The following is a 57671-nucleotide window of genomic DNA, read 5'->3' as shown; positions in this document are numbered from 1 at the left end:
AAGCCACGACTGGTTGAATATGGGTCAGCGTCCTTACCGATCCTAGCATAGGAGAAACGGAACTTGGCATTATCAATGCCGTCAGGCAATTTCAGATGATCAGAGAACACATAACTAAGTGTGGCAGATGGATAAAAGAAGGAGTTCCGTGGATTTACCAAGGAGGAAGTGATATCATTTCTACCGGTTAGTGTTAAATATAGATAGTTTTTATAGTTAAAGGAAAGTTCACCAAAAATACCCATGAGCCTGTATTTCTCTTCATAAGTGTCAGCCTGAATTGTTTTGGCGTTTGGTAATGAAAACCAATCATATACACTTAAATTAGATCCCTCTGTATTTTCCCGCCTGATATAACGATCGTATAAATCGTGTCCCAACCGTAAAGTCGCACCGAAATCATCTGAAAACTGGTGATCAGCGCTTGCAATGAAAGTGCTATTGATGGAACGGAAGTTTTGATTATAAACCCGCATGAAACCTAGCCCGGGATTCGCATCGGTTCCGTTTTCTTCCACCAATCGCTCACCCACCAAATCTCTAAACCCTAGGGCCGTGCCCAAACGATTATCACGATAAGTATCTATTCCGGCCCGATAAGAAAGATTTAACCACTCAATTGGTTTATAGGAGAAGTTGACATTTCCTATAAATCGTAAAACGTCATCTTTAAAACGATTGGTTTCGGCTACGTATCGAGGGTTGGTCGTTGTTCCGTAAGAACGCATCGTGCCATTGTCTTCTAAATAGTCATTCACGTCATGACGGGGCGACCAATAAATTAATTGCTCAATGTACCTACCGGCATTACCCCGATAACCACCCGAATTATTAACACTCATGTTGACACCGCCATTGAACTTTTCACTTAATTTAAAGGTCGTATTCAATCGGGCCTGGTAATTCTTGAAATCTGTTGCCGGTAATACCCCTTCTTGATTTAGCTGGGACAAGGAAGATAGGAAAGTAATCTTTTCTGAGCCACCCGACAACGTCAACGTATTTTTAAACTGAGAACCTGTCCTAAACGCATCTTTAACATGATCATATAACCGGGCAGGATGCGTTGGATCAATAGCGCGTGCGTCGGCTACCGTTGGCCCCCAAGACGGCCAGAAAGACGCTGGATCATACTCTCCTTGCCACCCCTGCGTATAGGTGTTTTGCAACTCGGGGAAACGCGCAACGTTTTCAAAACCGGCTGTTCCTTGATAGTCAATTTTCAAACTACCGGACTTACCTGACTTCGTGGTAATGACGACCACGCCATTGGCACCCCGTAAACCGTATAAAGCGGTAGCAGCGCCTCCTCGTAAGATATTAATGGTTTCTATATCATCGGGATTGACGTCAACCGCTCTATTGCTCAATCCTCTACCTTCTGCTCCTTCACCTTGAACGGATGTACTGTTATCCATTAATACGCCATCGATCACAAATAAGGGCTGATTATCCCGTGCAGGATCCAATGAGTTGATACCCCGTATCTGGATCCTTGCTCCCTGCCCGGGTGCTCCACCGGTACTACTGATGGTAACTCCCGCAACCTTACCTTGCAAAGCATTTACCATATTAGGTTGCTTATTATAGTTGAGCTCTTCAGCTGTCACTTTTTGCGCAGTATATCCTAACGAACGCTCATCTCTTCGAATACCTAAAGCAGTCACCACCACTTCGTCTAATCCGGAGGCGATGGGTTTTAAACGGGCATCAACACGTGTTTCAGCGCCGACAGTAAGTTCTAATGGTTCCATGCCTATGTAAGAAAACACAAGGATACTTCCGCGGGCGGCAACTAGCTCATAAATACCCTGTGCGTTGGTTTGTGTTCGCCGTTCGGTGCCCTTGATGGTTACCGTTACACCGGATAAACTTTCTCCCGTGTTTATATCAATAACCCTACCCTGGATGGTCTTTTCTTGTGCATAGGCATAGCTTGAACTCAGCACAAAAAGAAACAACAGAAATTGTCTTAATTTTTTCATATCATTTTGTTTAGTTAATTAGGTGGCAAACAACTTAAATAAACATGAAGTTCAAACTCTTCATACATCGAAAAGCGAACAGCTATAAAAAACTAATCCCTTGATTTAATACGTTTATAATGGTAAGGCCAATTTAAAAAGAAATCTTTGGATTATGCGTTTTTTGTAGTATTTTTTTTCGAAAACGAAAAATAACGCATAAAACTTCTTCAGTTTTACAATCTTACCAATAAATGAACATCTAAGAGAAATTCTTCATTAACTTGCCAAAAAAATCGATCATGAAATTCTTTATCAATAAAGTGGATCAAATCGTAAATGAAGCGATAGACGGACTCTTAACTAATCCTAATTTGGTTAAATTGGATAGTTTCCCAGAAGTACGTGTTGTACTCCGCAAAGATTGGGACAAGTCAAAAGTTGCAGTCATCTCCGGTGGCGGATCCGGGCATGAACCTGCCCACGCCGGCTTTGTAGGAAAAGGGATGCTAACAGCCGCCGTTTGCGGAGACATATTTGCCTCTCCATCCGTTGATGCGGTTTTATCAGCCATCTTAGCTACGGCTGGTTCTAAAGGGTGTCTACTTATTATAAAGAACTATACAGGCGATCGGCTCAATTTCGGCCTAGCTGCGGAACAAGCACGAGCACTTGGTCTTCAGGTCGAGATTGTAACCGTTGATGATGATATTGCACTTGGCACCGATGTAAAAAGAAGAGGTTTGGCGGGGACATTATTCGTTCATAAAATAGCAGGGCATCTAGCCGAGGAAGGCAAATCGCTGCAGGAAATTGTAGAGGCAGCACAGCATGTGATTGATAACACGATATCCATCGGGCTATCGCTTACCGAATGTCAACATTTAGGGCAAGAACCTACCATGCGATTAAATGACAATGAAGTTGAGCTAGGCTTGGGTATACATGGAGAACCTGGAATAGAAGTTATTCCTTACGCACAAGCTGATAAGCTCATGGAGCTGGTGGTCGACAAATTAGCACAGCACTTACCTGAAAAGAACGGAAAATACGCCATGATTTTCAACAATATGGGAAGTGTAAGTCCAATAGAAATGAACTTATTGCTCAATAGTTTTCGTAAAACACATTTGGCCGATAAGGTTGAATATGTTGTTGGCCCGGCGGCACTGATGTCGTCTATTAACATGAGCGGCTTCTCCGTTTCGCTGCTCGCGTTAAATAACGACTTTGAAAGGGCGTTAATAACACCTGTTAATCTCGCTACTTGGCAAATACAAACGTTTTCGAAACCGAACGTTGTACCACACCCGATGCTTCCTAAAACCATTCCGTACGAAGCATCAAGCAATAGTCGTGTACAACAATTTATAGAATGCATTGCTGAACTTTTGATTTTGTCGGAAGCGGAAATCAATAAATTGGATATACAAGTTGGCGATGGGGATGCGGGCTCTACTTTTGCAATTGCCGGACGGCGCTTGTTATCGGCTATTCATGCACTACCTTTAAATGAGCCTGAAAAATTATTGTCAAGTATAGGTCGTATCTTATCAAGGGAAACCGGTGGTTCCAGTGGTGTTCTTTTATCCATCCTATTTACCGCCGCCGGAAATGAATTTTCAACCTTACAAGACATGGGGCAAGCGCTTCTGCAAGGGTTAAAGAAAATGAACGCATACGGCGGGGCTCAAGTAGGTGATCGCACCATGGTGGATGCACTGCAACCCGCTTTTGAAGCATTGGCTCAACAAAAGGATCTTCAGGAAGTAGCGAAGCAAGCTCGAAAAGGTGCCGATGGAACAAAGAATATAACCAAGACCAAATTCGGCCGCTCCGCATATCTGTCCGAGGCTGTATTAAAAAGTGTACCGGACCCGGGCGCAGAAATTGTCGCGCGTATATTTGAACGTATTGCTGCTTTATAAAACAGCGAAGCGCTATCAAAGGATTTATATCGGCGGGGCAATTGTATTTTAATTTAAGTATGTTTGTAGCATGGAGCAAGCATTAACACACGAGTTACTGAATAAATTAAAGGAGGACGGCTTCACCGTCCTTTTCGCGCCCGGACAGCATCATCAGCAATCTTATGTATTTATACCCATCGGAGTGGATGTTGATGAATTCCAACGTTTAACAGCGCTTCCCGATTATCAGCAAGATGCTTTTTTTACGATGGAAGAAGCATTACTTATGGAGGAAAGTGAGTTATTTAAGCATAAAGTAATTACTAGTTAGCGGCACTTTTCTTATTGTTAAATACAGTAACTTTAATCAGCATCAACAAAGACATCTCCCCCAATAAATAACATATTCATAGAAGGCCTTGCCGGACTACCTGAAGCACCTACTGCAAACGAGCGACGTACTTCCCGACCGTCATTATAACGAAGAGTCAACGTATGTTCATCAATAGTATAAGTGCCGGCATTTTTACTTTTTTTCCAGGCAGCGGAGCTCGGTGTACTGATGCCTGAATTGGTTCCTTCTTCGAAGTACTGATTATCTAGAAAGCTAATCTTATTAATGATCAGTGCATGGGTACCGTTGCCATAGTCTCCGCCACTCGTCCGCTTATATACGTTTTTTAATGGTAGGCTCTTATGATATGCATAAGCTGGGAACCAATTTCCTGAGCCTAATTTGTAGTCAACAGTTTTTCCTTTATAATTAGTGAGGTAATAGACACCGTTCTTTAATTGCCACTTGCCCCAAGCTTTCGGCTTTTGCTGTTTGGAAGTACCAATCTCCACTTCATCGAGCGGCTCTTCACCTACCTCAAAATAATCGCCGTTTTTAAATAGCACAAGGGGTTCAAAGGTAATGGACACCGGATAACCGCTAATCGCTCTAAAAAACCAACCTTCAATTGCCAACGGTCCTTGCCTTATATCTTTTTCTTTTTGTTGGCTGTTAGTAATCGGGATGACGCCAATCGTAAAAAAAACAAAAATCAACAATCTCTTTTTCATAAGATATTTCTTTTCAATAGTTCTCATTAACTCCAAGACTGGTTCAAATATAATGAGCTGCCTGAAAAGAAAACATCCTAAAAAACCATGATATTGTTATAGCTATTCTTAGCCACTTATAAAGACACCGTGCGATAAAGCTTGTAGTTTCATGTTTATCCGTAAAAATGTATTCCTTCCTGTTACCTAAATTAGTCATTACAACTTAATAATTACGAATAAGAGCCGATGACGATTCTTTTCTATGCCAAACAATATGTACTTTGTACCAGTTAAATAGGTGACCTGCACGTGCTGGATCAGAAATTCAAAAAATTAACCTAGGATTCAGGACCTGGTATTGTTAAAACAAAAAACAATAACATATATGAAAATAGTAGTTGTTGGCGGTGGATTTGCCGGCATTAATTTCATAAAATCCATCGAATCGGATAAAAGATTCGAAATCACTTTGGTGGATAAAAATAATTATCACTTTTTCCCTCCGCTCCTCTATCAAGTCGCTTCCGCATTTATTGAACCGTCCAATATTAGCTACCCCTTTCGCCGAATGTTTCAGAAAAAAGATAATTTGCGTTTTCACATGGGTAGTTTAATTCAAGTGAATGTATCGGAAAACACAATCGATACAGATACAGGAACTTTATCATATGATTACCTTGTTCTCGCATTAGGTACAGAGACAAACTATTTCGGCATGGAGTCGGTAAAAAACGACTCGCTGCCCATGAAAACAATAGACGAAGCCCTTCATTTACGCAACCATATTCTCTTAAATATGGAGAAAGTAGTCAGAATGCAGGACACCGCTCGGCGAGATGGCTTACTTAATATTGTTGTGGCGGGAGGTGGGCCTACCGGTGTTGAGTTTGCGGGAATGTTGGCTGAATTAGGCGGTTATATAGCGGCAAAAGAATATCCTGAGATCAAAGACTTTAGATCGCATATTTACCTTGTCAATTCCGGGCCTGTATTACTGGGCCCTATGAGTAAAACTGCCCAGCAAGAAGCGGAGAAAGTTTTAACCAAGTTAGGTGTTAATGTGATTTTAAATGCGGCAGTAAAGGATTACCTCAATGGGCGTGTCATCTTGTCGAATGGAAGGACAATTGAGACGGAAGCGCTTATCTGGGCTACGGGAGTTATAGCACGAGAAGTTCCCGGATTACCATCGCAGGTTATAACCCGGGGACGGCGGATTATAGTCGACGCTTTTAATAAAGTAGTAGATACTGCCAATATTTTTGCCATTGGCGATATATGCTATCAAACAACGGACCCCCATTTTCCTGAGGGCCACCCACAGCTTGCTCAAGTGGCTATACAACAGGGAAAATTACTGGCAAAGAATTTATCCCGGGCAGTTAGCGGTCAAGAACAAAAATCTTTTCACTATAACGACAAGGGAAGCATGGCCATCATTTCCAAATACAAAGCAGTAGCTGATCTTCCAAAGTTTTCTTTTAAAGGATTTTTTGCATGGGTGCTTTGGTTATTTATCCATATAATCCCCTTAATAGGGTTTAGAAATAAGATGAAGCTGATATTCAGCTGGATGTGGTCTTTTATTACCAATGATCCTACCTTACGTTTAATATTTCGGCCAGGCTCGCATCAAAAGAAGAGAGATAAAGACGATTTTTAATTGATTTCAGAACGAAACAGCATTTATCTTAAACAAACGTCCGCCAGATTAGCTATTTTTACACTGGCAAATCCCGGACAACAGCAATTTAATAGAATTTTCCATCCTTTACATTCGTTTTTCAATGAAAACCACAAAAATCTTAACGCTTTTTTTCTCATTATTTATAGCGATGGAGTTTAGCGTGATAGACGCCTTTGCTCAATTTTATCCCGAAAAAATCTTTGCACCGGACTTCTATACCTATAAAGGAGACGAATACAGAAGTGCCAGTGGCAAACCTGGCCCTAAATATTGGCAAAATCAGGCAGATTACCGTATACAGGCATCTTTTGACACACTTAACTATAATTTGGAGGGAATAGTGGAAATCCGCTATCAGAATAACAGCCCAGATAAACTAGACCAACTTTGGCTTCAGCTGGACCAAAATAATACCTTGGCTAGTACACGAGGGAATCGAATACAAGCACCGATCGCAGCTGTAGATGCGCGTAAAGGCTATCTAATCAGCTCGGTTAAAATAGAAAGGAACGGGGAATGGGTAGATGCAAGTTATCTAATTGAAGACACCCGCATGCAGATCCGACTGGCAGCTCACCCACTAAAGTCGGGTGAACAACTCAAGCTTTCCATCAAATATGCTTATACTTTACAGGAACAGGGCGGTGGAGGGCGTTCCGGCTATCTAGATACTAAAAACGGTAAGATTTTTGAATTTTCTTATTGGTATCCGCGCTTATGTGTCTATGATGATTATTATGGCTGGAATACGCTACCTTTTATGGGTAGCGGAGAAATGTATCTCGATTATGGAAATATTGATTTTTCGATAACCGCACCCGCCGGTGCCTTGGTCGTTGCTACAGGCGATCTAATCAATAAAGAAGAAGTTTTAACAGAGAAAACATTAGCTCGGCTTGCCAAAGCTCAAGAATCGGACGCAACGGTCATGATACGCTCGGCATCAGAATTAAAAGAAGGCTTAACAAAAAACAAACGTGGCACGGTAACCTGGCATTTTAATATGAAAAATACGCGCGACGTAGCCTGGGCGTTATCCTCTGCTTTTATTTGGGACGCAGCGCGCATTAATCTACCGGATGGTAAAACAGCCTTGGCACAGTCGGTATATCCTATTGAATCTACAACCGACTCGATTGCTTGGCCAAGGTCAACGGAAATGATCAAAGCTTCAGTGGAACACTATTCGAAAAAATGGTTTGCATTTCCATATCCGGTAGCTACCAGCGTCGCTGGGCCTGTTGGCGGCATGGAGTTTCCCGGCATGGCTTTTAATGGTTATCAAGCGAAACCCTATATCATGTATCTTTTGGCATCACACGAAATAGGACATACTTGGTTTCCAATGATCGTAGGATCTAATGAGCGTCGTTATCCTTTTATGGATGAAGGATTCAATACTTTTCTTAATATTTTGGCGCAGGAAGAATTTAATGATGGGGAATTTGCTCCCAAAAGAGACGGTGAGTATGCACCGGGAGGTGGACATCCGGCGGATGAAATTGTTAAAGTGATTGCGGAAAGCGGAGAAGCTAATACGCTAATGACGCCTCCCGACGCCATGGATCGTAAATATGTGCATCCTCTCGCCTATTTCAAATCTGCTTTTGGTTTGGTTTTACTTAGGGATGTCATTCTCGGACCGGAAAGATTCGACTACGCATTCCGACAATATATTCATAATTGGGCTTATAAACATCCACAACCGGCAGACTTCTTCCGTTCGATAGAAAACGGTGCAGGAGAAGACCTATCCTGGTTTTGGAGGGCTTGGTATTATCATAATTGGCAGTTAGATCAAGCCATTAAAGGAGTGAGCTATGTAAATGGAGAACCAAAAAACGGAGTAATTATCACGGTGGAAAACAAACAACAAATGGCTATGCCTATTTTGGCACGCATTAAAGAAAGTAATGGTACAATTCACAATTTCACCGTTCCGGTAGAAATTTGGCAACGGGGAGCTGATGCTACGTTTAATGTGAGCACGCAATCAAAAATAATAAGTGTTGAATTAGATCCCGAGCATAAAATTCCGGACATCGACCGATCAAATAATAGTTGGAAATAAATTAGAGGACAATGGAATTTTTAAATTTAAGGTGGGCAGATCTCGATCCTAATTTTCATTTGAGACATAGTGTTTATTATGACCTTGCAGCCCAGGAAAGAATTGCAATTTTAGATCGTTACGGCATAAATGCTGCTGTTATGATCGATCAACATTTTGGGCCGGTACTATTTAAAGAGGAGTGCGTATTTAAACGGGAAATCCGATTATCTTCCCGTATATATATTGACACAAAACTTCTGAAAATGAAACGCGACGGTTCTTTTTGGGTAATTCAACACAGCTTTATAGCGGAAACGGATACATTACACGCCCTTCTTAAAGTGGAAGGAAGTTGGATGGATACCATCAAACGAAAATTAGCACGTCCTGTCCCTCCAATCGTACTTGAAGGTATGGAAAACTTCCCTAAAACAGCAGATTTTGAATACATCTAAACTTGTAGATGTACGCTTAGCCGCGAAGTCTTCATTTGCTAAAGATTTCGCGACTAGGCGTTAGAAAGTACGCATTAGAAAAAAGAAGCGTAATCTTGAGCAAAAGTTCGAAAATTCCGGGGCGATCTGCCTGTTATTGTTTTTACTGCAGCACTTACACCTGCGGCCTCTCCCCTAGCGTAATGAGCATAATCTTCTATTAGCCCCGCCGCCTGCCATTGAGGAAACCCGAAGCGAATTAGCTCTTGATACATTTCATCGGGTCCTACATTTATAAATCGGATGGGCCGACCCAATTCTTCTGAAAAACAAGCAGCTATTTCCTCATGCGTGATTGCCTCTGGGCCTGTAAGATCGTAAATCCGATTTTCGTGTCCTTTACCAGTCAGCACTTCGCCAGCCACCATAGCAATATCGCGGATATCGATTAAACTTATACGAGCATTGCCAATGGGCGCAAAAAACAATCCTTGTTCGGAAATGAGCTTTCTAAAACCTAATAGTCCCTGCATATATAAATTAGGTCGTAAAAAAGTATAAGATATGCCACTGGCCGCTATTTTCTGCTCAACCACAGCATGATATCTTAAAAAACGCACAGGGGAAACCGGATCTGCTGCAAATTGGGACAATTTAACCAAGTGTTCAACACCTTCCTCTTTCGCCGCTTTCACTAAATTTAACTGCAAGAATTCGGCCTGTTCAGAGGAATCTGTTAGCAGAAATACTTTTTTTATCCCTTCTAATGCTTTTTTGAGACTATTCATATTGGCAAGATCTCCGTAAACAATCTCCGCCCCTTTATATTGAATTAAGCTTGTTTGTTTTGCGCCTTCCCTTGTTAGCGCTTTAAATGAGACATTTTTTTCAGCTAAATAAGCGGTTAATTGTGTGCCTACCGCGCCCGTTGCGCCGACTATTAAAATAGATGCTTTGCTTGTCATAACGTTATATTTATATCGCAAAATTCGGCTTGATGAACCATTCAAAATTGTAAGAAAACGAAATGTTTATTTTACCAATGTTGCTTTATCGATAGAAATATTACACGAATCATCTAAACATAAAATAATCGTTTCGTGTTATGGATATTGCTCGGGCGAAAAGCAATTGAAATTTTTGGATTGAAAATTGTTTACGTTCGTTCTGAACATGTTTAAAACAAAGAAGAATATTTTGAAATTTAACAGCTCGTTTAATTCCCGGAAGTCGCTTCTTCGTAAGCACCAAACGTTTAAAAAACACTTAAAGACATGGCTAAGCATGTTCTGTTTGTTAAATGTATATGTATTTAGCTACGGACAAGATACAACTGCAGTGAGAATAGATGAACCTAAGCAGAAAGCTGATTCAACTTTTTATCAATATGATATCAGTGATTTAATAAGGAACATTATCCATCCTAAGAGAAAACCTGATTCGCTTAAGAAGAAATCAGGTATTACCCCTATGCCTAATATAGCTTACAATCCAAGTATTGGAGCCCAGATTGGAATTAAGGCAGTGGCAGGAAAAGTTTTAGGAAACGACCCCAACACGTTGATGTCGGTTGCTGCTACTTCAGCTTCGATTACTACAAAAGGCATCATTTACTTTTACTTAAGTCATAACGTTTACACACCCGGGAATAAATGGAATTTACAAGGAAGCTTAGTAGCTGCAAGAACCGTATCACCCGACTTTGGGATTGGAATTGGGCACGCAGGCGGTAACACTGATGAAGACCGGGTATTGACCAATCCCGAACGTAGAGGATATACGCAACATGCACAATACTATAACTTCCGAGAAAAAATCTACAAACAGATTCAGGAAAACCTATTTCTCGGAGCAGGCGTATCTTTTGATATCCGTAGGAAAATTGTAGACAGACAAATAGATCAGGGACTTACTCCTTATCATATCTATAACGAGCGGTATGGTTTTAAGCAAGAAGACTATATGGCGAATGGCTTCCTGTTCAATGTACAATATACTACCCGCGATAATCAAAATCGTGCGTATAAAGGTATTTATTCCGACGTTGGCATCCGCGTTAATCAAACATGGATAGGAAGTAGCCAAAGTGCTGTACAGATTACGACCGATTTTCGCAAATATTGGAGCTTGTCGAAACGCAACCCTGAACATGTTATCGCATTCTGGAATTGGGGCTCTTATCTCGTCAGTGGAGCCCTACCTTATTTGGAGCTACCTGGTACAGGTAAAGACCCAAGTTTCCGGAGTGGCCGGGGTTATACCGTTTCATATTTTAAGGGTCCATTGTATTTTTATTCGGAAGTTGAATATCGTTTCCCCATTACACGAAACAAGTTCCTGAGTGGTGTTACTTTTTTCCATGTACAAACTGCGAATGACGATCTAGGCACTAAGCTATTCCAGCGTTGGCAACCAGGGGGAGGTGCAGGACTTCGTGTACTCTTCAACAAAGCGACCCGCACCAATCTTTGCCTCGATTATGCTTTTGGTCGATATGGCGCCCGTGGTTTTTTCCTCGGACTGAACGAAGCCTTTTAGCAAATTCTCAAGTCAGTCCAAGGAAATAACCTATTCCGATAGGCAGAAAAAAGTTAGGCAGCTGCATTCGATGTATCGGTTATTCCAAAAATTTCCGATACATCCAAATCAACAAACTTATAAAAACAGATAAGATGACCATGCTGGTAATGGGCATAAAAAAAGTGAATCCCGGTTTTTCTATGCGAATATCCCCAGGGAGCTTTCCGAACCAATTCAGATTAGAATTGGTAAAGTACATAATACAGCCTATAACTACCAAAAGACTTCCTATGTAGATTACTACCTTAGCCATACTTTTTTTTTAAATTTGTTAATTTATTTCATCCTGTTCAACTTCCGATCGTTCTTTCCGGCGTCCAAGTGCCATCAACGGAGATACCGTAAAAGAAATCAAACCTATTAATACAATTGCTCCGCCTAATATAAAAAACGTGCGGCCGATTCCAATATAATCAGCTATAAACCCCGTGCTCAACAAACCGATGACGGAGGGTAATATCGCAATACTATAGAACATGGAAAATACCCTTCCCATCATAGCGGGATCAATTTCCTCTTGAATAATCGTCGTAAAACTCGCGTTATAAATAGAGGCGGCGACACCGCCAATGGCGGTTAAAATTGCAAAGAAAATAAAACCATTCATCGGTAACATACCGGAAATAGCTAAAGAAAGGCCCAACAGTATGTGCATGTAGTTAATTAAAATAACTTTACTGGCATTGGGTTTAAAAACCCCTAATAACCCGCCTCCCACTAACATTCCTATTCCCCATACGACTTCAATTAAGCTCATTTCAAATTTGCCACCTCCAAAATGCTGTAATGTCAACAACGGAAAAAGGACGGCTACCGGCATAATGCAAAACGTGGCTAAAATGGAAAAAAGAAACAAATAAGATAGTCCTCTATTCTTTGTAACGGCACGGACCCCAATCACGATATCCCGTCCTACTTGTTCAATACTTGCTTTATCTAATATTTGTTGAGCTGGATTTGGAATACGTATAAACAGTAACGACAAAATTGCAATAAAAGCGCCAACAACATCGAGTAAAAGAACATGACCAATATCTAAAAGACCGATGGCAAATGCGCCCAATGCGGGTCCCGCAATATTGGAAACAGATTGGATAATTTGATTAATACCCGCTATACGTAATAGCTGCGATTCAGGTGCCAACAAAGGCACAGACGCTTGCATGGCTGGCATATGAAAAGCAGACCCAGCCGAGCGGAGTCCCAACAACAAATAGATATATATTAACTCAAAATGACCTGCATAAAAAAGTAAGGACATAACGATGGTGCAAATGCTTATAAAGCCGTCTGCAAAAATCATCGTCTTTTTTCGGTCCCACCGATCGATGAAGACACCGGCAAAGGGCCCTATAAGAGCTTGTGGCAAAAGACCGGCAATAGCCGCATAAGCTAACACCTCTGCGGAGCCCGTTTCTATGCTCAACCAAATGATAACCGCGAAATTAACTGCTGAACTACTTAATAAGGATATAAATTGACCCGTCCAGATAACGAGAAACTTTCTTTTCCAAGAGATTTCCATAAAAAAATGATTAATACCTCAAGAACCTATTGAACTCAAGGATGTTAAACAGAATCTAAAATAAAAGTAATGTTCCAGGAGATGTCCTGAAATAAGATAAGTGTTAAAGAAGTGCTCTTGTTAAGCCCTATCTCTATACATAACAATTCTAACGGAAAAAATTAGCCTCATCGGTTATAATTTTAATTGAGAGCAAAATTAACTAAATGCTCCTTATCTCGCAAGTATACTGAACTACGTTAAAATTCGTCTTTTAATTTGATATACAATCGCTCGAAGATTTTAAAATTATTCATATAAGCCTCATGGTCCACTTGTTTTGGCAAAAAAGAAGAAATCGTTACATCTTGATCATTATAAATAGAAAAGCCATCGATTAATTGTAATGCATTCATACCAACAATGGTCGCTCCCATCGCTGAACTTTCAATGGTCTTTCGAACAAACACTTGTTTGTTGAATATATCTGCAAGCATTTGTACCCAATCACTTGATCGGGCAAAACCGCCGCTCACGAAAATGCAACGGAAAGAACCGGAGGCCTCCTCCAAAGCCCGCGCCACACTGTACAAGCCAAAGAGTACACCTTCCATCATGGCTCTAATAAAATGGGCTTGTTTATGATGCTTTTGAACACCAAAGAAGACGCCTTTTGCATTTGCGTCCCAATGGGGAGCACGTTCGCCTGTCAAATAAGGCAGGAAAACCAAACCATTGGATCCGGGGCTTATCGCAGCGGCTTGTTGAGTCAATAAGGGAATTGTTTCCTCCAACGCTTGCCCATTTGAAGACACAAAGCCTTCCTGATACCACTGCAGAATATTAGCGCCGTTATTCACTGCCCCACCCAGCACATAGGTTTCAGGTGATATTACGTAGCTGAAAATCCGTTCCTTTTCATCCCGTGCCGGTTTGTCGGATACCACGCGTATAGCCCCACTGGTTCCAATCGTAACAGAGGCAACGCCTGCATCCATGGCTTGTGCACCTATATTGGCTAAACAGCCATCACTTCCACCTACAATAAAGGGAGTATCGATCGGAAGCCTCATAAAATCGGCATAGTGCGCGTTTAGGCCTCTCGAAATATGCGTAATCGGCACTAATGAAGATAAACGCTCGGCAGAAAGATCTAGTAACGACAATGCAGGATTATACCATTGCTGCTTAGCAGTTTCTAATAATCCCGTGGCAGAAGCTATGGATACGTCAACGATATAGGTTCCAAATAATTTAAAGAATACGTATTCCTTAATAGAGATAAATTTATATGCCGCCTTAAAAATATCACCCTGGTTTTCTTTCATCCACCCAAGCTTGCAAAGTGGCGACATGGGATGAATAGGTGTACCTGTCTTCAAATATATATCGTGGCCTAAAGATGTGCCCTTTAATTGCGTCGCAAATGCTTCACTCCTGGTGTCCGCCCAGATAATACAATTGGTTAGCGGCCTTCCCGCTGAGTCTACGGCCATAAGGCCATGCATCGCACTACTGAAACTGATACCGCGTAATGCCGTCGCTGCCTGATTTCCATTCATAACTTGACGCACTGCGGCGATACAGTTGATGACGGCTTCGAACAGGACTTCGGGATCTTGTTCACTATAAGTGGGTAAAGGAGAAATAATCGGATAGGACATGCGGTGTTCGGTTATCACCTGCCCTTGTAAATTAAAAGCCAAAGCCTTTGTACTCGTAGTTCCAATATCCACGGCTATAATATATTCCATATGAAGTAAGCTCCTCAGCTTTAAAATGATTTTATCTCTCCATTAAGAAGAGAAAATTGTAAAATATAAATATAGTGGTTAGTCCTTTATTCGAAGAGTTTTATAGCAGAAAATATTACACATAATGGATTTTCCGAAATTGCGTGCTCTTTACATTGCAATATTTAGCAACCTCTTATTTCCTCCCCGAAATAAGAAGCATATTTTTCTCATCGGACGATCAAAAAATCATGTATATCACAACAGCAGCAGCCTGTTAAGTATTTACTTAGGACTAACGTTGCGAGAAACACAAAATCACTTCAATAACAGAGCAAAAAAAACTATTTATCGCCAACTACACTTCTTTTCGATAAAAACAAGCAAACAAAAAACCATGAAAACACCGAAACATCGCCAGATTCTCACATTAGCTAAATAAAATTTCATATCTTTATTTTTTCCTGCATTCAAACATCGTTTTTTCGCATATGACAAGATTTATCAAAATAATGCATCCAACAGGATTGACTGAATGGATACATATTGATCAGATTTTTTCGTTTTATCCCTTAGAAAACCCCACACCCACACAACAAACCATACTAAACTTAGTCAATGGAAATAAAGTAACCATTTCACAAACAGTGGACGAAGTATTAAAGCAGTTAAAAGATCTTCGATAAAATACGGTCGCTGGTCTGAGAGAAGAATAGCAACAAGCTGACCATCTCGCTTTAAGCTCATTGCTTCCTTAAAAACCCCTAAAAACAGCGATTTACACGTACTAAATGCGAAATTATCTTTGCTCTAAAAAAGTATTTATCTTAAAAGAATTTCCATGAAAAAAGTATTTATCGGTTTATCTATGATCTTATGTTTACTGACCGCTTATAATTGCAGTCAACCAAAAGATCCTGCGGCGTATAACAATGAATTAATGACCGTAATTAATGACAACGAAAAGCATATTAACGACATGAACGCTGCCATGACTGCTGCCGATTACAGCAAAGCATCAGAGGTAAGAAAAGCTTGGGAAACAAGTTTAAGTGAGCAGATTGCAAAAGTAGAAAAAGCGGGCGATTTTAATGGTGACGAAGTGCTTCAAAAAGGGATATTAAGCGGCTTGAAAGCTTATCAAAAAATTGTAACCGACGATTATCCGAAGCTAATTGATATACGAGCCAATAAAAAAGAAGACCCTCAAACCGAACAACAATTGCTAGAAAATATTAATAACGCCTTCGAAACCGCTGCCAATGACGTCAACAAAGCTTCGAACGATTTCGAAAGTAAATACGCGAAGTAATATTTCTATTGACCCTACACTACCTATTGCTAGAAAAGAAAATCGTACCTGAATATAGGGGCCTGTTTTCCAACACAGAAGACAGCCCCTTCTTCTGCTACCGGCGCGTTACTTAATTTCTATTTGGATGTTGCGTTGAAAGCATCAAACAACTTTTTTAGCTCTTTTGCTTTTTCAGGGAATTCGTCGATAACATTGGTTCGCTCACTCGGGTCATAGGAAACATTAAAAAGCTCTTTGGCTGCAGGATAAGCTTTTCCTGAATTATTATTTATGCCAGCTGGCAACTCCCGATATTTCCAACTACCACTTCTTACTGCTTCCACGTTGCCATGATTAACCAAGTAAATAGGACGGTGTTCAAAATCCAGATCTTTAGCTTTTCCCATGAGCAATGGGGCGATTGATTGCCCATCCAATTCGCGTGCTTTAGGTAATGAGGCATCCGTCAATTCAGCTAAAGTAGGTAATACATCTACGTTGCTAATCGCACTTCGTAGTACGGCTCCTTTTGGTGTGCGTCCTTTCCAGTAAACAATAAACGGCACACGTACCCCGCCCTCATAAGTCTGTGCTTTAGACCCCTTGAACATGCCCGCAGTGCCCACATGCCAATTTTTTGTAACACCGTCGCCACTCATTCTAATAGGATACTCAATCCATGGTCCGTTATCACTGGAAAAAATCAACAGGGTATTATCGGCCAATCCTTGCTCTTCCAATGTTTTCCACATCAAAGCCAGCTGCTTATCCAAATCTTCTACAACAGCACCCAAGGCTCCTCCAAAGTGCAACGCTTTCATCCGATCGGCTTCGGCAGCTAAGGCGACCGGTAAGTGAGGCATATTATGGGCGTAGTATAGAAAAAAGGGTTGATCTTTCCTTTGTTCTTTAATAAAACGGATAACTTCTTCGCTGTAAATCCGACTTAAATTAGAATCGGCGGGACCTTGTATCGCAGGCTTTCGGTTTCGAAAAATTTTAATTGTCGTATCTGTTTTCACGTAGGGATCGCGATAATCATGGCTATACAACATGCCAAAAAATGAATCAAAGCCCTGCCCCGTTGGATAGTTGAAATCATGCTTATCTCCTAGGTGCCATTTTCCTACTAAAGCGGTGCGATACCCCACTTCTTTTAACATCTCGGCAATGGTTATTTCTTCGTCCGGCAGCCCTAATGTTGATCCAGGGCCTATCGGATCCGGAAGATTATAACGAGAAGCATAACGTCCGGTCAATAAGGATGCACGTGAAGGCGTACAGGAAGGACTCGTCACCATGAAATCGGTAGCACGAACCCCATTAGCAGCCATTGAATCCAAAAAAGGGGTCGATATGCTAGGGCTACCATAACAACCTAAATCGGAGTATCCCATATCATCGGCCAATACAAGAATAATATTGGGACGCTCTTGCGCGCTTCCGGAACCGAACAGGTAAAAACAATATAAGGCTGTAAGAATTATTTTTTTTATCCACATAGGCTGTAAAATTATAGATTCAGTCGTTAAGACCCAATCATTTTTGCAAGAATCTATAAAACTTATTATCCTACATCAAGAACAGACAATAAACGAGTTCTTACCTTTGATTACAATTAACAGTAAAGCCCTTAATGATGGCAATACCTTACAAAGGGTACCCTTAAGGCGATTACGTTTAGGAAATTACGAAAAATTACTATGGAATTAGGCTTAAGCATGTTTGGCGATTTATCGTATAATCACGATACAAAGACCTTTCAATCCGCTCAGGAGCGGATAAAAGAGATACTGGAAGAAATAAAATTGGCAGATGAAGTCGGACTAGATGTTTTCGGCATTGGCGAGCACCACCGCCCTGATTTCGCTGTTTCCAGTCCGGAGATTATACTGGCTGCGGCAGCTAGTATGACTAAACAGATTAAACTGACCAGTTCGGTAACGGTACTCAGTTCAACGGATCCTGTTCGCACCTATCAGAATTTTTCCAGTGTGGATTTGATATCAAACGGTCGGGCCGAAATTACAGTCGGACGAGGTAGTTTCACCGAATCCTTCCCTCTGTTTGGATATAACCTAGGCGATTACAATGGTCTGTTTGCGGAAAAATTAGATCTCTTACTAGCTATTAATAAAAACGAAGTGATTACTTGGAAAGGCCGATTCCGCGCACCTTTGGAAGAACAACAGGTACTACCCCGCGCTACCGGAGAGGGCTTGGATATTTGGGTTGCTGTTGGAGGTACTCCTCAATCAGTCATGAGAGCAGGTCGGTTAGGACTGCCATTAATCATCGCCATTATCGGTGGCATGCCGATACAATTTAAACCTTTTTTTGAACTATATAAACAAGAATACATAAAGGCTGGGCATGATCCGGCAAAAATGCGGATCGCTACGCATTCACATGGACTGATTGGCACGCATGGTCAAGAGCTAGCCGATCGTTATTTCCCTTTATATGCTGAGCAAATGAATCGCATCGGGAAAGACCGCGGCTGGGCACCGTATACCAAAGAGCAGTTTGAAGGTGGCCGAAGCCGTGATGGTGCCCTTTTTATCGGCGATGTCAATCAGGTGGTGGATAAAATACTTTATCATCAGGAACTTTTTGGCTTGACCCGCTTTCTGCTACATGCCGATGTGGGCGCCCCTCCGCATAAAGAATTGATGACAACCATTGAATTGTTAGGTACCAAAGTAGCACCGGCAGTGCGAAAAGCGCTGGGTAAATAAAACTTACTCAAACTAAAGATCGTTTACGTAAGCTGAAACAATGCCTGAAAAATTCCGATTGTGCTTAAACAACATGTAAAGACAAAAATACATAGTAAACTTTATTTTCGCGCCAAAAAGCTTAGTTTTGTAGGAGCCATTGACTTAGTATAACCAGGTAGCCGTTCCCGTCTTTCTCCATTTTCAAATTCGGTAACTAAAACAGGGATTATGCTAAATCAATTTAGCTTGATTAAAACTAAAACAAACGATCGATGTATTTACTAAAGAAAAAAAGCTTGCTTTTGCTAATCTGTCTTAGCTTACTCTCCTCTTCTCTATTTGCACAACGTTTTTACGTGGCCACTTATAATATTCGAAATGATAATAACAAAGAGGATGCTGCACGTGGCGATGGCTGGAAACAACGTTATCCCATTATCGCCGACTTAATTCGGTTTCATGAATTTGATATCTTTGGCACACAGGAAGGCTTATATCATCAACTGGAAGACCTGAAAAGCAGCTTACCTAATTATAACTATACCGGTGTAGGACGTGATGACGGAAAGCAGGCAGGCGAATACTCCGCGATATTTTATAATACGGAAAAATTTGATTTGCTAGATCACGGAGATTTTTGGCTTTCCACGCAAACAGACCATCCTAATAAGGGCTGGGACGCTGTTCTTCCTCGGATTTGTAGCTGGGCCAAGCTGCAAGTAAAAGCAAATGGGAAGACGCTCTACTTTTTTAACGTGCATTTTGATCATGTGGGTACGACTGCCAGAAAGGAAAGTGCGAAACTTATTCTGAGTAAGGTCAAAGAATTGGCAGGAAATCACACCGCCATTCTTACCGGCGACTTTAACGTCGATCAGCATAGCGACAGTTATCAAGTATTGGAGCAATCTCATATTTTACAAGATGCTTTTGAGGCGGCTCCTTTCAGATACGTAACGAACGGCACTTTCAATAACTTCAATCCAAATAGTAAAACGGACAGTCGCATCGATCACATTTTCTTAACAACAGACTTTAAAGTTCATAAATATGGCATTCTGACCGACACTTATCGCTCGATGCTACAAAATCCGCAAGATGCCTATCAATCGGGTAATTTCCCTAAAGAAGTGCGGTTAACAGATCATCGTGCACGTGTACCTTCAGATCATTTTCCGGTCATGATCAGTCTTGACATGCCTTAATCTTCTCCTCTACTATTTGTGCTATCTGAAAAAACTAAAAAATGAAATTGAAAGCCCACTTTAAAACGACTTTTATTGTTACAGCCCTGCTCTTTACGCGCACATTCATTATGGGCCAAGAAAACACTGATCCCGTTTCATATGTGAACACATTGGTTGGTACGCAATCCAAATTCGAGCTCTCTACCGGCAATACCTATCCGGCCATTGCTCTGCCTTGGGGCATGAACTTTTGGGTTCCGCAAACCGGTAAAATGGGCGATGGATGGGTTTACACCTATACAGCTGACAAGATAAAGGGTTTTAAACAGACTCATCAACCAAGTCCTTGGATGAACGACTATGGACAATTCTCCTTGATGCCATTAACAGGCAAACCGGTATTCGACGAAGACGAGCGTGCCAGTTGGTTTTCCCATAAAGCGGAGATCGCAAAGCCTTATTATTATAAGGTGTATTTAGCGGATCACGATGTGGTCACCGAAATTACGCCGACTGAAAGGGCGGCCATGTTTCGGTTCACATTCCCTGAAACGAAAAACGCCTATGTAACTATCGACGCTTTTGATAAAGGCTCTTATGTTAAGGTTATACCCGAGGAACGCAAAATAATCGGGTACACCACACGCAACAGTGGCGGAGTGCCCGACAACTTCAAAAATTATTTCGTTATTGTTTTCGATAAGGATTTTACTTATCAGGCAACGGTTGATCAAAAGCGCATTCAAGAGAAACCTTTGGAAGTACAAGCAGATCATAGCGGGGCTATTATTGGTTTTGCTACCGCTAAAGGCGAACAAGTACATGCACGGGTTGCTTCCTCTTTCATAAGCTTTGAACAGGCGGCTATCAACCTGAAAGAACTGGGTGTCGACAATTTTGATCAACTTGCATCAAAGGGAAAAGAGGTATGGAACAAAACGCTCGGTAAGATTGAAATTGCCGATGAAAACATCGATAACCTACGTACTTTTTACTCTTGTCTCTACCGTTCGGTTCTCTTCCCAAGGAGCTTTTATGAAATAAACGCCGAAGGGAAAATCGTTCATTATAGTCCATACAATGGAAAGGTTTTGCCAGGCTATATGTTTACGGATACCGGATTTTGGGACACCTTCCGTTCTTTATTTCCATTCCTTAATCTCTTATATCCTTCAATGAATGTGAAAATGCAGGAAGGGTTGGTAAATGCCTATAAAGAGAGTGGTTTCTTACCCGAATGGGCCAGTCCGGGACACCGCGACATTATGGTGGGCAACAACTCCGCTTCTGTAGTAGCAGATGCCTATATTAAAGGTCTAAAGGGTTATGACATCGAAACCCTATGGGAGGCATTAAAACATGGCGCTAATAACGTGCACCCCACAGTCTCCGCATCCGGACGTAAAGGTTATCAAGAATACAATCAATACGGCTATATCCCCAATGATCTAGACATTAATCAGAACGTTGCCCGTACCCTGGAATATGCGTATGACGACTGGGCAATCTATACCTTGGGAAAAAAACTTAACAAGCCGCAAAAAGAAATAGCCATCTATGCAAAAAGGGCCATGAATTATAAAAATGTGTTCGACATCCACTACAAGCTGATGCGTGGCCGAAAAGCGGATGGCAGCTTTTCCGGCGCATTTAAGGGCACTGATTGGAGCCGAGATTTTACGGAAGGAAATAGTTGGCATTACAGCTGGTCGGTCTTCCATGACCCGCAGGGCTTGATTGACCTAATGGGCGGTAATGGCGCTTTTACCAAAATGCTCGACTCGGTTTTTATCATTCCAGGTGCTGAAGGTATGAAAAGCCGCTCCATGATACATGAAATGCGGGAAATGCAAGTGATGAATATGGGGCAGTATGCTCATGGAAACCAACCGATTCAGCATATGATCTACTTATATAACTATGCAGCTGAGCCATGGAAAACACAGTATTGGGCTCGGGAGGTTATGGATAAGCTTTATGCCGCTGGTCCGGACGGCTATTGTGGAGATGAAGACAATGGTCAGACTTCCGCTTGGTATGTCTTCTCAGCGCTCGGATTTTATCCGGTATGTCCTGGAACCGACCAATACGTTATTGGTTCACCTTTATTTAAGGTGGTTAAACTGCATTTAGAGAATGGTAAGCAAGTAACCATTAAGGCACCTAGGAACAGCAGCGATCACCGCTACATTAATCGCGTTGAATTGAACGGTAAAGCTTATGGTAAGAATTATTTTCTACACAGTGATTTACAGGGTGGAGCGAATATTGTCTATCAAATGGAAAAAACACCCAACAAAGAAAGAGGTATAGCACCAACCGACGCACCTTATTCTTTCAGTAAGGAAATAGAAAAGACCTTAGAGAAATAAGAAACATCAAAGGAAGTCTCCTAGATAGGCTTCCTTTGATGTTTTGTTTCCTATCGCTCCAATTCTAGCTCATCTGGATCTATTTGTCCCCTATGAGACACAACCTCCTTATGTAAGTGGTATTTTAATTGACCTTTTACATGCATTGTGTTCACCTTTGCCAGCTCGTGAAGTTTTACCAAAACATCATTGCTGTATTGCTTTGCGTCATCAATAGATAAGGAAGGATTGAACTCGATCAACTTATTGGCGATGTCTTCCACAGTCCCCTCCATCATATACCCTAAGGTATAAATTACCTGATCCACCACAGGTGCATTTGAATCAAAATTAGCAGGTATTTTCAATGGTTCTGCCATATCTTTATAGTCATCAAAAGATAAGGATACTGTCTTGCTTGATTTTTCCATAGCTATTCATATTATTATAATATAACCCATAATGCTGAATAGTGTTTTAGTTACTGCCACCAAGCGCCTCTGATACAGCATAACTATCTTCCAGTAGGCGGTATTGACTTATCAGCCCTTCTTGTACTCTTATCAGAATAGAGAAAAGTGAATCAACGACCTGATCAGTAGGCAGCATTTTCGTAGAGAATTCGCCTACAACAATCGCTACTTCATCGTCAACAAACAGATACTGAATCGAGGCTGTCAGTGGTTTCGTATTCGACCATAGATCCTCGAAAAATATACGTATCTCTGACTTGGCACTCCTTTTACCCAACCAGCTAGCGCGACTAAAATTACCAGGAATATACCAATCCACTGATTCAGCAAACAGTCTCATGATTTTCGTTAAATCTCTATTGGCCAAAGCCTCCATGTAATTGTATACCACATCTCTTGTTTGCGCGCTTTGAGCAGTTGCTATCGTTTTCATATGTTTTATGTATTAACTAAATTTTTTGTATTTGATGAGCCCTCTCGGAGATAGCGATGCTGCAAATATGCCATGAGTGCTACCCAAATAGCTACCAGACTAACTGCCAGATTCCCAACAGGCGACAGACGAAAGGCATCGGTTATCAAAATCAGGACACTGACTAATACCCAAATGATATCAAGTGTAATAACGAGCTTTACACCTTGTGGCTTTGCTTGACTTCGACGGCTCGCGTAGTAAACCAAACAGGCAAAAGCTACTAAAAAGGCACCCACTGCAACGAGTGGAATCCCATTTGATACTTTAAAAAGCTCGGCAATATTTTCGGATAAAACAATTAGTAACAAACCCGTTGCACCTGAGCTTAGTGCATTCACAAACATTACTTTTTTTAATCTTTCCATAGCTGTTTTTTTATCAAAATTATCTTTCATTGCTAAGGAAAAATTGATATTTTGCGACAATCTGAAAACAACATGCAAATCCTCGCGGTACATCTACAGGCTTTTATTAATTACTTATCTATCCGTCAGCATGGAAAAAACCTGCTAGATAACGATCGTTTGCTAACCTCGCTATCTACCCATCTGGATGATGGACATACCGTTATTTCGACCGATTTGTTCTATGATATCCTTGATCAGGTAAGACTGCAATTACAAGATGAGTATCTTGGACTGCGCGTTGGTAGTTTCCTTAACTTAAACGCATTAGGCCTCATTTATCAGATATCTTTGCAAGCAACCAGTGTAGAAGAAGGACTGTATTATTTACGCAACTTTGTCGACGCCACTTTACCCATTGTCCAACTAGACAGCAGACTTTCTCAAGGAAGATATACGATTCAGCTTTCCATTAAAGATGACCCGAATCATCTTAGCCGGATCGTACTGGAGTGTGTACAAACGATTATTATGAAAGAGCTTCGGATGATGTGCGTAGAAGGTCTCAAGATTCAGGCGCGCTCACCCTATTACGACAGCCACTATCCGGAAGACTTCACGTATGGGAAACACCACGAAATCGAATTCGAGAACATCGTGTTAAAGTCGACAATCAGAAGCTATCGTAAGCATTGTTTAGATTACCTGGTTCCTCAATACTTACAATTCATTGAGCGAATCAAAATGGATGACGAGACCTTTGCCAATAAAGTAAAAATTGCGGCACTGAATCTGGCTACACCAGCCCTTCCCAAGTTAGAACAGGTTGCAGAAAATTTTAATCTCAGCCCGCGTACATTTCAGCGCATTTTAGCAAAAGAGCAATTAAGCTTCCGGATGCTGACAGATAGTTTAAATAAAGAACTTGCTTTGCTTTTATTACGACACGATGGCTATGCCATCGCTGACATTGGCTACCTACTAGGCTATGCGGAACCCGCCTCTTTCTTGCACAGTTTTAAAAAATGGTATGGACAAACACCCAGTGCCATTAAACGGCAACTGTAAAAATCTCTTTAATTACTGCTAAAACATATTAGTAATTTCAAAAACAAAATACTAAGCTTATATTTACGGCAAATGAGTTTATACCTTTTGGCATAAAGTACATAGTCAACACTTTACAATCATGAAACGACCAACTATTTTAACCATTTTACTTTCAGTGGTATTTGCGACTAAACTTTTTGCGCAAACAGCAAAAGATCCGGTCGACTATATTAATCCTTATATCGGAAATATCAGTCATCTGCTTGTTCCAACTTATCCGACGGTCCATTTACCTAACAGTCTTTTGCGTGTCTATCCGGAGCGCGAAAATTTCACGGGAAACGTACTGAGGGGCTTACCGCTTATTGTAACCAGTCATCGGGGAAGTTCCGCGTTTAATTTAAGTCCTTTTCAAGGAGTGGTAAAAGATATCAAGCATGTACTTCCCTTGAGCTACGACAATGAAGTAATCAAACCTTATTTCTATAGTGTAGACCTTGATGAACAGAATGTTGCGGCACAATATGCTCCTTCGCATCAATCCGGTATTTATGAGCTTCATTTCAATCACCCGGAGAAAGACACCTATTTGATTTTCAACACCAGAAATGGTGAACTATCTCATGACAACCGGCATATCAGTGGATACCAGAATTTAGATAAACAGACCAAGGTATATATCTACTTGGAAACGGATGTGCAGCCTATTGTTATTGGAACACATCAAGGTGATAAGGTCGGCACAAACGATAAAAGCACAAAGGGCGAAGATGCTTATTTTATCGTACAATATCCTAAAGGCACCACTAAAATAAAGCTACGTTATGGTGTATCCTTTATCAGTACGGAGCAGGCAAAAAGAAATCTTCGTAGGGAGATTAGGGATTTTGATTTAGCGACGATTTCAAAAAGGGGGCGCGACATTTGGAATCAGACATTGAACAAAATAAAAGTTACCGGCACCGATGAGGATGCAAAAACTGTCTTCTATACGTCTTTGTATCGGACTTACGAAAGGATGATCTGCCTTTCTGAAGATGGAAAATATTTCAGTGCTTACGATGGTAAAGTCCATGACGACAAAGGCAGACCCTTTTACACCGACGATTGGATCTGGGACACCTATCGGGCGACCCACCCACTTCGCATATTGATTGAGCCGGAAATGGAGGCAAACATGATTAATTCCTATATTGTTATGACGCAACAAATGCCGCGCGCGTGGATGCCTAATTTTCCCGAGGTTACGGGGGATAGTCGTAGGATGAACTCCAATCATGCAGTGGCGATGGTTGCAGACGCATATAATAAAGGGCTTCGGAATTTTAATTTGGAAGAAGCTTATCGGGTAGCCAAAGCAGCCATCACAGAGAAAACCTTAGCTCCCTGGTCGGCTAAACCAGCAGGCGTACTGGATCAATTCTATAAAGACCACGGCTATTTTCCTTCCTTGGCACCAGGCGAAAAGGAAACTGTACCGGAAGTGCACAGTTGGGAACGCAGGCAGCCCATTGCGGTGGCACTCGGCACAGTATATGATGAATGGTGTTTATCGCAAATAGCTAGCAAGCTTGGAAAAACGGATGAAGCCAAATACTTTTCGGAAAGGAGCCTAAACTATCGCAAAGTCTTTAATCCTGAAACAAAATTTTTCCATCCAAAAGATACCTTTGGGGTTTTTATGCCTCATATGGATTACCGATTTCCTCCCGGTATCGGTGGCCGCGATGCTTATGATGAAAATACAGGTTATGTTTATCGCTTCGACGTACCTCATAACATAGGTGATCTCGTACAATTAATCGGTGGAAAACAGGCATTTGTTGATGCCTTGGAAGATATGTTCAGTACGCCGCTGGGTAAAGGAAGGCCCGATTTTTACCATATTTATGCGGATCATAGTGGAAATGTTGGTCAATTTTCAATGGGTAATGAACCCGCCATGCATATCCCCTATCTATACAATTATGCGGGACAACCCTGGCGTTCGCAAAAACGGGTGCGTACATTACTTCAGCAATGGTTCCGCAACGATTTGATGGGCATCCCAGGTGATGAGGATGGTGGAGGCCTTACTTCTTTCGTCGTGTTCTCCCAATTGGGCTTTTATCCAATCACTCCCGGTTTACCCATGTATGTCATCGGAAGTCCATCCTTCGAAAGTGCCACGCTGGACATCGGTGAGGGTAAAACATTCAGCGTGGTTTGCGAGAATTATTCACCTGACAACAAATACATCCAGTCAGCAAAACTCAATGGCGTATCCTGGAACAAATCCTGGTTTAGCCATGAAGATTTGATGAAAGGCGGTAAACTTGAACTGGTTATGGGCAAACATCCTAACAAAACCTGGGCCACCGGAGATGACGCCATTCCGCCATCGTTTAAGATGAATGATAAATTAAAAAGTAAAAATTAAAAATTAAAAAGTAAAAAAGCTTGCCTCTCGTAGTGATGGCCTACCTGTTGAAAGGCAGGCCATCATTATCACATTAACCACTTCTCTACTCAACGTTTCAACCACTCAACCATCAGCTAATCGTCACATTAGCTAATCATCACATTGGCTAATCATCACATTAGCTACTCAACTTCCAAGGTCATCCTTTCACTTTTCAACGGAGCTCCGCTTACCTTCACACGAATTGCCCCCTTCTTCTCCGCAGCTTGTACAATAAAGACCAGCTTTCCATTAAACGTTTTCATTTGCGGGATATGAAAAGGCTCTAAAGACGTTGCGTCTCCATTACAGACGGCCTTAAAGCTACCTGAACCTTCTACCGTAAAAGACAAGGGAACAGCGGCATCCGGGCAGAGATTACCCTCGCTGTCAATCACTTCAACCGTTATAAAAGACAGATCTACTCCATCAGCAATCAATTGATTTCTATCGGCACTTAATCTTAAACCGCTAGGCTTTCCCGCAGTATGTACTTCCTTTTCCTGAGCTATGGCACCGTTTTCATTATAGGCTACTACTTTTAACGTACCCGGTTGGTATACCACCTTGTTCCAACGCAATCGATAACGGTCTAATTTGCTCGCTGGATTTTTCTTGATTCTTCCCTGGCTGACGCCATTCACAAAGAGTTCCGCTTCAGGGAAATCTGTATAGCAATACACGGGGATGGTATCGCGTTCCTTACCTGACCATGTCCAATGTGGTAATAGATGCAGGGTGTGCGCTTCTTGATTCCATTTACTACGGTAAAGATAGTAGCGATCTTTTGGTAATCCCGCTAAATCGCAAATTCCGAAATAAGAACTTCTGGAAGGCCAAACCTGATCATAAGGTGTCGGTTCTCCCAGATAATCAAACCCCGTCCATACAAACTCTCCTATTACCCAAGGTTTATCATCTTGCAGTTCCCAATCCTCTTCCGGTAAATTCGACCAACTGCAGCTCTCCAGATCATATGATGAGCTTTGAGCATCCGGATAGGTTTTTTGTTGATAAGGTTGTACCGGATATTTATAAACACCACGCGAACTGACTGTTGAAGCTGTTTCGGAACCCAAAATAAAACCTTGAGGTAGCTTATCGTAAGCAGTTTGATAACGGTGGGTGCGGTAGTTCAATCCCGGCACATCTAAGAGTGCCGCAAAATTGTTGGCAATTGCATTATCTACACGATCCATCCCTATGGTAACAGGCCGTGTCGGGTCTTCGCGATGGCAAATATCCTGCAGGCGCTTAGCTATTCGATTACCTCCGTCCATGCTTTGTTCGGGCACTTCATTGCCAATGCTCCACATCACAATGGACGGATGATTGCGGTGACAGCGAATCAAATTTACTAAATCGCGCTCTGCCCATTCGTCAAAGAAACGATTATAACCGTTTTTACATTTTGCAGCTTTCCACTCGTCAAAGCTCTCGGCCATCACCATTAATCCCAGTTCATCACAAAGCTCCATTTGCCAGGGTGAGGGCATGTTGTGAGCCGTGCGAATGGCGTCCGCGCCCATTTCTTTCATAATTAAAAGTTGCCGTTTCAAAGCCGCTTTATTAATGGCGGCACCCAAAGGGCCTAAATCATGGTGCAAGCAAACGCCCTTAATTTTTCTAGATTTTCCGTTTAACATAAAACCACCGTGAGCGTTGACCTTTACCTCACGAATACCGAAACGAACGGAATCCACATCCACTAATCGATCACCATCATAAAGTTCGATCTTTGCTAAGTACAAAGCTGGGCGCTCGGGCGACCACAATGCAGGTCGCTCCAATATTAGATTTTCCTCTATCGGAATTCCACGCCAAACTAAATTCGCCTCCTTTGTGAGAAGTACATGGCTTTTCTGATCGAGAACGGTTGTTACTGCCCGCAATTTCTTGTTTTGGTGCGCATTCAGTTCTGCCTTTATACTAATTTGTGCTAAACTGTCGGATACCACTGGCGTGGTAACCGATAGGCCCCAGGGCACCACCGCAATTTCATTTGTAAATAATAGCCGAACAGGCCGATATAAACCTGCTCCCGGATACCAACGCGAAGATTCCGGTTGATTTTCCAACCGAACGGCTAACACATTTTCGCCTTCAACCCCTAAAAAAGGAGTGATATCGAAATGAAAAGAGTTATAGCCATAGGGCCAAAATCCCACTTCTTTTCCGTTGATATAGACCCGTGCTTCGCTCATAGCTCCGTCGAATATAATGCTTGCACGGCGGCCGGCTAAAGATTCTTTCGGCAACGTCGTCCGGTACCATCCTACTCCTATGTAGGGAAGTGCGCCGGTGCGGCCCGTTTTTTCGCTAGGTATCGTTTCACCATTTTGCGTAATGGCTACCGTTTGTTTATCGATTTCTTTATCAAACGGACCGGTGATAGCCCAATCGTGCGGAATATTTATTTTTTGCCAATTTTGATCGTTAAAATCAGGTTGTTCGGCTCCTTTTATATCGCCTCGCTGAAAAAACCACCCTTTATTTAAATAAATTTCTTTTCGTACCTGAGCCGACAACAGGCTGACTGCCATCGTCGCCCATAGGGTAACCGCCATACGCTTCTTCATGAATAAAATCGTTACGCTAACCAAATAGCCTCTAAGTATAATCCCAGCGACTTGTTCAACAATAAGTTATCTCTTTCGATATAGATTTGCAATTTATCTATTTTTTGGATATCGAGCATCTTTTCCAAACTACTTAAAAACCATTGCGGCAAAAATCCAGGATACGGGCGAGGTAAAAGAAAGGTCTTTCCCTGCTGAAGTAAATCGAGTGGAATCCGAATCAGTGAATCGGTTGATTTCAGTGTTATCTCTTTCGAGAAACATTGCCCATCGGAGTCGATGAGGCCAATACTGATGGGTAAAGCAGTAGCTTCTTCGATTCCTCCATTGATTACCAACTCACGCGCTTCAGATATATTGGTTGATCGAGCAGGCTGAATAGGAAGCTGTAAACTAAAACCGGGTAAGACATCCGATTGCAGAAGTTATGTTCCGGGTCGGAATACAAACTCAATCCTATTTTACCAAAGCTTTCAAAAACGAGTTTGGTAAAACGCCTACGCAATATTTAAAAGATTTAGAAAAGAAGTAAAATCGGCCGAGTGTCGGAATCTGTCGTTACAGATCAATCACGATTAGATACCATGTATCTTGCAGCCAAACAGCTACTTATTTCGCCACTATTTTCTTTTCATCAACCATTTACAAAACCATCCCATTTTTTGAATGCGGCAATTATGAAAGGCGGTCATTTTCCATTTCCCAGAGGGATCACGCACCCATACAGACGTATTAATCGATAAACGATTGGGTGCCACTTTCTTCTGCCATCTAAATTTAATGGCTCCTCTAGCTATAACGACAACAGTCTTTTCATTGAGAAAACGAATATCGGTAATATCCCCTTCCAACTTAGCTCCTTTGAACATAAAATTGTTCATCAGCTCTTTGTGGGCCCGTACATAGGCGGCCCTTCCTTTAAGATGCATCCCATTAAACGTTATATAATCGCAATCCTCGGTGAGATGCTCGCCTGCAGCCTTGAAATCTAAGGTTTCAAACGCCTGGTAAATCGAGCGGTTGGCTTCTTGAATAGCTTTTACATCCATCGAATGTTGGTTCATATGACTGGCTTTTAAATCATGTAAAATAGTATCGGTTTTCATCATATATCGCTCAGGTCAATTATTAGCGTAAAAATAGATAGCGTCAACGCAAATGGCCACTGTTTTTCCGTTAACCATTGCAAATCATCGGTAAACAACCAGATTCAATCGGTTAACCGAACAGGTTACTTTTCACATTAGCTAATAAAAAGACGCAAGGGTATTAAAATGGTTGCATTGGTGAACAACAGTTTTGCTTTTATTTTCAATATCCACTAGTATTAATTACTTATAGACCTAAACAAAGAACTTAAAAATGATGTTACAATAAATAGATGTTCTAGTCTGGTATTTTCATGAAGAGAATTTCATAAAGAAATATCAATTAGAATGCTTATGTTTATTATTCATAAAACAATAAACTAAAAATAAGTTTCATGCACTGTATGAGGGTCCATCTTTTAGTATCAATCCTTTTGATGCCGTTTTTTGCCTTTGCTCAAACGAAAACATCTGACGATCTCTTCACCGAAGCAAGGAATGCAGCTTTCGAGCAAAAAAATTATGAGAAGGCTAAACAATTGGCAAAAAGGGCGTTAGCTCAATCGCCCGATTATACGGATGTTGCCATTTTCTTAGGTCGGGTATATACTTGGACCGATCAACCGGACAGCGCAAGAAACGTATTTGAAAACATCCTTTTGCGAGGCGTAACATCGGAAGATCTTTTTTTGGCTTACGCCTCGCTTGAGTACTGGAACGATAATAATCATAAAGCACTAAACCTAGTTAATCAAGGTTTAACCATAAACGCTTCTTCTGAAGATTTGTTATTACTAAAATCCCGTATATTATATGCTGAAACAAATTATCGAGAGGCCGAGCAAGTGATTGGTAATCTATTGAATATCAACAACCAAAATACTGAAGCCCGAGCATTGGCGGCACGGATTTCAGACAACAGTGCATTAAATGCGATAGGTATTGTCTATAATTTTGTCCATTTTAATAAACAATTTGATGATCCCTGGCATTTGGCCGGTATCAGCTATAAAAGACAAACGAAATTCGGATCGGTTATAGCCAAACTGAATTATGCAAACCGTTTCAAAACCAATGGTTTTCAATATGAACTAGAAGCTTATCCCAGAATTTCAAAAATGTTCTACATGTATCTAAATGCGGGATACTCGGGCGATGTCGGAGTATTTCCCAAATATCGTACGGGCGCCTCACTTTACGCCAATTTACCGAAAAGCTTTGAGGCCGAGATTGGTTATAGACAACTTTATTTTACTGACGCAACTTGGATGTATACCGCATCGGTAGGAAAATATTTTAGAAACTTTTGGTTTAATTTTCGTACTTATCTTACTCCTGATAATGAAGACATATCGCAATCTTATACATTCACCACCCGTTATTATATCGGGGGAGCGAACGACTATTTCGGTGCCGCTATCGGCACGGGTATATCACCGGACGATAAAAATACAAACGTCCTTTTGGAGGAAGCCTATAAACTACGTACCAACAAAATAATGCTTGAATACAATTTCTCAGTAAAAAACCTCCATATATTTAATGTGAACGCAAGCTTTTTCAGGCAAGAATATCAGCCTACCATCAAAGGGAACCAGCTAGATATCGGTATCTCCTATCAAAAGCGGTTTTAATGATTTGAAAGTGGGCCGCTAATGAAACGCAATAGTGAATCCGGAAGCAACGAGTTGTTCTTTATGAATCGATCGTTTTTCTCTTTATATCGATGAAAGGCCGCACGCAATTCATCCCGAATACGACTGTCCTGAACAACTTCCTCATCCAGCCCCTCCGTAAACATGTATAAAGACTCTTCATTTAGATGATATTTACCCATAACAAAATCGATTAATTGTGATTTCGTCTGCATTAGTGGCAAGCTCTGTTCACTTACCATAGTTGACAAGGTATCCAAACCGTTCCCTAACCAGGTAACATTTTCGGGAATCTGTATGGAATATTGCTTATTTAGAAAACGGAGTAGTGAAGGCGTTATATCTAAATGACTAACAATGTTGGTCAGTTTTGCAGTGCGTTTCAACAGCGGCGAATATATAATTAACGGAACATGATAACGATCTATTTTTGTACGCATAGGTATCTCGGGCATTCTGTGATCGCCGGTGATAATAAAAATAGTTTGATTGTAATCGTTCCTTTGTCGATAGGCCATAAAAAACGATCTTAATGCATCGTCTGCATTCAACACACTTGTGAGTTGTAAAGCATATCGCCTTAATTCAATACGCTTTTGCGGATTAGAGGTAATATCAGCAAGTCGTTCGTCGAATCGTTTTGCAAAAAAATCCGGGTTATTGATAAGAAAAGGATTATGTGTTGAAACGGATAGAAGCACGCTTACTTGTGGTTGCTTACCATTCTCATTCCGGCTTTTTAAAAAATGGTTAAATAGCGATTGATCATCATATCCCCAGCTGAAATCATTTGAAGCAGGTAATTTTTTATAGCTAGGCGGAAACGTTTTCCCATCATTCAATTCGGATAAATCATTTTTCTTCAAAAAGATGTCCATATGATCAAACGAGGCATCCCCTCCATAATAAAATGAGCTGCGGTATCCATTTTTCTGTAGTACGTTCAACAATGAATAATGTAAGGGCATTTGTTCGCCCAGCTCCAAAAAGCCATGTTCTCCAAATGGTAACGATGCCAATACCGATGGTAGAGCGGCAAAAGTTCTCCCACCTGCGCTTAGGCAATTTTCCCAGTAAAGCCCCTGTTTAGCAAGGGAATCCAAGAATGGCGTAAAGTTGCCTAAATAAGCTCCCTCGTTAACGAATGCCCGACCAAATCCTTCCATTAAAAGAATAATAATATTAGGTTTTTTCTCGCTTTTGCGAAAAAAGGGACTTAGTACATCTTCCGTTTTGTCTACTCTTAAGAAAGGGTAGTTCAGTGGATCTAAATAGTAGTATTCCTTAACGGAAACTTCCATATCTCCTACCGATGTCTGTTCATTATTAAATTGTAAAAGGCCACCAGGAAAATAATTTAGGTAGCTTTGTCTATAAAAATAATTCGATTTATTGGTTACGAGGCTCTTTTCAAAATCGCTAGTCGACCAATGGTCTCTAAATAATTTATCCGAATTGACTAAAAACGACCCTATTCCCGCGACAAAAAAGAAACCGATAAATGCCATAGACCACATCTTTCTCAACTTTATCCAACTAAAACATGCAATACCGACAAAGATGACAATAAGTAGCTTTAGAACATTGACAACATTGATTGCGCCGGATGAACCGATTGTTTGTTTAATTTCAGACGATGAGTAACTATAAATATCAGCACCTAATGGAACAAGCGATACAAGAAAATATTGAACAAGAATAGTTTGTACTAAAAGGATAAGTACAAAAATGCCGGCCGTTACAATTAAGGCCCATTTCGAGGAGATAAAACGAAGGATGTAAAAAACTATAAAACCAAAGAAGCTTGCCGAAAGCCAAAATAAAAATTGATTGAAAAGCATTTGCGCAAAAAGTACACCACCATTTGATAATGGACCAAATTGCTGTGTATAAACGATAAATTCAATGAAGCTAGCGATCAATAACAGCCCTAAAAAAACAATAGATAAATTAATATAAGGGGATACCAGCATGTTAAAACGTTGGGATGACGTTTCAGCTACTGATGAGTGTTGAGACGCCTGCTTGGCATTAAAACCCCGTCGCGTCATATCTCCCCAGGCTTTTTTCTTGAGTAAATAATCACGGAGTCCCCGGACTGCAGATAATACCACAAAAGGATGGAACAAGAAAGGTTCTAGAATAGCTGTTAACACTAATTTTACGACATCGGTATTCCTTCTATAAACACGATAGGTTACAGTATCAACCAAGATGGCGTAAATAGAGTAGAGAACGCCGAACACCATGACGAAACCGAGCAAAATAAAGAAAGCGGGCCAATCAACTAATCCCAGTATGAGGAAAACAAAAAAACCTATAAACCCTATAAATTCTATTATCGGCCCTAAAAATTCAAATAAAAACCAATATGGATAACTAATTAAACCCGTAATGCCATATTTCGGATTAAAAAATAATTTCTTATGTTTCCATAAGGTCTCAATTGTGCCACGCATCCATCTATTACGTTGACGACCAAGAATTTTAAAACTATCCGGTGCTTCTGTCCAGCATAAAGGATCAGGTATATTTACAACACGGTACGCTTCATTCTGCTCTTCCATGTAGCGCCTCATTCGGACAACCAACTCCATATCTTCTCCAACTGTGCCATGATCATAGCCACCTGCCTTGAGTATGATTTCTTTATCGAATGCCCCGAATGCACCCGATATCAGCAACAAGCCATTTGCACGACTCCAGGCAAGTCTTCCCAGCAAAAAAGCCCGAATATACTCCAATGCTTGGGAACGAGCTAACCAACTTTTTGGCAGCTTTACTTCAACAAGCTTACCATTTTCTATCCTACAATCGTTAGCCAATCGGATAATACCACCACAAGCAATTGTCCGTTTATCTGTTTCTTCCATGAAAGGTTTCGCTAGCTTCAAGATAGCATCCTGCTCTAAGATGCAATCTACATCTATACATACTGCATAGTCGTTACTTGCGATATTTATCCCCACATTTAAAGCATCTGCTTTTCCACCATTCTCTTTATCAACGACTAATAGCTTCTTAAATGCGGGATTCTTACTTTTGTACACTCCCCTAACTTCCTTCGTTGGCAATACATAATCGACGTAAAAATCGGCCTTAAAAAGTTCATACGCATCAATCAATTTTTGCAAAGAGTTATCTTTGCTTCCATCATTGATAATAATAATTTCCAGGTTGACATAATGAATGGAAAGAAGGGAACGTACATTTTCTACAATAGTGGCTGATTCATTGTACGCCGGAGCCAATAAACTAAAGCTTGGAGCGTTAGTAGAAGTAGCTAAGAGACGATAGTCCGTAAAGCTATTTTTACGCATATGCTTTATAATCGCACCCAACGAAAAAAGCCCTATCCATAAATACACTAAACATAATAATATGGCATAAAGTAGGATTCCAAACGTAAAGAATTCATAAAAAATTAACTGCCAGTTCATTAATAATGCCCTTCCATAGCTTGGTTAATAATTGTTTTAGCTGGTTCATCGAGTTGCTTCTTGGTCTCTTCCAGGACAGCAACTCCTTTTGCGGAACAGTTTAAAATAGCTCGGGCTGCACCTAATCTAACTTGACTGTTGTCATTATTATATAATTCATGCAATAAAAAATTTAGTTCATTTATGCCTGCAATATTCTCTAAGACACGGATAGCCCGCATTTTGTATGCGTCAGATGCGTTATCATAAACCTCAATGACAGCAGCCGCTGTATTTTCTTGAGAAATACGTTCTAGCGTTTTCAGCGACTGCATTTGTACTTTTTTTGAAGATGCCGAAATTTTTAATAAGACGTTTTCATGGAGTTCAAGTAATTGAAATTTTGCAATAAGCTTCAATGCAAATATAACAACGCTCTGATTATCCGAATTTAACCAACACTGAACATGATGTGCTGCATTAAGTGGTAATTGCCCGATCGCACTTAGCAGCTTAAGCTGCTGCCAATCTGAAATTGGATTTTGCAAATCATCTAAGAAAGCCAACCCTTGGAACCCCTTCAACCTAACTAAGCCGTACTGTGCTTCTAATCTAATAATGTCCTTATAATGATTTACCAAACTTACAATTTCGGGTTCCGCTTCCGAGATTTGCATGGCACTTAATTCTTGTATAGCGGAAGCCACAATATGCGCATGCCTGCTGGACAACCTTGCTATACTGTCTTTGTCTAACCTCAGTTGTTTATAAACTACCTTTAAATTGGACGCTGCAATACCTGAAAGACTTTTTTCCGCATTCACTAAACTTCTTGCTAAGTATTTTCTAAATCTTCGATTAGTTAAATGGTCATTTAGCGCCGTGGGCGGCTGCAATGGAATATCAGCGGATGCCGCCTCATATATTACGATGGCTATTAGCTGTTGCCAAGATTTCCTTAAATCTGCAGCACGGTTTTTTTCAATCAAAAAAAACAAAATGACAATAAAAACCAGGAAGAGAAGACTTACCATCACGAGAGTTGCCCAAAAGAAATCAATAATAGGTAAGCCAAGAAGTGTTTCGTTCAACTGCATAATTAATACAGAATTCTATTTAGCGTCCAACGGTAAAACGTTTAATACGAAGAATAAGCTCTCCTGGACTAAACGGTTTGACAATAAAATCATCAGCACCCAACTTAAAAGCGTCCAAAACAACTTCTTCTTGGCCTAATCCCGAAAGAATAATAATGGGTATCGCTTTTTCTTTTATGGCGCGAACGGCAGTCACTATTTCTAAACCCGAAACATAAGGCATCATAATATCCGTGATAACCAGATCGGGGAGTGTTTCCTTTATTTTCTCAAGGGCATCCTTTCCATCAATGGCAGAAATTATTTGATGGTTTTCCTTTGACAGCCTGAATTCAAGAGTTTTCCGTATTAACTCGTCATCTTCTGCAATTAAAATAATCATTCAGCTACTAGTTAAAAGGTGTAATTCCAATTATTTTCTTTACTATTTTTATTTCTTCAAAAATCTTGCGCAACAAGTCTTGCCGAGTAATTTCTACTATACTGTCAGCCCTTTCAAGTTCCTCGGCAAGTTCATTCAGAAGAAGTAAACCGGCCGTTCTTGAGGTTCCTAGCAATTTATGCCCTATCTTTTTTAAAGACTGAAGATCTTGTTCTTCTTGAGCTTGTTCTATTTTCTTGACGGTACCTTCTAACTCAGATATGGTCAATTTTATGAATTCCCTTTTAAACATTTCATCGCCAGCGGCGTAGTCGTCCATCATATGATAATCGACGTGTAAATCGACCGTTATCTCATCTGTTTTTTCCTTAAAAAGCCAGGTCTTGATCTTTAACTCAATATCTGCTTCCACAATAGGTTTTGCGATAAAATCATTAAACCCGGCATCTAAGCATTTCTCCATCTCCCCTTTCACATTGCCGGCAGTAAGTGCTATTATGATAACATCAACGCCGGAGGGCAAAGACCGAATGCTACGTGTTGCTTCTATTCCATTAAGTTCGGGCATTTGAATGTCCATAAAAATAAGGTCTGGCATTTTGACTTTGCAGGCCTCTACCGCAAGCAAGCCATTTTCAGCTTTTTCAATTGACGCAAGTGGGGCAATGCGTTCGATAATTGTGCTCGTTAACAACATATTAACCGCATTATCTTCGGCAATAAGCACATTAAAAGGACGAACGACAGCTTTAGATGGCAACCGATCGCTTTCTTCACCATTTACGACATCAATCTTTTGCGTTCGCTTAAGAGCCTCGTACATCTCTTTCGTATTAATCGGTTTCCTTACCCGTGTTACCGTTAATTCATTTGATTGTTTAACAATATCTTCGTCTTCAGATGAACTGTATAGCAAAATAATTGGAATGTTGGAATATTCCACTTTTGGGCTCTGTCGTATTTTTCTAATTACCTCTAAGCCGTCTAAAATCGGCATCTGGTAGTCTACAATCAGTAAATCATATTTTTTATTGTCGTATAATTTTTGCAGGGCATCGAAGCCATTACTAACAGATTCAGAATGAATATTTTTCAACGCCAACATCCGTTCCAGTATCATCCTATTATGATCATTATCATCTACGATCAAAACAGATTGCAAGTCGTTTAAATCACCATTTCCTGCAGGATCTCCAAGCTCAAACGACGTTTCTAAGTTAAAAAAGAACGTGCTTCCAATCCCGACCTCGCTTTCCAGCTGCAGATGACTGCCCATTAACGCTAACAATTTATTGGAAATAGTAAGGCCTAAACCTGTTCCCCCATATTTCTTAGTAATAGTACTATCTTCTTGGGCAAAAGCCTCAAAAATTTCATGTTGTTTGTCTCGTTGAATACCGATACCCGTATCTGTTACGGAAAACCGCAAAGTAGTTTTGTTATCTGAGGCGCTTATTTGTACTTCTTCTATTTTCAGTTCTATTTCTCCTATTTCTGTAAATTTGACGGCATTACCCAGTAAATTAATAAGTATTTGTTTTAATCGGGCATCGTCCGCCCAGATAAAACGCGGAAGATGAGGAGACATATCGAGAATTAATTCCAATCCTTTCTTTTGAGCTTGGTAGGTGATAACGTTTATTACCTGTTCACTCAAGTCAAATAAGTCTATTCTTTCAGAATTCAACTCCAGTTTACCCGCTTCGATTTTAGAAAAATCAAGGATATCATTAATAATCGCTAAAAGCGAAACTGCAGAATCATTAACGATCGTGAGATACTGTTTCTGCGTATCATTTAATGAAGTTTTTAATATCAGATCAGTAAAGCCAATCACACCGTTGAGAGGCGTTCTTATTTCGTGGCTCATGTTAGCAAGAAATTCAGATTTAGCTTTGCTGGCTTGTTCCGCTATTTTTTTTGCCTTCCGCAATTCCTCGCTCTTTTCAAAACTTTCTGTTATATCCTGCGTAAACATAACCAGTCCCCCCACTTCATTATTAAAGTGACGCCAAGGTCTGATTTCCCAAATAAGGTGTTGTTCGTGGTCCCATCCCGGTGGCGTCCAGACATCGTCATTTTTTTTATGCACCTCGCCATTCAGACATTTTTTATGAATTTCTTTCCAATCGTCAGGAAGATTCGGAAAAACATCGTAATGTGATTTGCCAATAATACTCACATCTGCTAAATGATAACTTTCATACCATCGTTTGCTGACGGCAATATATCTTAAATCTTTGTCTAACATTGCTACAGCCGCCGGCGCATGCTCAATGAACGTTCGAAGCCTGGCCCTTTCCTCTATTAATGCAACTTCTGCCCGCTTCTTTTGATCTATATCTTGGAAAGTACCGAAAATCCGTTTGCATACACCTTCTATCATTTCGGGTTGTCCGTGGCTTCTGACCCAAATCAATCGTTTCTTTGCGGTGCGTAACTGTAATTCTAAGTCATAAGGTATGCCTTTCGTCACGGCTTCTTGAAATGCTTCTTCTATATACGCACGATTCTCGTCTTCATAAAAGTCCAATGCCTGTTCAATGGTCGGTTCATAATCGACTGCGACTTCATGAATACTTTTTGTAACATCCGACCATATAATTCTATTATTCGTTAAATCTACCTCCCAGCCGCCAACCTGCGCGACACGATTGGTCTGCTCCAACATTTCTTTCGTCTTCTTGAGATCACCCTCCAACTTCAAACGCTCAGTCATGTCAATCGCATTTCCAATAATGTAATCGTTACCTTCTGCGTCTTGCTCTAACACATTATTATAGAGCCAAAACAAGGGCTGTCCGTCTTTATGAAGCGTTTTCATAAGCCCTGTATCTTTGCGATTTAATTTGATACGATTCAAATATCCTTTCAGAAATTCGTGATGATAGGGTGGAACTAAATCGAATAAGGACATTCCTAGAATTTCTTCCTTTTTATATCCTAGTATGGCAGCACCTGCTTGATTGACCGACAAAATATTGCCCGCTAAGTCGTGTGTACACATCAGGCCCTGAGAATTCTCAAAAAAAGAACGAAGTTTATTTTCGCTTATCTCTAGCTCTTGATTCTTTAGCGTTTCTTCCGTCATATCACGACCAACGACGAAAATCTCATTTTCTCCGATATTAGGAGTTACAGACCATTGGATCGTTCGATTAGATCCGTCTTTTGCCAATAAACGATTAGTAAAATGAATGGTGTTCTTTCCGGATCGCCTATCTGAAAGTTCGTCCTCTGTCTTCCTGATATCATCCGGATAAACAAACGTTAAAAGTCTCTTTCCGAGCAACTCGCTTTCTCGCCAACCTAAAAGGTCTTGGAAAGCGGGATTCACCATTTTTATGATGCCTTCGGAGGTGACCGAGCTGATCAAATCTTTTGATATGTCAAACAATTTAGAAAAGTACTTTGCTTCTTGGGTATTCTTTCTCTCAAGTATTAAAGTAACCACCTGCTTAGCCAAAAGCTCAAGAAGTCTTTTCTGCTTTTCGTTTAATTCTTTCGGCTTTTTATCGATAACACATAATGCTCCCAATGCATATCCGCGAGGATCAATTAACGGGTAACCTGCGTAAAAAGCGATATTTGGATCTCCTGTAACGAGTGGGTTATGAACAAATCGGCTATCTTTTGCTGTATCGTTTACTTGGAAAACGCTGTCATTTAAAATGGTATACTGGCAAAAGGAAATATCACGGCTCATTTCAACCGTATCGATACCTTTCTTCGATTTAAACCACTGTCTGTTTTCGTCAATAAGTGATATAAGCGAAATTGGGGTGTCGCAAATCAAACTAGCCGCTTCAGTAATGCTATCAAAGTCTTCCTCTTCAAGTGAATCAAGTATATCATAATTTCTCAGCGCCTGCACGCGCTCTTTCTCGTTTTCAGGAATTGGAAAACTTATCATAATTTGGATTTATTGTACACCTAATATACAACAAACAAAAACAAATTAAGTTCTTTATAAAGAAATGTAAGATGATTTAGAAATATCAATGTCGAATCAAAACGACCTAATTTTCATAAAACCGACACAAGTATCACAATAATTCACATGAAAGCTGGTTGCAGTATACTCTTTGTACGTGATCGTCATAGTCTAATTATTGTATTGAATTGCCTCTGCCTTATAGTATGAATCAGCATCTTCGCCGCCTGTATATTCAATGCCATGAATAATAACTCCATCTGCACCGACAGCTTTAGCCTTTTCAACTATTTTCCGCTTCGCCACTTCTTCATTGAGCAAAACCTTCGAAGATATATGTCCGATAACTTTATAGTCTTTTTTAACGTCTTTACTTGCATAATAAACATCCATATGCATCGTCGGATTAAATCGATCTCCAAGATAAGATGTGCCGACGCAGGACATCATACTCAATAAAATAGGTAAAAATAGCTTTTTGTTCATAATTGATTCGATTGTTACTGGTTAGACTGGCGAAACACGTTTTGGTTTAGCAAACGGTTATAACTTGTCGCTATATACCCGGATATTGCCGCATTTCGAGTGCTCACATTCACTAATTCAACTTAAATTTACGTTCAAATTTACATTCATCATGACACGTAGATTACCAACCATTACATTATTAATGCTAGTTTTTTTATCTATGAAAGCTCAACAAACGCAAATTGGCAGTTATGCCCAAGTAAATGGCCTGAAAATGTATTATGAAATCCATGGTAAAGGTAATCCCTTGGTATTATTACATGGAGGAGGATCAACCATTGCAACTACTTTCGGCCGCATTTTACCCGAACTTGCCAAAGCACATCAAGTAATTGCAGTAGAGCTACAGGCGCATGGGCACACTACTGATATCGATAGGCCACTCAGTTTCGAACAGGATGCAGATGATGTCGCGGCACTCTTAAAGCAGCTGAGCATTAAGAAAGCGAGCTTTATGGGGTTCAGCAACGGAGGTACCACCTGCTTGCAAATTGCTATACGACACCCCGATTTAGTAGACAAGCTTATTGTGGCCTCTTCCAATTATAAGCGCGGCGGACTGCAACCCGGCTTTTTTGAGGGTATGGAGCAAGCAACACTTGATAATATGCCACAACCATTGAAAGACGCCTATTACGCTATTAATCCTGACCCAAAGGGGCTACAAGCCATGTTTGAGCGGGATAAGGCTAGAATGCTTGCATTTAAAGATATAAGCGATGAGCAAATAAAGAGCATTCAGGTTCCTGTGCTTGTCGTGAATGGCGATACGGATGTAATTCGTACCGAGCACGCACTTGAACTTTCCTGGATGTTACCGCATGCACAACTGGCCATTCTACCTGGTGGGCACGGTGATTATCTAGGGGAAATTTGTGCGCCAAATAAAACAAGCAATATGCCCGTCTTCTTTGTCGCTTTGATTAACGACTTTCTTGGGAAATGATGCCGGAAAACGCACTCCTTATAATTATACTGCCATCAAAACGGATAGACAAGATTTAGTAATGTCAATATGACATCTTCCATCCTTGTTGCACAGCTTTTGCTGAGGCTCGAAAAAAGGATTGATTTTGCATGATGACCATTCATTTGACAGAAAATAATAAACTGAAAAAGTTGATTGTTGTAGGAGATCGGGTGCTGGTAAAACCGGCGAAACCTAATGAGCGGACAGAAAGCGGGCTCTATCTACCACCCGGGGTTCAGGAGAAGGAAAAGGTGCAACAGGGTTATGTTATAAAAACAGGGCCAGGTTATGCTATTCCCGTACCCGCTGATGAAGATGATGCTTGGAAGCCACAAGAAGAGAAGGTAAAATATATCCCCCTACAGGCGAAGGAAGGAGATTTAGCAATTTTCTTGGTAAACGGCTCCACCGAGATCTTGTATCAGGGTGAAAAATACTTCATTGTTCCGCAAGGGGCCATTTTAATGCTGGAAAGAGAAGAAGAACTCTAATTCTTTGCATGGCGGCGATTTTCAAATTTGTTGCTTGACTAAACAATATCACCTCATGACTGTTAAGTTAAGCAACAAGTTATTTCTATTATGAAAAATCTTAAAAAGCTATTCGCAACACTATCAGCTTGTTTATTTTTATCGATTATTGGCTGTGGACAAAATAGCCAGGAAAACGAAACGGAAGGTGATTCTTATCGAGATACTGTAGAAGCGCCTACGACTAACGATAACAATATGCGCAATGACCAACCGACGGACGAGTTGACAACAAAGGATTCGCTGAGTACCGACTCTATTTGATGTTGCTGCTAAGCCAACTTGCAAGCAAACTTATCTTTACCTATGTTTGCTAATAATGTTAGCAAACAAATGAAAGAAGAGATAAATTTTTACTTATTACAGGCGGATAAATTCAATCCTTATATTAACCGAAAGGAGCATCTTCAACGTATTTATCCTAAATTGACGTGGGAAGCGATTTTAAGCCACCGACGGGAAGTCTATACTCGAGATCGGATAATCATCTACTTAAAACAAAACATAGAAAGATTAGGTGCGCTTGGCTTTAGGGAAGTAGCGGAGCGGCATCTCCATCAGTACGAACGGGAAAGCTATCCGGAGTTATTTTATGACGAGTGAGCTTGGTAGCCACATAAAAACAAAAGGTTCTTTTTAACAAGGAACCTTTTGTTTTTTATACTGTCGGTCAGGGTTTTATTCGCCTGCTTTTTTACCTACTCGAAACAACCATCCGGAATCAGTAACTGCATACAGGGCACCGTCCGGTCCTTCTGTTATTGCCCGGAAACGTTGCGCTTGATCGGCTAGCAGTCTTTCCTCTCCAACTACCTTATTATCCTGAATAACAAGACGAGCTATGTGCACACCACTCAAGGCGGAGATAAATAGGTTATCCTTCCATTCAGGAATCACGTCGCTGCTGTAAAAGGTAATGCCGCTGGGTGAAATTACAGGGTCATAGTAATAAATAGGCTGCTCTAAACCTTCCTTTTGTTGAATGCTATCGCCAATTTTTTTCCCACTGTATTCGATACCATAGGTTATAATCGGCCAACCATAGTTTTTACCTGGAAGAATACGATTTACTTCATCACCTCCCCTTGGTCCAAACTCGGTTTCCCAAAGATCGCCCGTCGTAGGATGAAAAGCTAGGCCTTGCACATTTCTATGGCCATATGAATAAATCTCAGGGCGCGCATCCCCCTTACCCTCGAAGGGGTTACCTGGAGCAGGTTTACCGTCCTTTGTAATTCGAAGAATTTTACCTAAGCCCGACTTCAAGTCTTGGGCTTGAGGTCTTGTTTCCAGATCAGAACGCTCGCCGGTGCTCACGATGAGATTACCTGTTTTATCAAAGAGAATACGACCACCATAATGTAATGTTCCATCATGAACAGGTGTCGCTTCGTAAATGACTTGCGCCTGCTCAATTGTCTTTTCGTCAGCAGCTAACTTACCTTTGCCAACTGCTGTCAAGTTGCCGCCGGCCTTAGGTTCTGAAAAAACCCAATAAACCATCCGGTTATTTGCAAAGTCAGGGTCTATTGTTAGCCCCAGTAAACCACCTTGTCCCCTTGCATCAACCTTAGGTAAGCCCGTAATGGCCTCGCTGATTTTACCGTCTTTTGCAACAATCCGCATCGTACCACCTTTTTCAGTAATCAGAAACCTTCCATCCGGTAGACAGGTGATACCCCAAGGATTTTTCAATTCTTTGTTGAGTACGGTGACCTCGTAAGGAGTGCTTGTTTTTACAGCGCCTATACGCGTTTGTCCCGCGAAAGCTGGTTTATAGTCGCTATTCGGTGAACCCGTCTCTACCGGTGGTAAGCTGGTTGTATCCGCGCCTACCGGTCCGCCGTTCTTATTGGCTGAAGAACTACAAGAGGCAACAGATAATGCTAATCCGGAAAGCAATCCTAAAAATGTTGAGTTATATGACATAGTTTATCTTTTTTGCGATTATAAAACTATTGAATTTTATTTATATCAGCAATTAATCCTACACTAACAAAAAAAGAAGAGTACCATCAAAGCTCCCAGAAGCGTATTAAGAAAATTTACGCCATTATTTCCCAAATATTGCTTTCTTTCCAAACTCGCACCTAAAATAGAATCGAAAAGGTTGCCTAAAAAACCCGCAATAGCGATAAAGACGGCTACTTTATTCAATCCTGCATAAACAATCCCCATTAAAGTTGAAGCCATAAGGCCTATCAAGGTACCTTCCACGCTGACGACACCATCTTCACCTCGGATGTCGCGTTTGAAAGTTAAGATGTTATAAAAAGAACGGCCATAAAGGGTACCTAATTCGGAAGACAAAGTATCTGCCAATGCTGCTGCAAGACTGCCGACCATCATGATTTTATAGACATCGGTATGCGACACATCTATCAAGCATAAAACTGCTAGCAATCCGGCAACACCTCCATTTGCAAACACCTGTCCCGCTCCCCGCGTTTCTTCATGCTTAGATAAGGCAAGTAACCGCGCTTTATCTATTTTCTTATGTGAAGTTGCCAATACGGCAAGGCCAAAAAATAAGCATAACATCAACAATTCCTTGATTCCCATAGCATAAAAAACCAACAAGCCGATACAAGAGGCTAGCCCGGCAGCAGAAACCGTTAGCTTTTTCGTGAGAACGGCTAACATGGCACAGATTAATAATACAAAACAAAGAATTAGCGAAGAATTTCCCATTAAATTGTCAGGATTATCCAATATAACATCATTTAACAAATTATTATTATTAGAGTTTCTACCTTTACCCCATCACACATAAAACAATTGCGCTATGAATTCCACAACATTATCATTGAAGGGAAATAGTGAAATACTTATCAAAAAACCAGGCGTAAAGGAACTGATCGCCGTTGCAAAGGGAATGAAAAAAGATGGATTTTCCTATGACGAAATCGCGAGAGAAACAAAACTCACACTAGCTTTTGTTATGTCTTTGTTTAAATAGTTCGTTTGCGTGCGTTGCTACCCCTTATATAGCAACGCACGTAAAATGCAAATGCACGATCATTTGATGTTTAAACATTTATTATTTTAGCAGCTATTTTATTTATCAATCCAATCTACTATTTTTGTAGACATTTAAACAAAAAAATAGCGTATGAAGACAATTATCCCAGCATTCGCCCTCGTGCTCCTTTTAGCAGCATGTGGTGGTTCAACAAGCGATCAAGCGAAAACCGAGGAAAAACAGGAAGCAGCGGCGGCAACCGGTAGTTCTTACAGCATCGATACAACCGCTAGTCAGGTCACTTGGCAAGGTACTCATAAAGGCGGCTTAGCTCCTCGTTTTGGAAACATTAAGGTTACAGGTGGTTCATTATCCGTTGAAAACGGGACGGTAACCGCAGGCGATTTGGAAGTAAGTCTTGCCAGTCTGCAAGTTGATCCTAAGTCTGTTACCGAAGAGGGCAAAAAACATACAGATTTAGAAGGTCATCTAAAAAGTGCTGATTTTTTTGACGTCGCAAAACATCCTGCTGCAAAATTTGTCATCACCGCTGTAGCACCTTACGACAGCACCAAGCAAAAAAGTTTGCTTCCCGGTGCTACTAATTTGGTCAGTGGCAATTTAACGTTAAAAGATAGCACCCTCAATATAACGTTCCCTGCACAACTTACGGTAGCTGAAAACGAAGTGACGGCTAAAGCAAAGTTCACGATCGATAGAAGCGCTTGGGGTATTAACTATAAAACAGAAGGAAGTCCTGAAAATTGGGCGATCAGCAAAGACGTTGAAATCGGCTTTGATTTGAAAGCTGTTAAAAAATAATTCCAAAAAAGTAGTTTATGAAGGCCTGACGTCAATGTTCAGGCCTTTTTTTATGTCACTAGTCCTATACCAATTTATATACTCATCCAAATAATATAGCAAGCCGCTAACTAAGTCATTTTCTACCACATTGTTATCTATAATAAAAATGACCGCCCATTTTTAAGGTTTTCTTTTTATCTTAGGTCGCGTTGTAATATTTCCACTTATATACGCTAACATCAGCACTTATGTCTATACTGGAGCACATTAAAGAAAATCAATTAGTTGCGATTGTTAGAGGAGCAGATCCAAAGGATATCCTCTCTATTGCGGAAGCACTGTATGAAGGGGGAATCCGTTTATTAGAGATTACCATGAATTCCACCGAACCTCTGGCTGCCATCGAGCAGGTGAGCAATAAACTGGGCGATAAGCTCATTATCGGCGCGGGAACTGTACTGGATAGCACGATGGCAAAAGATGCCATTCATGCCGGTGCGCATTTTATTCTTTCTCCTATATTGGATAAGAGGGTCATTGAGACGACCAAGGGCCTAAACAGGGTAAGCATTCCGGGTGCTTATACAGCGACGGAAATTTACCAAGCTTACCAAATGGGCGCGGATATTATAAAAGTTTTCCCGGCTACTTCACCATCTTATCTAAAAGACATTGCCGGTCCGCTGCCACACATTCCTTTGCTCCCAACCGGTGGCATCACGATCGATAATATTGCAAACTTTAAAAAAGCAGGGGCCGTAGGCTTCGGAATCGGAAGTGCGCTTGTGGACACCAAACAACAAGTGACCGGCCAATACCTGCTAAACCTCACCCATACCGCTAGAAAATTTGTAGAAGCAGTTAACGTATAATAGCAATTCAGATGAAGATTAAAAGTTATGAATTATTTCAGGTACCTCCACGATGGTTGTTTTTAAAAATAGAAACCGATGAAGGGATCGTGGGTTGGGGAGAACCGGTGATCGAAGGTAAAGCGGCAACAGTAAAAACAGCAGTCGACGAATTGATGGAATACCTGATGGGTAAAGATCCAATGCATATTGAAGATCATTGGAATGTGCTATATCGCGCAGGCTTCTATCGCGGTGGGCCGATTATAATGAGTGCAATTGCCGGTATTGACCAAGCGTTGTGGGACATCAAAGGTAAATTTTATAATGCCCCTATTCACCAGCTATTGGGAGGAAAAGCGAAAGACAAAATGAAAGTCTACTCCTGGATTGGAGGCGATCGTCCGGCAGAAGTTGGCTTAGCAGCGAAAAAAATGGCTGAACAAGGCTTTCTTGCGGTAAAAATGAATGCCACTGAAGAACTCCAATATGTCGACAGCTATGATAAGATAGACGAAGCGGTTGCAAGGATTGCAGCGGTACGAGAGGCTGTTGGTCCGGCTTTTGGGATAGGGATCGACTTCCATGGACGGGTACATAAACCCATGGCAAAAATATTGGCAAAAGAGCTGGAGCGCTATAGACCGATGTTTATCGAAGAGCCTGTACTACCCGAGAATAACGAGGATCTGCGAGAAATCGCCAACCATGTGGCTATTCCAATCGCAACCGGGGAGCGGATGTTTTCTAAATGGCAATTCAAGGCTTTGCTGAAAGAAGGGTATGCTGATATTATCCAGCCTGATCTTTCGCATGCCGGCGGTATTACCGAATGCAAAAAAATCATCTCCATGGCAGAAGCGTTTGACGTAGCGGCAGCTCCGCATTGCCCGCTCGGCCCAATAGCGCTTGCCGCCTGCTTACAGGTCGATGCTACCTGTCATAATGCTTTTATCCAAGAGCAAAGTTTAGGTATACACTATAATGAGGGAAGTGATTTGCTCGATTATCTCGTAGATAAAACCGTATTTGAATATGATGGGGGCTATGTAAACATCCCTGACAAACCGGGATTAGGTATTGAAATTAATGAAGAACATGTAAGAAAAATGGCTGCCATTGGGCACAATTGGAAAAATCCGGTTTGGAGGCATCAGGATGGCAGCGTAGCCGAATGGTAATTGAGTTATTGCGTTCTAACCGGTTTGTCTGACTACGAAAAGCCGATAGCTAATTAATTACAAGTGATAACTACCTCCTAAAAGCTAATACCTAAATATGAAACCGACAAAAATCAGGCATCAGATGCTCTTTCTGATCTTTGTAAATGTAGTTATAAACTACATGGATCGAAGTAATCTAGCCGTGGCGGCATCTGATATTGGTAAAGAATTTAAATTCTCATCCGTACAGATGGGGCTTATCTTTTCAGCCTTTAGCTGGACCTATCTTTTATTTCAAATCCCGGGCGGAATTTTAGTCAAGCATTTTAGTCCAAGAATATTATACGCAGTCAGCCTCATTAGCTGGTCCTTTGCAACCATCATACAAGGTTTTGCCAAAGGCTTTGCCACTTTGTTCGGGCTACGTATGATAACAGGCGCATTTGAAGCACCGGCCTTTCCAATTAATAACCGCGTAGTTAGTGCTTGGTTTCCGGAAAATGAAAGAGCATCGGCCATAGGAATTTATACGTCCGGCCAGTTTTTAGGTCTTGCTTTTTTAATGCCGATACTTTCAAAAATTCAAGCTTATGTAGGGTGGAAGGGTCTTTTTGTTGTAACGGGACTCATCGGCGTCATTTGGGGTTTTGTCTGGTATTTTTTTTACCGTGATCCGATGAAACATACAAAAGTCAATAAAGCCGAGCTCGAAGTTATAGAAAGCGGAGGTGGCTTATTGGACCGGACGCGTACAGGGACCGGTCCGAAAAAAACCTTCCGGTGGTCCGATCTAAGGGAAGTATTATCCTACAGAAAATTGTGGGGCATTTACATTGGTCAGTTCGCTGTGAATTCTACCTTATGGTTTTTTCTTACCTGGTTTCCTAAATACTTGGTTGACTATCGCGGAATGGACTTCATCCAATCGGGCTATTGGGCTTCTATACCGTATCTTGCTGCGTTCTTGGGTGTGCTTTGCTCTGGCTTCCTTTCGGATTATTTGATTCGAAAAGGCATTTCAGCGGCAAAAGCACGTAAACGTCCTATCATAATTGGTCTTTTAATCTCTGTACTCATTTTGGGTGCTAATTATGTCAATGCACCTAGTCTGGTGATTTTATTTATGTCTTTGTCTTTTTTTGGTGTCGGCTTTGCTTCGATCACCTGGATATTTGTTTCTACCCTTGCACCGAAACATTTGATTGATATAACGGGCGGTGTTTTCAATTTTATCGGCCAGTCGTCCGGCATTATCGTTCCCATAGCCATTGGCTTTTTGGCAAGTGGCGGTAATTTTGCACCTGCTTTGATTTTTGTTGCTTCGCTTGGCCTCCTAGGTGCCTGTTCTTACCTCTTTTTAGTGGGAAATGTTGAACGCATAAAATCTAATGATATTGCTGAATTACCAAATAGTGAAATTTAATGGATACATTTTTAAGCTGCGATTGGGGAACAAGTTCCTTTCGATTACGCCTAGTTGAGGTAAAAAGTTTCAAGATACTTGCCGAAATAAAAAACGATTCAGGTATTTTGGAGACATTTACCGCTTGGCAACAAAACGAGCCTGCGACGAATCGTGTTTTGTTTTACACTTCAATCATAACGAACCACATCCGGATACTAAGCGAGAAGCTTCGTGTTTCGCTTAAAGGAATACCTGTAGTACTATCAGGAATGGCATCGTCTACGATAGGGCTCATTGATTTACCTTATAAAGTTCTACCCTTTGAAATAGATGGTTCTGACTTGCACATCGAAATGTATAAAAGTGACGAGACGACCAATCCGCTTATTATTGTCTCCGGTGCAAGAACTGAAAACGACGTTATGCGAGGAGAAGAGACCAAAATAGTGGGCTGTGCTCAATTGATCGGAAACGATGAGTCCGAGCAGCTGTTCGTTCTTCCAGGTACGCATCCAAAACATGTTCTAATAAAAGATCGCCGGATTATCGGTTTCAAAACCTTTATGACCGGCGAATTTTTTGATCTCCTTTCAACAAAAAGTATCTTGTCAGGATCTATAGCCGCGGGAGAAGATTTAAATAGTCGGGCAAATCGGAAAAGTTTTATGGAAGCAGTACAGCTAAGTCAAACCACCGATCTACTTCACCATAGTTTTCTAGTTCGGACCAATCAAGTATTGGAACGCCTTTCTAAACAACAGAACTATTACTACCTCAGTGGACTGCTTATTGGAGCGGAGCTAGCGAGTCTGGAATCAAAAAAATCCATATACTTACTTGGAGGGCCCGCGCACCGTTCCTTATATACCTTGGCGTGTTCGACCCTCGGTATTGACATTATACAGTCATGGGATGCCGATCTGGCTTTGATTCAAGGGCAGGCAATAATTTTCTCAAGAATGAAAGATAGTTCATCCCTTCTCGCTTAACACTAATCTTTTTTTACTTTAACGGCAAATAACGTCCAAGTGGCCAAAAGTAGCAGGACAGCGGAGAACTGATAAATAATCGAGAGATCAATCTGTGCATCTTTCAATGCGCCTCCAACATATACCATCAGCCCTCCTACGATGGTACTCAGAAAATTGAGGAAACCATAGCCCGTAGCGATATATCGATCATCTGCCACTTGCCTTAAAATAGGCATCAGGTTAGCATCATTAAATCCTCTTGCCAGACCAAAGATCAGCATCGCAATGATGGCAATGCCGAAGACAGAAGTAGATGCCATTAAAAAAAGAAACGGGGCGCCCAAAGTAAAACCGATAATAAGCATATAAATTCGGCCCCTATTGTTTTTACGAGTCCAACGATCTGCCAAAATCCCTCCTACGATGACGCCAATAAACGAACCGATCTGAATGTATCCGGTGGCGGAAATTCCGGCTTCGCCGAGGTCAAGGTGAAAATGCTCTTTAAGAAAGGTAGGTAACCAACCATAAACAAGCCAATTTACAATACCTAACACTGCAAAATAAAACAAGAGAACGTAAAACGAGGCCTTACTAAAAAGATTTTTCAGTGCCCCACGGATGTTAACTTCTAAATCGATTGGAACTACTTCCGTTAAGTCACTTTGCGTGCGTTGATGATCTTTTAAAATTTTTAATAAAATAAAAGAATAAACAATTCCAACAATACCAAAAACGTGAAAGCCATAGCGCCATCCCCATAGTTCTGCAATGTACCCACCGATGCCGCCCAATGCTAATCCGGCATATAGACCACTCATATGTAAACCGGTTGCCAGCGACCGTGTCCGCCCTCGGTGGTAATCAGTTATTAGGGCCAAAGCGGCAGGAATATAACATGCCTCACTTATACCCATGATGATGCGCGCAACTAGCATTTCGGAAAAAGAGCTTGCAAAACCTGTCCATAAGGTAACCGCCGACCACACCATAACGCTAAAAACAATCACTTTCTTTCTGCTGTACTTGTCGGCGAAGAAACCTCCAAAGGGACTTAAAATCCCATACGACCAAAGAAAAACCGACGTCAATAGACCGAATTGTGCATCCGACAGTTTGAAATCAGCCACAATAGGATCGTGCATCGAAGTTATTAATATACGATCAAGGTAATTTAAGAAGGCTACTACCCATAATAAAGCTACAATAAGCCATGCGTAACGATTAACAGTATGTTTCATTATTGATCCGTTATTTTTTCAGGTGTCAGTCTTAGCACGCGAGGGGTACGAACGGCAGGTCTTACTTCTCCCCCCGGTATTATGACAGCATCGTTCCATATAGTTAAACTGGTCGTTACCGGAGCCCAGCTGCTCCCATTTGGATTGGCAATTGCATCTTCTTTTTTATCAGTGGGAACCTCTCCTAATTTCTTCCAGGTATTTGTGGACACATCATAATCTAAAATGTTCGTAGAAAAACCGGGGTGTTGCTGTTTCAATTGATTTGCTTTTGCAGCCAGCTTCCCATCATCGCCTCCAAAAATTAAAAGATGGTATTTGTTAATACCATAAGCCGGATTTGGCGCTGCTACAACTGGTTGGGGAAGATCGGCTATTTTCTTCCACCCTACCTGGGGGGTATATTCATAGGCGTCTTTCAGGTATTCCCTAACTCCATCCACCAGCTTTGCTCCGCTGAATAAATACAATTTACGGTGCTGAACACCTGCAACCGCTAACATTCTGGAAGGTCCCGGCCAAGGGTCAAGTACCTTCCATTCTTTCGTATCAGCAGCAAGATCCAATGCCCAAAAATTTTTCTCCGTTGTCTTGGAGTCCGGTTTCCTGATACCGCCCGCTATATAAATGACATCTCCTAACAGTACCCCTGTACAATTGGCTAATGGGTGAGGTAAATCGGGCAATGTACTTTTTTCAATTCTTCCGTTGTCATATCGCAACATCCAAACTTCCTTGTGATGACCATTTTCATTACTCCCTCCGATAAGAATCACTGCATTTCTCCAAGATACGGATACTCCATAACCTAATGGTTGCGACAACCTCCCTACTTCTTTCCATTTGGCGTTTGGGTTGTCTAGTGCGAATACCCGATCGTACCATACCTTGTCAGAACCGGTCCAAGGCGCACCGCCATCGGGAAAATTTGCACCACCTATAACTAAAAGTGCGCCATTGCTGACTCCAACAAAAGAACCCGCAAATCCAATCGGATCCGGGAGTGCTTGCAGCTCATCCCATTTTAATTGATTTGTAGAAACGAACTGCGCCACTCCTTTATTTAAAGAAAAAGTCATAAGAAAAATGAGAAGTGAATAAGAAGATCTGTCCATGCTAACATTCAATTATATTTTACAGCTCACTGCTCTTCGCTCAGTATTTCCGAAGCCCGCTTCACCACGTCAAAAAAACCGTTCACATCTAAGGCGTTTTTCAGCTGCAGCACGTCGTCTTCATTTAGCGGCTCAAGTGGTAGCCGACAAGGACCGAGATCAAAGCCTATCATCTTCATTACTGCCCGTTGCGCAGGAATCGGCGGATATTTTACAAGACAACGCACCATGTTAACCGAATGCAATTGCATGTTTGCCGCTTCCTCATAATGTCCCTTTTTATAATACCTTAATAGTTGTAAATAGAGCGATGCAGAAAAAGTATAAGTGCTACCAATAGCTCCCATTGCGCCAACGGCAAGTGCCGGTAGAAGCATCTCATCGTAACCGAACAGCACATCAAACTTACCCCCTTTATAGTTTAGACAGGCTTGATATTCATGTAAGGTAGAGGCGGTATATTTAAGTCCGGCAAAATTAGGGATCACTTTTTCAGCCTGTTCCAAGAAGGCGAGCATATCAATGGCGATGCCCGTTAATGTAGGGATATGATAATAGTAGAAGGGTGTATGAGGTGCTGCAGAAGCAATCTGAGCCATACTATTCACCAGATTGCTCACAGTAGTAGGTTTAAAGTAAAAAGCTGCGACGGAAGAAATAGCATCAGCGCCAATCTGTTCTGCATGGGCTGCCAATCGTCGACAGTCCGCAATCGAACTGTGTCCAACGTGCACCAGTACCAATATCCGTTTATTAGCAGCTTTCACATAGGCCTCAGCAATAGCCATGCGTTCTTCCACCGTTAAATTCGGCCCCTCTCCATTCGTTCCGCAAATAAACACACCAGATAATCCATCGGCTACCATTTTATCTACTATTCTCGGGATAATATTCAGATTTATTGTTCCATCTTCGTGATACGCCGCAAAAGTTGCCGCTATTAATCCGGTAATTTTATTCATATATTATTTATTGTAAGTTTTATTCATTTCCAAACAACTCAGTGCACAATTTTCGTTTCGCGATAAGTTATTATTATTTATTATCGGTCAGCCAGTCAAGCTTAAAGGTCTTCAACACGATGTTATAGTTCCAGTCTTTTCCCGAATTTGTTTCAAACAAGCAATAAACGGTTCCATCCGCCCCTACCGCAACATCTGAATAGCCGGATGGCCCTTCGTGAATCAGCTTACTAATAGGCCACGTCTGTCCCTCGTCATAGCTGACTTTAGCAGTTAAGTTTTTACGGGGATGTTTTGGAATATCGCGGCTATCAGGATTGAGAAATAGGATACCTTTCTTCCTGTCGGATAACCTGATAATACTAGCCATGCAGATCGGATCGAAAAGTTCTTCATCAAAGACAGGTTTCGACCATCCGCTGATGCCATCCTTACTATAGCTTACACCACGCAAATGTTTTTCCGAAGTATTTCTGATATTCACCATTACCCTTCCGTCCTTTAATTGAATTGCCATGGTTTCGCTGGGATTTTTAAATTCAGCCGAGTTTTTAGCGATGATTTCACCTCGTTTCCACGTTTTTCCGAGATCATCGCTATAAATGGTTGCAATGCAAGAAGGGGCGTGGCTCCGATGAGGTACCGTCTTAGCAGGATCACTCAACCAAACCGGGACAAGCAATCTGCCATTTTTTAGCTGAATGCTATGTCCGGGGCCGGGTGCTAATACTTTCCAATCATACGCTGGCTTAAAGGCGTCAAAAGTGGCGGTGATATCCATGGCAGGGCTCCAAGTTTCTCCATCATCGGTAGAAAAAGTATAATAAGCTCTTGCGTAATCCCGCTGATAAAGCAGGTGAATTGTCCCCTTACTGTCAACGATAGGCGTGGGATTACTGGTAGGGCCACTTTTCTTGGGAGCAATAACGATTGGGGCTTCCCAAGTGCGCCCTCCATCTTTGCTTCGACGCATCAACAAATCCATTTCTGACCAGTCGCTCGCGGTACCGATCCGACCTTCACAAAAGGCCAATAAGGTGCCTTTTTTACTCATTACGAGCGCAGGAATCCGCGTTGATGCATAGCGTTCATTTGGAGTAAAGACAATACTGCTATCCATAGCCATTCGCTCAGAAGTATGTTGCCCGGCCACACATCCGTAACCAACAATTAAAAAGTTGATCAGTAGATACAGATATTTAAATTTATTCTCTCTCATGGCTTTGTGTTTTGATTTTTTGTGCTTCGTTGCATAAAAACTTCCGGCAAAAGCTCGGCACATCGCTGCTTAACAACGTGTATTTCTTCTTCGGGAATCCAGCGATACGGCCATCGCAAACGGGTACTTATAGGTGTCCATCCACCTACCGCAGCCATAAACTTATCCACCGCTTGGTTAGCATAAGCTTGATCCCGAATATAAGGCACCATGCATTGCTGCATAAATTGTTGAATACGCGATTGCATTCCGAACGGATCACCGGTTTTGTTCACCATATCGTTATACCAATTTTGGGCAAACGCAGGGTGTAAGCAAGCGACATTAGAATAGGCACCATGGGCCCCTTGGGAGATGCCGGTTGCGAGTTGATGCCCGGGTACAAATACTGAAAACGGAACCGGCAACTCGCTCATCTCCCGATACCACTTCTCGTCTCCTCCCGAAACCTTACATCCCGCCAAGGGAATTCCTGCTAGTAGAATCTCTGCAAAGTCACTCGGTAAAAGTTTCGTTTTCGCATGCGGTGGGTTATACAAAACCAATCTAATCGGATCAGCTTCTTCCGCCAATCGCGTTAAAAAATAGATAATCTCCGCCTGAGACGGCACAAACCAATCCGGCAAAATGACTTGAATGGCAGACGGTTTTAGCAGTTTGGCTCGTTTTAATCGTTCCAAGGATATTTTAGGACTCATATGCGAGCATCCGATCTGAAAAGGCATGGATGCAGCGTTACATTTTGTGGCTAAAATTTCATTTATCTGATCAAATTCGTCTTCAGTTTGATTGTAAAATTCTCCAGCCGTACCATTTGAATAAATTCCGTTCACTCCATGGGCAATTAGCGTGTCTATCTCATCTTCCAATTGTTTAAAATTAATACTTTCGTCATCATCAAGTGGAAGCAACAAAGTTGCCCAATTACCGTAGATCTCATTTGCTTTTAGTGGAACCATTTTGTTTTATCTTCAATTTCCTAACTTTTAGTCTGCGATTGTTCATACTCCCAATAAAGCTTCTTTTTTAATTACGGTTCTGTGCGACCATTCAATATCCAGGCTAGGTTAAATTTGTTGAACTCAATAGATTTGTTACTGTTGGCTGAATCGTGTACATTTTCATTATATTCAATCAGCGCACCAATGCAATAATCCGAGGTTTTAACCATGCTCGAGTATCCACCGTAAACCACGGTGCTTGTCGTATAATTACAGTTTCCGCTGTCGTACAGAGCTCTGCTTATTGGCCAGGTCTCTCCATCATCATAGCTGATGCGAACAGTCATATTACAGCGTTGACTTGTGCCGTTTGGATTTAAAAAAATTATTCTATTCGGATCATCCACATTATATCGAAGTATAGAGCCCTCGCACTTCGGATCGGGAAGAGCGGAAACAGCAGAAAAAGAAGAAAAATTTCCGGAAATTGACCCCACAGACTTCCTTCTTGTTTTTGAAATATTCCACTCCGTTGTATTGGGACGATCATTCCGCATTAAACTTCCGTTCATTAGCTCAACGATGGTACTTTCATCCGTACCACCCGGG

At 41.2% G+C, this 57671-nt stretch carries 51 protein-coding genes (2 of these 51 cut by a window edge); 25 read left to right on the top strand and 26 right to left on the bottom strand.

Annotated features, from left to right (window positions below):
- Positions 1-1985: the 5' portion of a SusC/RagA family TonB-linked outer membrane protein gene (locus M1D52_RS08690; RefSeq protein ID WP_437364013.1), read on the bottom strand. 1168 nt of this gene lie to the left of the window's left edge; 1985 of the gene's 3153 nt are visible here — the first part of the coding sequence; the start codon lies at positions 1983-1985; the stop codon falls past the left edge of the window.
- Positions 1986-2266: 281 nt separating this feature from the next.
- Here M1D52_RS08690 and M1D52_RS08685 point away from each other — a divergent pair, with 281 nt between their 5' ends.
- Together M1D52_RS08685 and M1D52_RS08680 are read left to right on the top strand one after the other, a co-directional pair.
- Positions 2267-3892, top strand: coding sequence for a dihydroxyacetone kinase subunit DhaK (locus M1D52_RS08685; RefSeq protein WP_437392225.1), 1626 nt, complete (start codon positions 2267-2269; stop codon positions 3890-3892).
- Positions 3893-3962: 70 nt separating this feature from the next.
- Positions 3963-4205, top strand: a complete 243-nt coding sequence (locus M1D52_RS08680; protein WP_013667772.1) for a hypothetical protein — start codon at positions 3963-3965, stop codon at positions 4203-4205.
- Between the two features lie 32 nt (positions 4206-4237).
- On the opposite strand, the gene M1D52_RS08675 is transcribed toward M1D52_RS08680, so the two are convergent.
- Positions 4238-4939, bottom strand: a complete 702-nt coding sequence (locus M1D52_RS08675; RefSeq protein ID WP_013667773.1) for a hypothetical protein — start codon at positions 4937-4939, stop codon at positions 4238-4240.
- 367 nt (positions 4940-5306) lie between these two features.
- On the opposite strand from M1D52_RS08675, the gene M1D52_RS08670 reads away from it, so the two are divergent.
- From M1D52_RS08670 to M1D52_RS08660, 3 genes are all read left to right on the top strand, one after another.
- On the top strand, positions 5307-6584 hold the full coding sequence (locus M1D52_RS08670; RefSeq protein ID WP_013667774.1) for an NAD(P)/FAD-dependent oxidoreductase: 1278 nt from the start codon (positions 5307-5309) through the stop codon (positions 6582-6584).
- A gap of 124 nt (positions 6585-6708) precedes the next feature.
- Positions 6709-8679, top strand: coding sequence for a M1 family metallopeptidase (locus tag M1D52_RS08665; protein ID WP_437392224.1), 1971 nt, complete (start codon positions 6709-6711; stop codon positions 8677-8679).
- Positions 8680-8690: 11 nt separating this feature from the next.
- Complete coding sequence (locus M1D52_RS08660; protein WP_437392223.1) at positions 8691-9116, top strand: acyl-CoA thioesterase; 426 nt, start codon at positions 8691-8693, stop codon at positions 9114-9116.
- Positions 9117-9190: 74 nt separating this feature from the next.
- On the opposite strand, the gene M1D52_RS08655 is transcribed toward M1D52_RS08660, so the two are convergent.
- Positions 9191-10060: an SDR family oxidoreductase gene (locus tag M1D52_RS08655; protein WP_437392222.1), complete on the bottom strand. Its 870-nt coding sequence runs from the start codon at positions 10058-10060 to the stop codon at positions 9191-9193.
- 319 nt (positions 10061-10379) lie between these two features.
- On the opposite strand from M1D52_RS08655, the gene M1D52_RS08650 reads away from it, so the two are divergent.
- A complete protein-coding gene (locus M1D52_RS08650; RefSeq protein WP_013667778.1) occupies positions 10380-11633 on the top strand; it encodes a BamA/TamA family outer membrane protein in 1254 nt (417 codons plus the stop codon).
- Positions 11634-11712: 79 nt separating this feature from the next.
- Here the strand turns inward: M1D52_RS08650 and M1D52_RS08645 are convergent, their stop codons facing one another.
- From M1D52_RS08645 to M1D52_RS08635, 3 genes are all read right to left on the bottom strand, one after another.
- Positions 11713-11928: a DUF2905 domain-containing protein gene (locus tag M1D52_RS08645; protein WP_013667779.1), complete on the bottom strand. Its 216-nt coding sequence runs from the start codon at positions 11926-11928 to the stop codon at positions 11713-11715.
- 18 nt (positions 11929-11946) lie between these two features.
- A complete protein-coding gene (locus M1D52_RS08640) occupies positions 11947-13200 on the bottom strand; it encodes an MFS transporter (protein ID WP_377610907.1) in 1254 nt (417 codons plus the stop codon).
- Positions 13201-13439: 239 nt separating this feature from the next.
- Positions 13440-14933, bottom strand: a complete 1494-nt coding sequence (locus M1D52_RS08635; protein ID WP_437392221.1) for a gluconokinase — start codon at positions 14931-14933, stop codon at positions 13440-13442.
- 470 nt (positions 14934-15403) lie between these two features.
- Between M1D52_RS08635 and M1D52_RS08630 the strand changes: the two genes are divergently transcribed.
- Together M1D52_RS08630 and M1D52_RS08625 are read left to right on the top strand one after the other, a co-directional pair.
- Positions 15404-15598 carry a hypothetical protein gene (locus tag M1D52_RS08630; protein WP_013667783.1) on the top strand — a complete coding sequence of 65 codons (195 nt, stop codon included), beginning with the start codon at positions 15404-15406 and terminating at the stop codon, positions 15596-15598.
- A 155-nt stretch (positions 15599-15753) separates the two neighbouring features.
- Positions 15754-16224 carry an LIC11966 family surface protein gene (locus M1D52_RS08625; protein WP_130858457.1) on the top strand — a complete coding sequence of 157 codons (471 nt, stop codon included), beginning with the start codon at positions 15754-15756 and terminating at the stop codon, positions 16222-16224.
- Positions 16225-16343: 119 nt separating this feature from the next.
- Here the strand turns inward: M1D52_RS08625 and M1D52_RS08620 are convergent, their stop codons facing one another.
- Positions 16344-17708, bottom strand: coding sequence for a sulfatase-like hydrolase/transferase (locus M1D52_RS08620; protein WP_437392220.1), 1365 nt, complete (start codon positions 17706-17708; stop codon positions 16344-16346).
- 201 nt (positions 17709-17909) lie between these two features.
- Here M1D52_RS08620 and M1D52_RS08615 point away from each other — a divergent pair, with 201 nt between their 5' ends.
- The 3 genes from M1D52_RS08615 (at position 17910) to M1D52_RS08605 (ending at position 22485) form a co-directional block, all read left to right on the top strand.
- Entirely contained in the window at positions 17910-18944 is a 1035-nt protein-coding gene (locus M1D52_RS08615) for an LLM class flavin-dependent oxidoreductase (RefSeq protein ID WP_013667786.1), read from the top strand.
- A 254-nt stretch (positions 18945-19198) separates the two neighbouring features.
- Entirely contained in the window at positions 19199-20131 is a 933-nt protein-coding gene (locus M1D52_RS08610) for an endonuclease/exonuclease/phosphatase family protein (protein WP_437392219.1), read from the top strand.
- Between the two features lie 41 nt (positions 20132-20172).
- Complete coding sequence (locus tag M1D52_RS08605; RefSeq protein WP_437392218.1) at positions 20173-22485, top strand: GH92 family glycosyl hydrolase; 2313 nt, start codon at positions 20173-20175, stop codon at positions 22483-22485.
- A 50-nt stretch (positions 22486-22535) separates the two neighbouring features.
- Here M1D52_RS08605 and M1D52_RS08600 read toward each other — a convergent pair whose 3' ends face one another.
- From M1D52_RS08600 to M1D52_RS08590, 3 genes are read right to left on the bottom strand one after another with little or no spacing between them, the layout of a single operon-like run.
- Positions 22536-22895 carry a hypothetical protein gene (locus tag M1D52_RS08600; RefSeq protein WP_013667789.1) on the bottom strand — a complete coding sequence of 120 codons (360 nt, stop codon included), beginning with the start codon at positions 22893-22895 and terminating at the stop codon, positions 22536-22538.
- Positions 22896-22941: 46 nt separating this feature from the next.
- A complete protein-coding gene (locus tag M1D52_RS08595; RefSeq protein WP_437392217.1) occupies positions 22942-23370 on the bottom strand; it encodes a nuclear transport factor 2 family protein in 429 nt (142 codons plus the stop codon).
- Between the two features lie 5 nt (positions 23371-23375).
- The gene (locus M1D52_RS08590) at positions 23376-23777 is read right to left on the bottom strand and encodes a hypothetical protein (RefSeq protein ID WP_013667791.1); all 402 of its coding nucleotides are present in this window, start codon (positions 23775-23777) and stop codon (positions 23376-23378) included.
- Positions 23778-23849: 72 nt separating this feature from the next.
- Here M1D52_RS08590 and M1D52_RS08585 point away from each other — a divergent pair, with 72 nt between their 5' ends.
- Entirely contained in the window at positions 23850-24824 is a 975-nt protein-coding gene (locus M1D52_RS08585; RefSeq protein WP_437392216.1) for a helix-turn-helix domain-containing protein, read from the top strand.
- Positions 24825-24945: 121 nt separating this feature from the next.
- Positions 24946-27225 (top strand): GH92 family glycosyl hydrolase, encoded by a 2280-nt coding sequence (locus M1D52_RS08580; protein ID WP_437392214.1) that lies wholly within the window; start codon positions 24946-24948, stop codon positions 27223-27225.
- 164 nt (positions 27226-27389) lie between these two features.
- Here the strand turns inward: M1D52_RS08580 and M1D52_RS08575 are convergent, their stop codons facing one another.
- On the bottom strand, positions 27390-29825 hold the full coding sequence (locus M1D52_RS08575; protein ID WP_437392213.1) for a glycoside hydrolase family 2 TIM barrel-domain containing protein: 2436 nt from the start codon (positions 29823-29825) through the stop codon (positions 27390-27392).
- Positions 29826-29836: 11 nt separating this feature from the next.
- Positions 29837-30163, bottom strand: a complete 327-nt coding sequence (locus M1D52_RS08570) for a hypothetical protein (RefSeq protein WP_377610919.1) — start codon at positions 30161-30163, stop codon at positions 29837-29839.
- A gap of 77 nt (positions 30164-30240) precedes the next feature.
- Between M1D52_RS08570 and M1D52_RS08565 the strand changes: the two genes are divergently transcribed.
- Positions 30241-30357, top strand: a complete 117-nt coding sequence (locus M1D52_RS08565; RefSeq protein ID WP_437393124.1) for a helix-turn-helix domain-containing protein — start codon at positions 30241-30243, stop codon at positions 30355-30357.
- 88 nt (positions 30358-30445) lie between these two features.
- Here the strand turns inward: M1D52_RS08565 and M1D52_RS08560 are convergent, their stop codons facing one another.
- Entirely contained in the window at positions 30446-30889 is a 444-nt protein-coding gene (locus tag M1D52_RS08560) for a YybH family protein (protein ID WP_437392212.1), read from the bottom strand.
- 419 nt (positions 30890-31308) lie between these two features.
- On the opposite strand from M1D52_RS08560, the gene M1D52_RS08555 reads away from it, so the two are divergent.
- Entirely contained in the window at positions 31309-32547 is a 1239-nt protein-coding gene (locus tag M1D52_RS08555) for a YaiO family outer membrane beta-barrel protein (protein ID WP_207303820.1), read from the top strand.
- On the opposite strand, the gene M1D52_RS08550 is transcribed toward M1D52_RS08555, so the two are convergent.
- From M1D52_RS08550 to M1D52_RS08530, 5 genes are all read right to left on the bottom strand, one after another.
- Positions 32544-35888: a sulfatase-like hydrolase/transferase gene (locus M1D52_RS08550; protein WP_437392211.1), complete on the bottom strand. Its 3345-nt coding sequence runs from the start codon at positions 35886-35888 to the stop codon at positions 32544-32546. The two genes, M1D52_RS08555 and M1D52_RS08550, sit on opposite strands and share 4 nt — an antisense overlap.
- Positions 35889-36007: 119 nt before the next feature.
- A complete protein-coding gene (locus M1D52_RS08545) occupies positions 36008-37084 on the bottom strand; it encodes a hypothetical protein (RefSeq protein ID WP_457941730.1) in 1077 nt (358 codons plus the stop codon).
- 19 nt (positions 37085-37103) lie between these two features.
- Positions 37104-37466, bottom strand: a complete 363-nt coding sequence (locus M1D52_RS08540; RefSeq protein WP_130858473.1) for a response regulator transcription factor — start codon at positions 37464-37466, stop codon at positions 37104-37106.
- Positions 37467-37473: 7 nt separating this feature from the next.
- The gene (locus M1D52_RS08535) at positions 37474-41379 is read right to left on the bottom strand and encodes a PAS domain S-box protein (RefSeq protein ID WP_437392209.1); all 3906 of its coding nucleotides are present in this window, start codon (positions 41377-41379) and stop codon (positions 37474-37476) included.
- 192 nt (positions 41380-41571) lie between these two features.
- Positions 41572-41886 carry a hypothetical protein gene (locus M1D52_RS08530; protein WP_130858475.1) on the bottom strand — a complete coding sequence of 105 codons (315 nt, stop codon included), beginning with the start codon at positions 41884-41886 and terminating at the stop codon, positions 41572-41574.
- Positions 41887-42037: 151 nt separating this feature from the next.
- Here M1D52_RS08530 and M1D52_RS08525 point away from each other — a divergent pair, with 151 nt between their 5' ends.
- The 4 genes from M1D52_RS08525 to M1D52_RS08510 all read left to right on the top strand — a co-directional run bounded on the left by M1D52_RS08525 (position 42038) and on the right by M1D52_RS08510 (position 44031).
- Positions 42038-42874, top strand: a complete 837-nt coding sequence (locus tag M1D52_RS08525; RefSeq protein ID WP_437392208.1) for an alpha/beta fold hydrolase — start codon at positions 42038-42040, stop codon at positions 42872-42874.
- 131 nt (positions 42875-43005) lie between these two features.
- Positions 43006-43389: a co-chaperone GroES gene (locus tag M1D52_RS08520; RefSeq protein ID WP_013667798.1), complete on the top strand. Its 384-nt coding sequence runs from the start codon at positions 43006-43008 to the stop codon at positions 43387-43389.
- Positions 43390-43479: 90 nt separating this feature from the next.
- A complete protein-coding gene (locus M1D52_RS08515; RefSeq protein WP_130858477.1) occupies positions 43480-43692 on the top strand; it encodes a hypothetical protein in 213 nt (70 codons plus the stop codon).
- Positions 43693-43761: 69 nt separating this feature from the next.
- A complete protein-coding gene (locus M1D52_RS08510; RefSeq protein WP_013667800.1) occupies positions 43762-44031 on the top strand; it encodes a hypothetical protein in 270 nt (89 codons plus the stop codon).
- Between the two features lie 75 nt (positions 44032-44106).
- Here the strand turns inward: M1D52_RS08510 and M1D52_RS08505 are convergent, their stop codons facing one another.
- Positions 44107-45357, bottom strand: a complete 1251-nt coding sequence (locus tag M1D52_RS08505) for a PQQ-dependent sugar dehydrogenase (protein ID WP_013667801.1) — start codon at positions 45355-45357, stop codon at positions 44107-44109.
- Between the two features lie 63 nt (positions 45358-45420).
- Entirely contained in the window at positions 45421-46119 is a 699-nt protein-coding gene (locus M1D52_RS08500) for a DUF92 domain-containing protein (RefSeq protein ID WP_457941729.1), read from the bottom strand.
- Positions 46120-46213: 94 nt separating this feature from the next.
- Here M1D52_RS08500 and M1D52_RS08495 point away from each other — a divergent pair, with 94 nt between their 5' ends.
- The 6 genes from M1D52_RS08495 to M1D52_RS08470 all read left to right on the top strand — a co-directional run bounded on the left by M1D52_RS08495 (position 46214) and on the right by M1D52_RS08470 (position 51602).
- A complete protein-coding gene (locus M1D52_RS08495; RefSeq protein WP_013667803.1) occupies positions 46214-46387 on the top strand; it encodes a hypothetical protein in 174 nt (57 codons plus the stop codon).
- A gap of 153 nt (positions 46388-46540) precedes the next feature.
- Positions 46541-47212 (top strand): YceI family protein, encoded by a 672-nt coding sequence (locus M1D52_RS08490; protein WP_013667804.1) that lies wholly within the window; start codon positions 46541-46543, stop codon positions 47210-47212.
- Between the two features lie 230 nt (positions 47213-47442).
- Positions 47443-48066: a bifunctional 4-hydroxy-2-oxoglutarate aldolase/2-dehydro-3-deoxy-phosphogluconate aldolase gene (locus tag M1D52_RS08485; protein WP_437392206.1), complete on the top strand. Its 624-nt coding sequence runs from the start codon at positions 47443-47445 to the stop codon at positions 48064-48066.
- A gap of 11 nt (positions 48067-48077) precedes the next feature.
- The gene (gene dgoD / locus M1D52_RS08480) at positions 48078-49226 is read left to right on the top strand and encodes a galactonate dehydratase (protein WP_013667806.1); all 1149 of its coding nucleotides are present in this window, start codon (positions 48078-48080) and stop codon (positions 49224-49226) included.
- A 97-nt stretch (positions 49227-49323) separates the two neighbouring features.
- A complete protein-coding gene (locus M1D52_RS08475; RefSeq protein ID WP_437392205.1) occupies positions 49324-50631 on the top strand; it encodes an MFS transporter in 1308 nt (435 codons plus the stop codon).
- Entirely contained in the window at positions 50631-51602 is a 972-nt protein-coding gene (locus M1D52_RS08470) for a 2-dehydro-3-deoxygalactonokinase (protein ID WP_437392204.1), read from the top strand. The genes M1D52_RS08475 and M1D52_RS08470 overlap by 1 nt, the downstream gene beginning before the upstream one ends.
- Positions 51603-51604: 2 nt before the next feature.
- Here M1D52_RS08470 and M1D52_RS08465 read toward each other — a convergent pair whose 3' ends face one another.
- The 6 genes from M1D52_RS08465 to M1D52_RS08440 all read right to left on the bottom strand — a co-directional run.
- Positions 51605-52825: an MFS transporter gene (locus M1D52_RS08465; protein WP_013667809.1), complete on the bottom strand. Its 1221-nt coding sequence runs from the start codon at positions 52823-52825 to the stop codon at positions 51605-51607.
- The gene (locus M1D52_RS08460) at positions 52825-53940 is read right to left on the bottom strand and encodes a galactose oxidase (protein WP_437392203.1); all 1116 of its coding nucleotides are present in this window, start codon (positions 53938-53940) and stop codon (positions 52825-52827) included. Before M1D52_RS08460 ends, M1D52_RS08465 begins: the two co-directional genes overlap by 1 nt.
- 26 nt (positions 53941-53966) lie before the next feature.
- Positions 53967-54902: a dihydrodipicolinate synthase family protein gene (locus M1D52_RS08455; protein WP_437392202.1), complete on the bottom strand. Its 936-nt coding sequence runs from the start codon at positions 54900-54902 to the stop codon at positions 53967-53969.
- Positions 54903-54975: 73 nt separating this feature from the next.
- Positions 54976-56121, bottom strand: a complete 1146-nt coding sequence (locus M1D52_RS08450; protein WP_437392200.1) for a sialidase family protein — start codon at positions 56119-56121, stop codon at positions 54976-54978.
- Positions 56118-57080 carry a dihydrodipicolinate synthase family protein gene (locus M1D52_RS08445; RefSeq protein ID WP_437392199.1) on the bottom strand — a complete coding sequence of 321 codons (963 nt, stop codon included), beginning with the start codon at positions 57078-57080 and terminating at the stop codon, positions 56118-56120. The genes M1D52_RS08450 and M1D52_RS08445 overlap by 4 nt, the downstream gene beginning before the upstream one ends.
- Before the next feature lie 71 nt (positions 57081-57151).
- Positions 57152-57671: the 3' end of a sialidase family protein gene (locus tag M1D52_RS08440; protein WP_157622291.1), read on the bottom strand. Its footprint extends 743 nt past the window's final position; 520 of the gene's 1263 nt are visible here — the last part of the coding sequence; its start codon lies off the right edge, out of view; the stop codon is at positions 57152-57154.

The sequence above is a fragment of the Olivibacter sp. SA151 genome, assembly GCF_054130995.1.
Note: the sequence above shows the minus strand (reverse complement) of the source record. Positions and strands in the feature narration are given on the sequence as shown.

Excerpts from the sequence above, each read along its gene's own strand:
- M1D52_RS08505 (WP_013667801.1), bottom strand. The coding sequence starts at position 45,357 with ATGTCATATAACTCAACATTTTTAGGATTGCTTTCCGGATTAGCATTA.
- M1D52_RS08545 (WP_457941730.1), bottom strand. The coding sequence starts at position 37,084 with ATGCAGTTGAACGAAACACTTCTTGGCTTACCTATTATTGATTTCTTT.
- M1D52_RS08525 (WP_437392208.1), top strand. The coding sequence starts at position 42,038 with ATGACACGTAGATTACCAACCATTACATTATTAATGCTAGTTTTTTTA.
- M1D52_RS08465 (WP_013667809.1), bottom strand. The coding sequence starts at position 52,825 with ATGAAACATACTGTTAATCGTTACGCATGGCTTATTGTAGCTTTATTA.
- M1D52_RS08560 (WP_437392212.1), bottom strand. The coding sequence starts at position 30,889 with ATGAACCAACATTCGATGGATGTAAAAGCTATTCAAGAAGCCAACCGC.
- M1D52_RS08655 (WP_437392222.1), bottom strand. The coding sequence starts at position 10,060 with ATGACAAGCAAAGCATCTATTTTAATAGTCGGCGCAACGGGCGCGGTA.
- M1D52_RS08460 (WP_437392203.1), bottom strand. The coding sequence starts at position 53,940 with ATGGACAGATCTTCTTATTCACTTCTCATTTTTCTTATGACTTTTTCT.
- M1D52_RS08680 (WP_013667772.1), top strand. The coding sequence starts at position 3,963 with ATGGAGCAAGCATTAACACACGAGTTACTGAATAAATTAAAGGAGGAC.
- M1D52_RS08530 (WP_130858475.1), bottom strand. The coding sequence starts at position 41,886 with ATGAACAAAAAGCTATTTTTACCTATTTTATTGAGTATGATGTCCTGC.
- M1D52_RS08495 (WP_013667803.1), top strand. The coding sequence starts at position 46,214 with ATGAATTCCACAACATTATCATTGAAGGGAAATAGTGAAATACTTATC.
- M1D52_RS08610 (WP_437392219.1), top strand. The coding sequence starts at position 19,199 with ATGTATTTACTAAAGAAAAAAAGCTTGCTTTTGCTAATCTGTCTTAGC.
- M1D52_RS08580 (WP_437392214.1), top strand. The coding sequence starts at position 24,946 with ATGAAACGACCAACTATTTTAACCATTTTACTTTCAGTGGTATTTGCG.
- M1D52_RS08450 (WP_437392200.1), bottom strand. The coding sequence starts at position 56,121 with ATGAGAGAGAATAAATTTAAATATCTGTATCTACTGATCAACTTTTTA.
- M1D52_RS08600 (WP_013667789.1), bottom strand. The coding sequence starts at position 22,895 with ATGGAAAAATCAAGCAAGACAGTATCCTTATCTTTTGATGACTATAAA.
- M1D52_RS08660 (WP_437392223.1), top strand. The coding sequence starts at position 8,691 with ATGGAATTTTTAAATTTAAGGTGGGCAGATCTCGATCCTAATTTTCAT.
- M1D52_RS08615 (WP_013667786.1), top strand. The coding sequence starts at position 17,910 with ATGGAATTAGGCTTAAGCATGTTTGGCGATTTATCGTATAATCACGAT.
- M1D52_RS08485 (WP_437392206.1), top strand. The coding sequence starts at position 47,443 with ATGTCTATACTGGAGCACATTAAAGAAAATCAATTAGTTGCGATTGTT.
- M1D52_RS08475 (WP_437392205.1), top strand. The coding sequence starts at position 49,324 with ATGAAACCGACAAAAATCAGGCATCAGATGCTCTTTCTGATCTTTGTA.
- M1D52_RS08640 (WP_377610907.1), bottom strand. The coding sequence starts at position 13,200 with ATGGAAATCTCTTGGAAAAGAAAGTTTCTCGTTATCTGGACGGGTCAA.
- dgoD (WP_013667806.1), top strand. The coding sequence starts at position 48,078 with ATGAAGATTAAAAGTTATGAATTATTTCAGGTACCTCCACGATGGTTG.
- M1D52_RS08585 (WP_437392216.1), top strand. The coding sequence starts at position 23,850 with ATGCAAATCCTCGCGGTACATCTACAGGCTTTTATTAATTACTTATCT.
- M1D52_RS08455 (WP_437392202.1), bottom strand. The coding sequence starts at position 54,902 with ATGAATAAAATTACCGGATTAATAGCGGCAACTTTTGCGGCGTATCAC.
- M1D52_RS08515 (WP_130858477.1), top strand. The coding sequence starts at position 43,480 with ATGAAAAATCTTAAAAAGCTATTCGCAACACTATCAGCTTGTTTATTT.
- M1D52_RS08510 (WP_013667800.1), top strand. The coding sequence starts at position 43,762 with ATGAAAGAAGAGATAAATTTTTACTTATTACAGGCGGATAAATTCAAT.
- M1D52_RS08535 (WP_437392209.1), bottom strand. The coding sequence starts at position 41,379 with ATGATAAGTTTTCCAATTCCTGAAAACGAGAAAGAGCGCGTGCAGGCG.
- M1D52_RS08490 (WP_013667804.1), top strand. The coding sequence starts at position 46,541 with ATGAAGACAATTATCCCAGCATTCGCCCTCGTGCTCCTTTTAGCAGCA.
- M1D52_RS08605 (WP_437392218.1), top strand. The coding sequence starts at position 20,173 with ATGAAATTGAAAGCCCACTTTAAAACGACTTTTATTGTTACAGCCCTG.
- M1D52_RS08675 (WP_013667773.1), bottom strand. The coding sequence starts at position 4,939 with ATGAAAAAGAGATTGTTGATTTTTGTTTTTTTTACGATTGGCGTCATC.
- M1D52_RS08625 (WP_130858457.1), top strand. The coding sequence starts at position 15,754 with ATGAAAAAAGTATTTATCGGTTTATCTATGATCTTATGTTTACTGACC.
- M1D52_RS08470 (WP_437392204.1), top strand. The coding sequence starts at position 50,631 with ATGGATACATTTTTAAGCTGCGATTGGGGAACAAGTTCCTTTCGATTA.
- M1D52_RS08540 (WP_130858473.1), bottom strand. The coding sequence starts at position 37,466 with ATGATTATTTTAATTGCAGAAGATGACGAGTTAATACGGAAAACTCTT.
- M1D52_RS08670 (WP_013667774.1), top strand. The coding sequence starts at position 5,307 with ATGAAAATAGTAGTTGTTGGCGGTGGATTTGCCGGCATTAATTTCATA.
- M1D52_RS08650 (WP_013667778.1), top strand. The coding sequence starts at position 10,380 with ATGTTCTGTTTGTTAAATGTATATGTATTTAGCTACGGACAAGATACA.
- M1D52_RS08555 (WP_207303820.1), top strand. The coding sequence starts at position 31,309 with ATGCACTGTATGAGGGTCCATCTTTTAGTATCAATCCTTTTGATGCCG.
- M1D52_RS08630 (WP_013667783.1), top strand. The coding sequence starts at position 15,404 with ATGACAAGATTTATCAAAATAATGCATCCAACAGGATTGACTGAATGG.
- M1D52_RS08665 (WP_437392224.1), top strand. The coding sequence starts at position 6,709 with ATGAAAACCACAAAAATCTTAACGCTTTTTTTCTCATTATTTATAGCG.
- M1D52_RS08520 (WP_013667798.1), top strand. The coding sequence starts at position 43,006 with ATGATGACCATTCATTTGACAGAAAATAATAAACTGAAAAAGTTGATT.
- M1D52_RS08595 (WP_437392217.1), bottom strand. The coding sequence starts at position 23,370 with ATGAAAACGATAGCAACTGCTCAAAGCGCGCAAACAAGAGATGTGGTA.
- M1D52_RS08635 (WP_437392221.1), bottom strand. The coding sequence starts at position 14,933 with ATGGAATATATTATAGCCGTGGATATTGGAACTACGAGTACAAAGGCT.
- M1D52_RS08575 (WP_437392213.1), bottom strand. The coding sequence starts at position 29,825 with ATGAAGAAGCGTATGGCGGTTACCCTATGGGCGACGATGGCAGTCAGC.
- M1D52_RS08645 (WP_013667779.1), bottom strand. The coding sequence starts at position 11,928 with ATGGCTAAGGTAGTAATCTACATAGGAAGTCTTTTGGTAGTTATAGGC.
- M1D52_RS08500 (WP_457941729.1), bottom strand. The coding sequence starts at position 46,119 with ATGGGAAATTCTTCGCTAATTCTTTGTTTTGTATTATTAATCTGTGCC.
- M1D52_RS08685 (WP_437392225.1), top strand. The coding sequence starts at position 2,267 with ATGAAATTCTTTATCAATAAAGTGGATCAAATCGTAAATGAAGCGATA.
- M1D52_RS08590 (WP_013667791.1), bottom strand. The coding sequence starts at position 23,777 with ATGGAAAGATTAAAAAAAGTAATGTTTGTGAATGCACTAAGCTCAGGT.
- M1D52_RS08550 (WP_437392211.1), bottom strand. The coding sequence starts at position 35,888 with ATGCGTAAAAATAGCTTTACGGACTATCGTCTCTTAGCTACTTCTACT.
- M1D52_RS08445 (WP_437392199.1), bottom strand. The coding sequence starts at position 57,080 with ATGGTTCCACTAAAAGCAAATGAGATCTACGGTAATTGGGCAACTTTG.
- M1D52_RS08620 (WP_437392220.1), bottom strand. The coding sequence starts at position 17,708 with ATGTGGATAAAAAAAATAATTCTTACAGCCTTATATTGTTTTTACCTG.